Source organism: Sphingomonas sediminicola, assembly GCF_014489515.1.
In the GTDB taxonomy this organism is placed as follows: Bacteria; Pseudomonadota; Alphaproteobacteria; order Sphingomonadales; family Sphingomonadaceae; genus Sphingomicrobium; species Sphingomicrobium sediminicola.
This window is the reverse complement of the sequence record NZ_CP060782.1, coordinates 2,642,672-2,696,195: the sequence shown is the minus strand read 5'-3', so window position 1 is coordinate 2,696,195 and position 53,524 is coordinate 2,642,672. Positions and strand designations below refer to the sequence as shown.

Sequence of the window (53,524 nt, the reverse complement as noted above, 5' to 3'; positions counted from 1 at the left end):
GCGAATAGGTAAAGCGCTTTTGCGTCGGGCGGCCGCAGGAATAGGCCCGAAACCGATTCGTCACCGACAGGGATGCTGATTGCTTTGGGCTCCATCCCGGCGATTTCTAGCCGACCGGCGCCCTGAAGTCCGCTTTCACCACAACGAAAAAGACCCCGGGACCAGGTCCGAGGCCTCACTCTCCCCGTCCTGATGAAAAATCAGGCGATTTTGTCGGCGTAGATCATGCGGCCGCCGGCGAGGCGTCGCATCACGTCCCACTGGCTGGCGCGGCTGAAGGCGAAGCACCCTTCGGAGCGGCCGAGCTTGCCGTGCTGGGCAATCATTTCCGGCTCCGCGTACCACGCATTGTGGATGACGATCGCGCGGGCTTCGGCATTGCTGTTCGACCAGTCGAGGCCCTGGACCTTCATCGAAAGGCCGTACTTACCCTCGTAATAGTCGCCGGTGGTGTAGGCGCCGTTAGAGGTGGCGTAGGACCCGAAGTCGTTCGAGAAGCGCTCCACGAAGCCGCTATGATCCGGATCGGACCCGCGGCCGTGAGCGACCAGGTGGCTTTCGACGGTGCCGTTCATCAAGTCGACCAGATGGAAGCGGGCCTCGCTGGAAGCCTTCGAAAAGTCGACAATGCCCATAAGGTCGCGCGCACGCGCCTGATAACGGTGCGAATCGAGCGCCGCCTTGGCCTTCTGGAAGAGCACCGGGTTCAGGCCGACTGGCGCAGGCTGCACCGGTGCGAGCGGCGCCAGCGGATCACGCGGAACCGGCGGCGGCGCGTAAACGATGGATGGAAGACCCACGGAGCTTGCGGCGGACGAGAGCATGGCTCCAGCCGCGCCAACCGCGCCCCAACGCAGTACTTCCCTTCGATTCAACCCCATTACCACCCCACTCAGATGAAGCAGCGGTTGTACACATCCGAAGGTTAATCTCCGATAACCGCGTTTAGCCAGTTGCTTAGCCCATCGTGCTGACAACTCGTTTCATCGCAGGACGGGCAATTTCGAGCGCCTTGCATGCGTTTTCAGTCACTGCTAATGGCGGCGCCCCGACGCAGCATACTGCGGCCGGGCGTATGGTATTGGCGCAGCTACGGGCCACAGCGACATTCTGGAGTATAGACAGGCATTTATGCAGATCATCGTTCGCGACAATAACGTCGACCAAGCGCTCCGCGCGCTCAAGAAGAAGCTGCAGCGCGAAGGCGTCTACCGCGAGATGAAGCTGCGCCGTCACTACGAGAAGCCGTCGGAGAAGCGCGCCCGCGAACGTGCTGCCGCCATCCGCCGCGCCCGCAAGCTCGAGCGCAAGCGCGCCGAGCGCGAAGGTTCGCGCTAAGCTTCCAACCCTCCTAGAATACGGGGCGATACAATGTCGGTCAGCGAAACTGCCAAGCGCCCCGAAAGCCGCGGGCGCAGCCTTGGACTGTCGCTTGCGTTCCTCCTGCTGATCGGCGCCGGCGTCGGTCTCGCCTGGCTCGGCGCAAGCCCGCTGCGCGGCGAGACAACCGAGAGCGGCCTTCGAATCCGCACCGTCGAAAAGGGCGAAGGCCCCTTCGTCCAGGCGATGGACGGAGTTCTCGTCGAATATGAGGGCAGGCTCACCGACGGGACGGTATTCGACGACAGCGCTCGACATGGCGGAGCGCAGCCGATGATCGCCGGACAGGTCATCCCCGGTTTCTCGGAAGCCCTGATGAAGATGCAGAAGGGCGGGAAGTACAAGATCCACATCCCAGGCAAGCTCGCTTACGGCGAGTCACCGCCCCCGGGCAGCCCCTTCGGTCCCAACGCCGATCTCGATTTCGACGTGCACATCGTCCAGATCGTGCCGAATGCCGCGCTGATGAACCAAGGCGGCGAAATCCCGGTCAGGCGCAACAGGCCCCGCAGCCCGAGGCGACCCCTACTCCCTAAGCGGGTGGCGGTTTCCCGCCGACGGCCTTCGGCCCCTCGCCTTCTTCCGCGGCATGATCGCGGCTGATGTCCATCAAGGCCACCTTCAACGCCGCAAGGATCGGGTCCGCGAACAGGACCCCGAGTATCCCGAACAAGGCACCCATCAGCAGCTGCATCGCCAGGACGACTGCCGGAGCGAGGTCGACCGTGCGGCGTGCGATGTATGGGATGACCAGATAGCCATCAACGTTCTGTACGAAGAAATAGATGATGATCGCCGCGAAGCCCTGATGCGGGCCGGCGCTGAAGCCGACCGCGACCATCAGCACGCCTGAAGTGATCGCTCCAATATTGGGAATGAAGGCCAGCAGGCCCGTGATCAGGCCGAGCAGGGCGGCCATGGGCACCCCGGCAAGCCAGAGCAATATGCCGGTGAAGAAACCTTCGAAGATCATCCCCAGCAGCCGCCCGAACAACAGCCTGCGCAGCGTGAACCCGACGTGCTCCGCGATCCGGTAGAATTGCTCGCGGTACCGGATCGGCAGCATCCAGGCGATTCCGCGATCGTAGATGCGCGGCTCGATCGCCAGGAAGATCCCGATCACGATCATCAGGATGACGCTTGTGATCGCGCCGAGAGCGCTTCCGACGGCGCTGGTCAGCCTGCCGACCGACCCGAGCAATTGCGAGCCGAGGTTCGTCGGCGGGCCCTTCGGCACCAGTCCCAGCGAGGCCGCGAATTCCATAAGGCGGTCGAATTGAGCGGTAACGACGATCCGCAGCGCCTCGAACTGCGCCGCTATGGTCGTGCCCGCGTACCAGAAGACCCAGCCGATAAAGCCGAAGCCGATGATCAGGGCCAGAAGCAGGCGGAAGCCGCGCCCGATGGGAAGGAAACGGCCGATCAGCCGCGCGCCGCCATCGAGGAAGACGGCGAAAATCATTCCCCCGACTATCAGCAGCAGCGGTTGGGCGAGGACGATGACCCCGATGATGAGCAGCGCGAGCCCGAACCAGACCGCGGCGCGCTTCAGCTCGCGGACGACCATGGGATCGCGGAATTCTGCTGGGCCGGGTCGCTCGACGTGCGGTTCGATAGTCGGCGGCCCTGATCCCATCGCCTAGTCCTTGTGCGCCCTCAGCGAAGTCCCGGCCCGCCCGGAACGCAACGCCTCGAACCAGCTGAACGGATTCAGGAGCTCGGAAGTACCATCGAGCGAGAAGGTGATGAACTCGGCGCGGCCGCCGATGTTCTCCCAGGGGACCGGACCGCCGAGGCCGTTCTCGGGCGGACCGAGATCGAAGCGGCTGTCGGCGCTGCGGTCGCGATTGTCACCCATCAGGAAGAGATGATCTGCCGGTACCTTCACCGGCCCGTAGTCGTCGCCCGCGCTCTGGCCGAGATCGATCGTGTCGTAGCTAACTCCGTTAGGAAGGGTCTCGCGGACGATCGGCAAGCGGCAATATGCGTTGCCGTCGGCTGCGCGGACCTGGAAGCCGGAGAATTCGATCCCGCAGGGAACGTTGATATCAACCGGCACCATCACCGGCGGACGGCGCTCCGACTTCACCGGCTTGCCGTTGATGACCAGGCGGCCGCCACGCACTTCGATCGTATCGCCGGGAAGCCCGATCACGCGCTTGATGTAGTCGTCGCTCTGGCCGGGCGGAGTAACGATGACGATATCACCGCGCTCGGGCGTCTTGCCGAACAGCCGGCCCTGCCAATGCGGGAAGACATGGAAGCTCGGCGAGACCCACGACCAGCCGTACGGATATTTGCTGACCACCAGCCGGTCGCCCTTGAGGAGCGTCGGCATCATGGATTCGGACGGAATGTAGAAGGGCTTGGCGACGAAGGTGTGGAACAGCAGCACTGCGACCAGGACCCAGAGCAGGCCCTTGATCTCCCGCCAGATGGCGGAGCCCTTCGATTCCTTTTCGGGGCAGCCGAAACCGTTGCTGGATCGGCACTCGCCTCGGGAATGGTGTCGTTCAATCAGGGCTCCAGCTTGCGGGCGTGCAGGATCACGAAAGCCTGTGCCCAGGGGTAATCGTCGGTCATCGTCAGATGTATGTCGATGGCGTGGCCGTCCGGCGCAAGGGCGTCAAGCCGCGCCCGCGCGCCGCCGGTCAATTGGAGCGTGGGTGCGCCCGAGGGCGCGTTGACCACTCCAATGTCCTTCATGAAAACTCCACGCTTGAAACCGGTGCCGACCGCCTTGGAGAAGGCCTCCTTGGCGGCGAAGCGCTTGGCGAGCGTCCCGGCGGTGGTGTGTGGGCGGGACGCGGCCTTCGCTTTTTCGACGTCGGTGAAGACACGATCGAGGAAACGCTCGCCGAACCGCTCGAGCGATTTCTCGATCCGCTCGATATTGCAGAGGTCGGAGCCGATGCCGACGATCACCGCGCCGCGTCCATCAGTTCGCGCATCCGGCGGACGCTGGCATCGAGGCCGGTGAAGATCGCCTCGCCGATCAGGAAATGGCCGATATTCAGTTCCGCGATCTGGGGGATGGCTGCCACCGGCATCACATTGTCGAACGTTAGGCCGTGGCCGGCGTGAGGCTCTATACCGTTCTTGACGGCAAGCGCCGCGCAATCGGAAATCCGCTTGAGCTCGACCGCTCGCTCCTCGCCGTCGACATGGGCGTAGCGACCGGTGTGGAATTCGACGACGGGGGCGCCAAGGCGGACGGCAGCCTCGACCTGCGCTTCCGACGGCTCGATGAACAGGCTGACACGAACGTTCGCCCGGCTGAGCCAGTCCACGTACGGGCGCAGTGTTTCGAACTGCCCTGCCGCGTCTAGCCCGCCCTCGGTCGTGCGCTCCTCCCTTTTCTCCGGAACGATGCAGGCGGCGTGCGGCTTATGCCGGAGCGCAATCGCAAGCATCTCCTCGGTCGCCGCCATTTCCAGGTTCAGCGGGAGATCGATCTCGACCATCAGCCGGTCGATATCCTCGTCGGTGATGTGCCTCCGGTCCTCGCGGAGGTGCGCCGTGATCCCCTCGGCACCGGCCTCGGCCGCCAGCTTCGCCGCACGCACGGGGTCGGGATGGTCACCACCTCGCGCGTTCCGGATGGTCGCCACGTGGTCGATATTGACGCCGAGACGGAGCGGGCTGCTCACGCGGCCGCACGGCTCCCGGGCTTGATCGCCGGGATCGCGGCGAGCTCGGGTGGAAGCGCATCGGCTTCATAGGTCGGGACGTCGATGCGGATGAGCGAGGTGTAGGGCACGCCGAGGTTAGCGCTGCCGCCGGAGCGGTCGACGATCGACGCGGCCGCGATCACCTTGCCGCCTGCTTCCTCGATCGCCTTGATCGCCTCACGTGAAGAAAGGCCGGTGGTGACGACGTCCTCGACCATCAAAACCCTCGCGCCGGGATCGATACGGAAGCCGCGACGAAGCTCGAACTGGCCTTCGGGACGTTCCACGAAGACCGCGGGTCGTCCGAGTGCTCGCCCCATCTCATGCCCGATGATCACGCCGCCCATGGCCGGCGATATGACGATGTCGATGGCATTACGGGTCTCTTCAGGAAGCCGTGCGGCAAGAGCGCGCGCGATTCTCTCGGCGCGCGCGGGGTCCATCAGAAGCCGGGCGCATTGCAGGTAGCGAGGGCTTCGCAAGCCCGACGACAAGATGAAATGCCCTTCCAGCAGCGCATCTGCCGCCCTGAATTCGGCGAGGACTTCGTCTTCGGTCATCGGCGCTCCGGCCAAAAGGAAACGAGCGGTTGAATAGGCCGCGCGAGACGCGCCTTCAACACCTGTGGATGAGGCGCTTGAGAGAGCGAAAAGCCGTGCCTATAAGGCCGCCTGATTCAAGGGGGCCCGGTCGTGGTGCTCTTGTCCCAACCCAAGTCACCGGGGTGAGAATGAAACTGATTGCATGGGCGATTGCCCTGGCCGCCGCCGGCCTGTCACCTGCAGCGGCTCAAACGCCGCAAGCTGCCCAGCCGCAGCCTGCGGTCACTGCGCCTGCTTCCGCCCAGCCGCAGTCGCCCGAGGCGGCTGCTGCCTCCACCCCAGACAAGGCCAATCCGCCGGCCGTCACGACGTCGGAGACGGGTGTCGGCCAAGCTCTTCCGGAGGCGCAGATCGGAATGCCGGTCAAGGCGGGAACGGGCCTCCAGGAGCAGGTGACGGACGTCGGCCGCTTCGCCGCCGGCTTCCACAACAACTGGCTCTTGCTGTTGTGCGTGGCGATCAGCCTTTTCGTGCTTGGCCTGCTCGGTTTCACGATGCTCCGCTTCCGCCGCGGCGCGAACCCGACCCCGTCGCGGACGTCGCACAACACCGCGCTCGAGGTCGTCTGGACCTTGGTTCCGGTGCTCATCCTCGTTGCGATCGCCATCCCATCGATGCGCCTGCTGAAGACGCAGTACACGCCGCCGCCGGCTGACTTGACCGTCAAGGTGACCGGCAACCAGTGGTTCTGGACCTATTCCTATCCCGACAACGGCGGCTTCGAGATCGTCTCGAACCAGCTCAAGGAACAAAGGGACGTGAAGCCGGGCGAGCGCTTCCGGACCGACAAGGACGGACCGCCGATGCTCGCAGTCGACGAGCGCATGGTCATTCCGGCCGGCAAGGTCGTGAAGTTCCTGGTTACCTCGAACGACGTGATCCACGCGTTCTGGGTACCGGCCTTCTGGAGCAAGATCGACGCCAATCCGGGCCAGGTGAACCAGATCTGGGTCAAGGTCGATCGTCCGGGCGTCTACTTCGGCCAGTGCACCGAACTCTGCGGAGCCCGCCACGGCTACATGCCGACCGCGGTCGAAGTCGTCTCGCCGGAGCAGTTCGACGCATGGATCGTATCGAAGGGCGGCACTCCGAAGGGCGCGAGGCCGGCAGCGACTCCGGCTGCCGCTCCAGCAGCTGCCGAGCCGGCCGCAGCGACTCCCGCCGCAGCAACTACGGCTGAAGCGCAGCCTGCCACCAACCAGGCCGCGACGGCCCAGAATTAAGAGCGGAAACGAAAGCATCATGGCCACCACCGCAGATACGATGAAGCTCAAGGCTCACGAGGCGCACGACGCGCATCATGATGCCGATCACAAGCCAGGGTTCTTCGTCCGTTGGTTCATGTCGACGAACCACAAGGACATCGGCACGCTCTACCTGATCTTCGCGATCGTCGCCGGCATCATCGGCGGCAGCATCTCGGGCATCATGCGCATGGAGCTGATGCATCCGGGCATCCAATATCTGAATCACGCCTGGCCGATCGGTGCCGGCACGGCCGCCGGGTTCGACGAGCAGCTTCACCACTGGAACGTGCTGATCACTGCGCACGGCTTGATCATGGTCTTTTTCATGGTCATGCCGGCGATGATCGGCGGCTTCGGCAACTGGTTCGTTCCGCTGATGATCGGTGCGCCCGACATGGCGTTCCCGCGCATGAACAACATCAGCTTCTGGCTGCTGATCCCCGCGTTCCTGCTCCTCCTCGGCTCGACCTTCGTGTCCGGCGGAACGGGTCTTGGTGCGGGTACGGGCTGGACGGTCTACGCACCGCTATCGACCAGCGGATCGGCAGGCCCAGCGGTCGACATGGCGATCTTCTCGCTCCACCTTGCTGGCGCGAGCTCGATCCTCGGGCGATCAACTTCATCACGACCATCTTCAACATGCGCGCACCGGCATGACGCTGCACAAAATGCCGCTGTTCGTCTGGTCGATCCTTGTCACCGTCTTCCTGCTTCTGCTGGCCCTGCCGGTCCTTGCAGGCGCGATCACAATGCTGCTGACCGACCGCAATTTCGGCACCAGCTTCTTCGATCCGGCCGGCGGCGGTAATCCGGTGCTATACCAGCACCTGTTCTGGTTCTTTGGACACCCCGAAGTGTACATCATGATCCTGCCCGGCTTCGGCATGATCAGCCAGATCATCGCGACGTTCAGCCGCAAGCCGGTCTTCGGCTACCTCGGCATGGCCTATGCGATGGTCGCCATCGGCGTCGTCGGCTTCGTCGTGTGGGCGCACCACATGTTCACCGTCGGCCTGACGATGGAAACCAAGATGTACTTCACCGCCGCGACGATGATCATCGCGGTTCCGACTGGCGTGAAGATCTTCAGCTGGATCGCCACCATGTGGGGCGGCTCGATCACCTTCGAGACGCCAATGCTGTGGGCGGTCGGTTTCATCTTCCTGTTCACGGTTGGCGGCGTCACCGGCGTCGTCCTCGCGAACGGCGGCGTCGATAACTACATGCACGACACCTATTACGTGGTGGCGCACTTCCACTACGTTCTCAGCCTCGGCGCGGTGTTCTCGATCTTCGCCGGTTTCTACTACTGGTTCCCCAAGATGAGCGGGAAGATGTACAACGAGCTTCTCGGCAAGCTGCACTTCTTCGTCATGTTCATCGGCGTGAACCTGATCTTCTTCCCGCAGCACTTCCTCGGTCTCGACGGCATGCCGCGGCGTATCCCGGACTACACGCCGGCGTTCGAGAAGTGGAACGAAGTTTCGACCTACGGCTACATGATCATGGCCGCGGGCATGGTCATCTTCTTCGTGAACATTGGCTGGTCGCTGTTCGCCGGAAAGAAGGCTCCAGATAATCCGTGGGGCGAAGGCGCGACGACACTGGAGTGGACGCTGTCCAGCCGCCCCCGTTCCACCAATTCTCGACCCTGCCGAAGATCAGCTAGGCAGGTCTCGAGCGTTGAGACAGAGACGCCCCGGTTCACGCCGGGGCGTTTTCTTTCGTGCCGAATTCGCGTGGCCTAGGCGGCGCGCGCCCGGGCAGTGCCCATCAAATAAGCCTCAGCTATCGAGCCGAGGCCTGAAATATCGTCGACGGCTGCAGCTGCTTCGAGAAGAGCTTCGTCGCCCTTCACTATCATGAACGCGGATGCATTGTGGTTCCCGCCCTGCCTGTCGCGAGCGAAACCTCGATCTCGCCGATGTCGGGTGATGTGACCCGATGCACGGGTGCTTCCGGCGCCCATTCGATCATCAAGTCGGGCAGGAAGTGCCGTCGGGGTCCCGGAAACAGGTCGTCGGCGAGAGTAATCTTCCGAATTAGAGGCTCGCCTGTCCCGGCAACCTCGATGGCCGACAGCCGCTTGATCAGCCAGCCGACATAGCTCGCCAGCTCAGGGCCGCCCGGCTCGAAGAAACCCGGCGACTCCCGGCCCTTGATATTGAACCGGACCAAGCCCTCGCCGCCGCTCAGGACCGGAAGAGACGGGGTCTGGCTCCAGTCCCGACCCGCCGTAAGCGCGCGATTGACGACCCAGTCCTGAACCCGCTCTCCAAGAATGCTCGCCGCCCGATACTGAAGGGTCGGAGGTAGCGCATTGCGGAGGAACGCCATGACATTGAGCGGAGACGGCCTGCTGCGCGACCCGATCGGCGGCTTCCCGAGATAAAGCCGGTTCAGGCGGGCCAGGATTTCGGTGAGGAAATGATCCTGGGCCCGGTTCGGCTCCATGCCATGAACGGTGAACAGCACCACCGAAGTAGGAACGCCGGACTGATCCAGCTTCTCAAGCACACGGCCCAACTGGCGGTCCGTTTCCTCGTAAATTTCCAGCAGCGCGCCGGGGGCGGCATCCGACGCAAAATCTCCCTCGACAGGCCAAAGATTATGCCCGGCGCGATGCGCTTCGTACCAGCCGGTCACGAACAACCGCCAAGGCCTCTTCATCAGGTGGAGCGTGGCATCGGCCTTCGCGCGAACGGCTGTCGTCAAATGCTCGACAATCGCGGAGCATTGTCTGGCCGTCTTCGCGACCGGCACCTCTGGCCCGATCGGCCTTCGGCCAAAACGTCGCTGGATGTCTTTCAATACCTCGGGTTGCGACGATTTCGCGTCGCCGGAGCTCTGGTAGGACCAGTTCGTAATCTGCAGGCAGGGCGCGCGCTCGTCATGCAGCCCGTGCGCGACGTCGAACGCAATCGTTGGAACGCCCGCTCTCGCGATGCGATGCCAGAAGGGCTCGACGTCGAACTCCTCGGACCAGCGAGGATCGGCAATGCGCCGATAATCACAATGCTCCGCATTCCACTGGAACGGAAAATATTGGCCGTGCTCACCGGGCGGTCGTCCGGTGAGGAACGTGGGCCAAACGCTGGCCGCGAGGTTCGAGGCCGGGGACTGAAGCTCGCTGACCACTCCGCTCTTCAGAAGCGAAGCGATGACGGGAAGCCGGTCCAGGTTTTCCTTGATTAACGGCAGGCTGACCGCGTCCAGGCCGAGCATCAGCAGCCTCGCCCCGGTCTGCGCCGAAGGTCCGTTTTGGGACATGTGCTTTTGCCCTGCCTCCCGCGCCTCGCAAGCAATCTCATCTACTGCCATACAGGTTGGCGCGCAAAGACGCTCTCGGTCGAGTTGTGCATGTCCGAAATTGGGATGGGGTCCGTGTGCGGTTGAAGATCGCAATCAAATGTTTAGTGACCGCCCTGTTGCTGTGGGTGGCGTTCCGGACCGTCGATATCGCCGCGGTCGCCTCGCTCCTTTCGAGCCTGAACCCGTGGTGGGCCTTGGTCGCCTTGCTGCTGACGGGTCTCATCATCCTGTTCGATGCGACCCTGCTCTCGAGCGTGATACGGCTCTTCTCCCGAAGAATGCCGTTCGGCACGGCGATGCTCTACAGCGTGGTAGGCTGGTTCTTCAGTAACGTCGCGCCGTCGACCGTCGGCGGCGACATCTTTCGGGGGTGCAGCTATCGCGCGTCGGGATGCCCGTCGGAACTGCGGTCAGGATTATCCTCGCCGTCCGCGTGCTTTCCTTCATCACGCTCGTGGGTGTCATCGCCGCAGGCCTCCCGATTGCACTCGAACTGCTCAAGGAGCCGCGCGACGAGCTGCTGATGATTACTCTGCTAGCGAGCGGCATTGGTGTCATTGCGGCATTGTTCGTACTGGCGCACATCCGGCTCCGCGTTCCCAGGCTCGAACGATGGGCCTTCTTCCAAAAGCTTCTGACCGTCGCTGGCGACTTCCGGCTATTGCTCACTCCAAGCCACGGTATTGCGTCGGCTTGGGCTGCAGCCCTGGCGCAGCATCTTCTACGTGTCGGCGTGCTGGCCGCTCTGGCGACAGGCCTCGGCCTGGACATCCCGCTTGCGACGCTCTTCGCGTTCGCCACCGCGGCGCTGCTGATGGCGATGGTACCGATCTCCTTCGGCGGTTGGGGCATTCGTGAGATTGCGTTCGTCTATCTGCTGGGAGCAGCCGGAGTCAGTGCCGAAGCCGCCTTGTCCCTGTCGATTGCATTTGGCCTACTGCGCGTCCTCATGGGCGTAATCGGTGGACTTGCCTGGGTCGTGGCAAACGACGGTCATTTCCACGTGGATGCGCCCTCGGCCTAGGCCGTCAGCGCGCGAAGCCGGTCCAACACTTCGGCCGGCAACGGCGGAGCCAGAACGGCCGCGATATTCTTCTCGAGATGCTCGGGATCTCCGGTGCCGGTCAGGATAACGTCCATGCCGGCCTGGTGCCGGGAAAAACGATAGGCGAGCTCTGACAGACTGCTGATCCTCGCCTCCATTGCGATCCGCTTTAGGTCCTCGGCAATTCCTGAGTTTAGAAGACCGCGCAGTGCGAACATCCCGATCGCAGCGATTCCCGCCTGTTCGGCCCGCGGCAGGACGAGGTCCGCGGCACTGTGATTCTCAACATTGAAGCCGACCATGATGGCGTCGATGCCCGCGTCCCGAACCGCTGCCCGCAACGTCTCGTGACCGGGATCCGTCAGGAACCCCTCCGTTATCCCGATCGCGCGGATCTTGCCCTCGTCTTTCATCCGGCGAAGTTCGGGCAGGATCGTCGCTGCAGCCTTCGGATATTGCCTGGGCGATACTGCATGTAAGTGAAGCAGATCGACGCGATCCGTACGAATCGCCTTGAGCGTTTGCTCGACGCGGCGGCGCACCGTGGCAGCGCTGCAAACCAGCCCGAAGCGCCGGGCTACCCAGGACGAAGCCTTATTGGCCAACAGCATATCGGAGAATGGAGCCGGATCGGGGCCAAGATGGATCTTCGTCGACAGGAGAATCGCGTTCCTTCGGTCGCCCAGACCTTCGGACAACAGCTGGTCGACGCCGCCCGTGACGCCGGCTCCGTCAAAAAAGGTAATGCCGAGATCGAGGGCATGCCGGATCAAGCGGATCGCATCCGATTTCGTGCCGCCCTTGGTCAGCCCGAAGCGGCCACTGCTCCCGCCCCTAGTCCGATGACGCTGGAAGTGAGCCCGGACTTTCCGAGTGGGACATAATCCATCGAAGCTATGGACCTAGCTCGCCGGTGGCAGCCTGAGACAACCGGCCCTCGTCCCAGAAACGGGCGAAGATGATGAACGCCAGCGCCGGAAGGATCCAGGCAACGCGGCCCTGATACCGGTCGGTCACGCCCGACAGAATTCCGCACACGGCGGCGTTGGCGAGGAGGCCGATAACGGCGACACCAACCGCCGCAACTTCCATGCGATCAAGACGCCGGCGATTCACAATCAGGAAGGCGATGCTTGCAAAGAAGGTCAGATAGACGGCCACCGTCCCAAAGGTCTTGAGGGCCGGATTGTCCGACCGCACTTGCACGATCGACGGATCCTTCCCGCCGGCCATTTCCTCGCCGAAGACTAGATCGTCCGGGCTGAATGTGAGCAGCTGGCGGGCCGTATTCCTGATCGACTGGCCGATTTGGACGAGCGGATATTCCATCGACGCTCGACGGACGATCGTGCTTTCCTCGGCGCGAATCCGCTCCATCTGCTCGGGCGTCGCACGGTAACGAACACCATTGGGCCCCCACAGAAATTCGCCGACCTTACGCGGAGGGTTCGGGCCGAACACCTCACAGATCGCGTAATGCTCGGTGGCGCAATGATCGCGCAGGTACCAGGCGCCTGGGCCATCCGCGACCGATCGGGCGAGCTGGATCGGATAGCGTTTTGGGGCGAGGCTCGCCTCTCCGAACGCCGCGAAGGACGCGCCGAGCAGCACGGCCACCGCCAGAACCATCGGGCTCGCGAACCAAACAGCCTTTCGAATCCAATCGACGAGCGAACCGCGCTGAAGCCAGAAGTTCGCAGCCGATCCCGTCACGAGCGTCCCGACGGCGATCGGCAGGTTGCTTCCGTGAGTAGTGATACAGGCTGCCACAAGCAGGACGAGAGCGATCCGCGCGGAAAGGGTCATGCGATCGTAGAAGACGGTCAGGACCAGAGAGCCGGCGATCGTGACGCCGGCAAGGACGTCCGGCGTCGCATAAGCTGCGTACCATCCTGCCGAGGTCAGGAGTGCGAGCCCGGCGCCGACAGCCAGACCCCGTCCAACCGCAAGTTTCGGAATCATCAGCCGCCGGAGAAAGGTCACGACCAGCACGACCGATGCGGCCTGAGCGACGGCAAGCGCGATCAGGCTGACCCCGGGCCCCCGCAAGATGTAGGTCGCCACGCTGTAGAGCAGCGACCGGGCGCCGCCGGATTGGGCGATTGCGCCAGCGACAATGGCTTTCGGATCGCTAGCAGCGGCCGTGCCCGCCGGCGTGGCAAACAGCGTATTCCACCAATGATCGAGGATCAGGAGGCCCGTGTTGAAACCGAATTCACCACCCCGGAGATAGCTCGCGCTGTCGGCGGAATAGAATGGAGCCCGATTGACGGCGAGCGGCCAAAGCATGAGCAGGAGCGTGACAGCGAAGATCAGGCCCTCGCTTGGCCACGAGGCGCGGCCGCCATGGTTCCGATTGTTCGCAGTCCCGTCCCCCACCCCGACGGATGTCTCACGAAAGAATCGGACCCGCAACTACTCGGAAATTCGCGACGCCTTCGTGATCTTCACGACCGGGTCGAGCATCTGGCCTTTCATCACGCCCTCTCCCTTGGTTGGCGAGGCTGGCGCTGCCTGGATCGCCTTCACGACGTCCATGCCTTCAACGACATGGCCGAACGCAGCGAAGCTGGCGTCGAATGAGGGCGCATCGCTGGTCAGGATAAAGAAGTCCGCCTTGGCGGTACCCGGCGAGAAGGCAGCCATGGAGACCGTGCCCGCGACATGCTTGATCCCCGTCTTGCTCACCGGCTCATGCTCGATCGCCGGATAGAGCTTGCGGGCGTCGCTGGTGATCCCGGCCTGGATCAGCCCGCCATTTTCTCCGAACCTCATCGCCCGGTAGAAACTTTCGCCGTTGAAGCGGCCCGCATCGACGTACTTGAGGAAATTGGCGGTTGTAACAGGCGCGTGGCTCCGGTCGAGCGCGAGGACGATGCGCCCGGCGCTGGTGTCGAGCGCGACTTTCACGACGTCTTCTGCAGGGGCGGGAGCGACCGTGGCCTGGGTCAGGGCGGGCGTCGCGGACAAGAGGCTGAGCGCAAAGGCGAATCGGATAAGCATGGCCCTAAAGTAGCGGGGGCAGCGAAGGCTTCCAGCCCGCGCGTTCGCCCTCTATAGCCGCCGCGAGTCATGACTCCCTCGATTGCGCAACCTGCCCTGCCCGCCGATTGGCGCGACCTCGTCGCGCTGACCAAGCCCCGCGTCATGAGCCTGGTGGTCTTCACCGGCTTGTGCGGACTGCTCGCGGCGCCCGTCGCGCTTCCGCCCGTCCTCGCATTTACAGCGATCCTCTGCATCGCGCTCGGTGCCGGCGCGGCCGGTGCGCTCAATCAGTGGTACGAGGCCGACCTCGACGCGAAGATGCGCCGGACGGCGAACCGCCCGCTTCCGGCGCGGCGGATGGACCGGCAGACGGCGCTTCATTTCGGCGTCGGCCTGGGCGCCTTCTCGGTCGTTCTGATGGACTTGGCCACCAACCATCTGGCGGCGCTGCTGCTGGCGGTCTCGATCCTGTTCTATGTTCTGATCTACACCGTCTGGCTGAAGCGCCGCACCGCCCAGAACATCGTCATCGGTGGCGCCGCGGGCGCCTTTCCGCCGCTGATCGGCTGGGTCGCCGCAACCGGGCAGGTCGACCTTATGCCGGCGCTGCTGTTCGCGATCATCTTCCTGTGGACCCCGCCGCACTTCTGGGCGCTCTCGCTGTTCGTCCGCTCCGATTATGCGAACGCCAACGTGCCAATGCTGCCCGTCGTTGCCGGCATCCAGAACACCCGGCTGCAGATCCTTCTCTACAGCATAACAGTCGCGATCGCGGGGATAGCGCCTTACGCCCTCGGCCTTACCGGACTGATCTACGGTGTGTCGGCCGTTGCCCTCAACGCCATATTCCTGTTTCTCGCCGTTGCCGTCTTCGCGAACCGCGCCGAAGAGGTGAGCGGAATGAAGCCGGAGCGCAGGCTGTTCGCCTTTTCCATTCTTTACCTTTTCGCCTTGTTCTCTGCCGTAGTGATCGACCACTGGGTGATTGCATGAACCCGCATCCCGAAGATGAAGTGCTCCGCCGCCAGCGCGAACGCGCGCGCCTGATGGCCTGGCTGCTCGGCGCGTTCGTGGTTCTTCTCTTCCTCATCACGGTCGCGAAAATCGGGCTGAACAAATGACCGCAGTCGCCCGCAAGAATGCCAAAACGGGGCGGCTAATGGCGCTTCTCGCGCTAGCTATGCTCGGCCTCGCTTTCGCGTCGGTCCCGCTTTACCGCGCGTTTTGCCAGCTGACGGGCTTCGACGGCACGCCGCTGCGCGCCGAGAGGGCGCCGGGCGCCATAGCCGGACAGATCGGCGTCCGCTTCGACGCGAACATCAATGCCGATTTGCCGTGGAAGTTCGAGCCGGTTCAGGAGACCGTCCGCATCGCACCGGGCGCGCGAACGCAGATCCTGTATCGCGCGACAAACTTGACGGCACGCACGACGACCGGCCAGGCGGTGTTCAACGTATCGCCCGAAATCGCCGGACCATATTTCTCGAAGATCGAGTGCTTCTGCTTCACCGAGCAGACGCTCAAGCCCGGGCAGTCGGTCGACATGCCGGTGGTCTTCTTCGTCGATCCCAAGATCCGCGACGACGAGAACACGAGGAACATCGACGAGATCACGCTCAGCTATACATTTTACCCGGTGGAAAAGCCTGAAGCGGCCCGCTAGAGCCGCAAGCAAACGAGACGAGGAAAGCTTCGCGAATGGCCGCTACGAAGAACCACGATTACCATTTGGTCGACCCCGATCCATGGCCGTTGATCGGATCGATCTCCGCGCTCTTCCTGTTTGGCGGACTGGTCATGTGGATGCACGACAACCCGTACGGACCGTTCGTGTGCATCGCCGGCCTGATCGCCGTGCTCGTCACCATGGCCAATTGGTGGGCGAACACGATCCGCGAAGCTCATGCGGGCTATCACACGCCGGTCGTGCAGCTTCACCTTCGCTACGGCATGATCCTGTTCATCGCCTCCGAGGTGATGTTCTTCCTCGCCTGGTTCTGGGCCTATTTCGATGCCTCGCTGTTCCCATCGATCGGCGAAGCGGTCGGCGGCCAATGGCCTCCGAAGGGCCTCGAGGTCCTCAACCCGTGGGGCTTCCCGCTTCTCAACACGCTGATCCTGCTGTGCTCGGGCACGACGGTGACCTGGGCGCACCACTCGGTCATCCACGGCGACCGCGAAGGGCTGAAGCTCGGCCTTCTGCTGACGGTGCTGCTCGGTCTGCTGTTCACCAGCATCCAGGCCTATGAGTACATCCACGCTCCGTTCGCGTTCAAGCAGTCGAGCGGAGGCAACATCTACGGTTCGACGTTCTTCATGGCGACCGGCTTTCACGGCTTCCACGTGATCGTCGGAACCATCTTCCTGACGGTCTGCCTGATCCGCGCATGGAAGGGCGACTTCACGCCCAAGCAGCACTTCGGCTTCGAGGCAGCTGCCTGGTACTGGCACTTCGTCGACGTCGTGTGGCTGTTCCTGTTCGTGTCCATCTATGTCTGGGGCGGCTGGGGCGCGCCGACGCACGGCTAGGGCCGAAGTGGCGGAAACCTCGCCACTCGCGAAGGCGCTCAAGGGATCCTGCCCGCGGTGCGGGCAGGGTCATCTCTTTCAAAGCTGGGTGCGCTTTGAGCCCAGGTGCCGCGCGTGCAGCCTCGATTTTGACAGCTTCAATGTCGGCGACGGACCGGCGGCTTTCCTCATCCTGATCGTTGGCGCGATCCTGACCGTCATGGCAATCTTCGTCGACCTGACATGGTCACCGCCCTGGTGGGTCCATCTCGTCTGGATTCCGGTCGGATTGGCTTTGACCGTCGGAGGCCTGCGCACCGCGAAGGCCTGGCTCATCGCGCAGGAGTTCGTCCACCGCGCCCGTGAAGGCAAGATCGCGCCATGACCCGCAAGCTTCCTATCATCCCGACGATCGTCGTGGCCGGCGCGGTCGCGATCATGATCGGCCTCGGCGTCTGGCAGCTTCAGCGTGCCAAGTGGAAGGAAGGCCTCCTCGCGCAATATGCGGCAGCGGAGAAGCTGGTCCCTATCGCCTATCCGACACTTCCCATGAGAGACGCTCAGCTCCCGCTGTTCCGACATGCGACCGGCATCTGCCTGAAGCCTGTCGGCCGCCGCACCGTTCCGGGCGAAGGCGTGTCGGGCGAGCCCGGCTTCGTCCACATCATCGACTGCTCGACGGGCGCAGAAGGCCCGGGCATGAGCGTCGCAGTCGGCTGGTCGAAGGACCCCAATGCGAAAGTGAGCTGGTCGGGCGGGCCGGTCAGCGGGATCATCGCGCCGGACAACAAGACCCGGATCCGCCTCGTCGCAGCAAGCGCACCGCCGGGCCTAGAAACCGTCGCGCCGCCGACGCTCGCTTCGATCTCGAACAATCACCGCTCCTACGCCTTCCAATGGTTCGCGTTCGCGGGAATAGCTGCGCTCATTTATGGTCTCGCGCTGAGGTTGCGCTGGAAGAAGGAACAGAAGGCTTGAGTGCGACGATGCATCGCCTTGCCAATGACCTGACGGTTGCCGTCGATCCCCTTCCCGGCGCGGAGAGCGTCGCGATGGGCCTCTACGCGATGGTCGGCTCGCGCTCGGAGCCTGAGTCCTGCTCGGGCCTCGCCCACCTGGTCGAGCATATGGTGTTCAAGGGCGCCGGAAAGCGCGGAACCCGCGAGCTTGCCGAAGCGATCGAGGACGTCGGCGGCTACATGAATGCATGGACCTCGCGCGACCAGACGACCTTCCATGGCCGCGTCCTCGCCCGCGATACGGCGCTACTGGCGGAGTTGATCGCCGACCTGGTCCGCGCGCCGCACATGGATGACGCGCACCTCGATCGCGAGAAGACGGTGATCCTTTCGGAAATCGGCGAAACCGTCGATTCGCCCGACGATCTCGTCAACGACCACCTGTTCGAAGCGGCGTTCATGAGCCAGCCGCTCGGCCGCTCCATCCTCGGCCGCGAGGAAAGCCTCCGTAACATTACCCGCGAGGATTGCCTCGGCTGGATGAACGGAGAGCTGGTGCCGTCACGCCTGATCCTTTCTGCGAGCGGCAAGGTCGATCCCGGCGAAGTCCTGAAAATTGCAGAGCGGCTTTTCGGAGACATGGAGGACGCGCCGGGGACGCCGATCGGCAGCGCCGAATTCACCGGCGGCCTGCGCAACGACCGGCGCGAGTTCGAACAGGCGCATTGGTGCCTGGGACTGCCCGGCTTGGCTGCTTCCGACCCGCGCATGCCGTCACTCGCGGTTTTCGTTCAGGCGCTAGGCGGAGGAACCTCGTCACGCCTGTTCCAAGAGCTGCGTGAGGAGCGCGGCCTGGCCTATTCGATCGGCTCCTGGAACCAGGCCTTCGCCGACACGGGATTGGTCGCGATCGGTTGCGCGGCGGACCGGAACAGGGCGGTCGAATCGATGAACCTTGCCCGGGAGGTTCTCGCCGACACGATCGAGAGCCTGACCGACGCCGAGGTCCGCCGAGCAAAGGCGCAGATGGAAGCAGGTGTGCTGATGTCGCTCGAAACCGCGCAGGGCCGCGCTGACCAGATGGCACGTTCGATCGAGGTATTCGGGCGCATCCTGTCGCTCGACGAGATGCTCGGCGATCTTCGGGCCGTCGATCCGGCTAGCGCCAAGGCCGCCGGAGCCGCACTGCTCGACGGCCGCACCGCGATCGCATCCGTTGGAGCGCGGCTCGCGGCAGTCGCCTGATGCTTGAGACTCTCGTTGCGGATCCCTGGCCGGACTGGGGCCTGATCGATAGCGGCGACGGCCGGAAGCTCGAGCGCTACGGGTCCGTCAAGGTTGCGCGCCCCGAGCCGCAGGCAATGTGGTCACCCGCGCGGCCCGACTGGGATCCGGATGCGACGTTCGTTCCGGGATCGGATGAGGAGGGCGGCGGGCGCTGGGTGCAACATCGCCCGGTTCCCCGTGATTGGGAGCTCTCGCGTGGGCCCGTCCGTTTCAACGCGTCGCTGACGCCCTTCCGTCACCTCGGCTTCTTTCCCGACATGGCGCCGCAATGGGACTGGATGCGCGAGCGCTCGGCCGATGCCGATGTGCTCAACCTGTTCGGATACACGGGCGTCGGGTCATTGATACTGAGCGAAGCAGGCGCGAGGCTTGTCCATGTCGACGCGTCGAAGAAGTCGGTCGAGGGGGGTAAGGCCAATGCCGCCCTGTCCGGACTCGCCAACCGGCCGATCCGCTGGATGGTCGACGATGCGGGGAAGTTTACCGCCCGCGAGGTTCGGCGTGAACGGCGCTATGATGGCATCTTGCTCGATCCGCCCAAGTTCGGTCGCGGACCTACGGGCGAGGTCTGGCGGCTCGAGGAGAATCTTGCGCCGTTGCTCGCCGACTGCCGGAAGCTGCTCGATGAGAACAGCCGCTTCCTGGTGCTGACCGTTTACGCCGTGCGCATGTCGGCACTCGCGATCGGCGAGCTTGTGAAGCAGACTCTGGGCGATCTCGGCGGCACGGTGGAGATGGGCGAAATGTCGGTGCGCGAGGAAGCTCGGGCTTGCTCTTGCCGACAGCCATCTTCGCGCGCTGGTCGCGCTAGGTTCGCGACGCGCGGATCGCAGCGCCGATTACGAACGGCGACGCGGCAACCAGCAGCAACGATACCGCAGCCTCCAGCAACAATGCGCCCGATGCCTCATCGCCTGTGGCTCCTGCGCCGAAGATCAACAGCGGAACGGCCAGCGGGAGCAGCAGCACGCCGGCCAGCGCACCGGCGCGCGGAAGGCCCGCCGTAAGCGCCGCCACCATCACGGCCAGCGCTGCGAGCCCGGGTGTCCCGACCGCCAAAGCAATCATTGTCCGCCCCAGCGCGGCCGGCGCGATTCCGAGAATGAACGAACTCGGCAGCGCGGCGATCAGGAGGAGTGGCCCGAAGGTTAGCCAGTGAGCCGTGACCTTTGACGCTCCGACGGCCTCTTCTGACACACCATGGATGGTCAGCTGGTCGAGGAACCGGCTGCTGCGATCCGGATCGACCAGCCGCTCGATCGGGAGAAGGGCTGCGGTCAGCGCAGCGATCCAGAGGCCGCCCGAAGCAATGCGCTCAAGCAATCTTGGATCGGGCCCTACCGCAAATGGAACAAGCGTCGCGACGACCAGGAAGAAGCCGACCGGAAGCCATGCGGCGCCGCCGATCGAGCGCCGAACATCGCGGGCGATGAGGGAGGCGATCATGCCCCCAACTCCAGATGAGTCCAGGTCCCGCCGATCGGCCCGTGAGACGCGGCCAGCACAGCTCCACCCCGTTCGAGATGTGCGGCGACGAGTTTCTCGAGACGCCCAACGCCATCGCTGTCGAGGCCGTTGAGCGGCTCATCCAACAGCCACAGCGGTGCGCCCGACGCCACCACGCGAGCGAGCGTCGCCCGCTTGGCTTGTCCCGTCGACAAGAGCCGGACTGGCACATGCGCAAGGCGAGTCAGGCCCAGCGCATTCATCGCTTCGTCGATACGTCCGCCCAGAATTGGAGTGCGCGTTTGAGGGGAAGCTCACGATCCAACGCGAGCCCCTCGTCCGCAAGCGCCAGTTCGCTGCGCTCGATCCATCCCTGCTCTGCTCGCAGCAGTCCCGCCGCAAGGCGGATCAGGCTCGACTTTCCGCATCCATTGGGTCCGACCAGGTGCAGCGCTTCGCCCGGGCCGATCTTGAGATCCAGGTCTTCGAACAGAAGGCGACCTCCGCGCCGGCATGTCACACCGTCAAATCCGAGCAGCGGCTTCATCGAACCGCTTCCTCAAGCGCGTGCATGTCTGCGTCCGACAGGCCGAAATGATGACCCACCTCGTGCACTAGCACATGCGCGACGAGATGCTCGAGCGTGTCTTCGCCGCCTGCCCATTCGTCGAGGATCGGTCGCCGGAACAGTCGTATCTTGTCCGGCAATGTCCCAGACAGATCGACGCTCCGCTCGGTCAGCGGTATGCCTTCGTAGATCCCGGTTAGGTCGAACGGGTCTTCGATACCCATCGCGTCCAGCGTCTCGTCGTCGGCGAACTCCTCGATCAACAGGACGACGTCGCGCAAATGGCCCGCGAACGGCTCCGGCAGCGACCGCAAGGCGCGGCGCGCGATCGCCTCTATCTCGTCGGCCGAGGGCGGAATTTCGAAGCGCCGCATCGCTTGTCGCATAGTGGCTTGAGTGTTGACCCCGCAAGGTTGCCGACAAGCGCTTCCTTGCCTACATGGGCGCCCTTCCAGCGATTTGCGGAGCGGTGGCCGAGTGGTCGAAGGCGCTCGCCTGGAAAGTGAGTATACGCCAAAAGCGTATCGAGGGTTCGAATCCCTCCCGCTCCGCCATCCAGTCCACGTCTCCGTGGAACAAGGAAGTGGGTTTGCTCAAAAATGGCGCCGAACTGCGCCTTTTCTGCCTCCCTACGGTACTGAGAGAGTTCAACCGGGTCGCGAATCAGCGGACGTTCGTATCCGCTTTCTCTGCAGGCTTCAGCGGCAGTACGGAATTGAAAGGTTGCGCGTTCGCTGCGAGCGGTAATCAGCCGCAGATGACCCTTAGACGCGCACCGACGCCGGCAACAGCCGCCATCGTGCTTCGTAACAGCTGAAGTGCGTGGGTTGCGTTGACCGTGGCGGGAACGGCGCTCGCACCGTTGAGAAGATGATCGCGGTTGAGACATGCGCCCAACACTAAAACAACTTCCCGTTCCGTATCCTGCTGTCGGAGCAACCGGTCGAGCCGAGTCCAGATTTCCGGACCCGCGAGACCAGCCCATGCGCCATTCGCGTGGCGAGTCCGTGCGTTGACAGTGCCTTCGCCACCCGGGCCCACCCAGGCTTCCGACCAGAGGTCTACCTGCCGCGGCCGCGCTGGCGCGAATAAGCTGAGCATCCCTACTTGCTTCGACGCTTGGCCGCAGACATCGTGAAGCTTGGAGGCCGACACCCATGCGCCGTCGGCAGCCTTCGCATGAACCATCTGGACCAGCGGCCGGCCACTTCGCGTGCCCACGATGATGAAATCGCAAAACTCCCGCGTGCCATCATCACATACGACGAGCTCCGGAGCGTCGGCGATTGCTCCTACGTTCGTATCGATCCATTCAAAGACAGAATTCGGTGCCCAGCCTGCCGGCAAAGCGCTGTTTTGTCCGCCTTTCTCGCTGGTCCGTGCTCGAAGCGCAGGCTCGTGAAGGAATACGTTGCCCAGACCTATTGCGGCGAAATCAAATCCAGGACCCAAGGGGAGGCGCGGATCATAGAAGTTGCTGTCAGCATAAACCGTGTTCGGCGATTCTGTGATTACCGTGAAGGCCTGTCGAGCGTTAAGAACGTCGACGATACTGCCGCTGCGAGTTGCATCGGTGCGTCTGTAGAGCTGAGCTAATCTGGGCGATTCGAGCTCGTAAGTTCCACTTGAAGCGACGTAGCGGACTGTTCCGGGGCAAGCCACGTTGTTTGCGTCGATCTGAACTAGGCGCCTGGCTTCAAGATCTCCTGCAGCCTCAGCTTGGTCGGCGTGACACTCAAGGCAAAGGTCGGCGATCTCCACTGGCTGCGAATGCGGAATTCCCTGCCCTTGTGCGCTCTCATAATGCGCTCCGATATCGTCCAGATCGAAGAGCAGGCTTCGCGGTCGCGGATCCGCCGGTGGTGCATCCAATGGCGCGGCGAACCGGTCAAGATAGGTCGGGCCTGCCTGTTGACCGGCGATTACGGCCAATAAGGCACGAGTCCAGCCTGACCATTCAGTTAGCGAGAGCCGCGGACCAGCGTCCGCCACGCCGCCGCGGCTGAATCCAATTGCTCGCCGGACGAATCCGCCTGCAACGACCGGCGGCCCAGCCGAAGCACGTGCCGCCGTTACAGTTGATGCCACGTATTGAAATTCGTCGAGTAGGGGTGGAGTCGCCTGGAGGGCAGCCGCGGTGGTTAATCGCCGGCGGACGGCGGACGGTCCGAGTGCCGAATTCCGAGCGCCTACTTCAATTATGTTGCTATCGACCCCTTGGGTGAGCAAGCCGACCATCCTCGAGCGCGGAACCGCGCCATGCATGTGCGCGCGAGCATCCGGATCCGGATTGGGACGCGAGGTATCGAGAAAGACGATAGTGTCGCCCACTCGTTGGCAAACGAGCACATGCAGCGTTCGCTCAAGGAAATAGTGGTCCTGTAACAGCGGGGAAGAGTCGACACTCGTGAATAAGATCGTGAGAGCGTCCTCACTTTCCTCGAGCAGTGTGTAGGGATAGCTCGCGTCAACAAAGCGCCTTTCGCTGGCGGCCCGCAACGCAGCCATGCTGAAGCCGGCCGAGGCGCGCCAAAGCTGACAACGCTGAGGAAGTCGAAGAGAAGCCAGTAGTTCGGCCTCGCTCCCGGGACCATGGACGAAACGTTCACGAAATTGGCGATCAACGTAGAGGATGTCAGGCAGTGTGCGGTCCAGTTGCCCGGCGATCTCGTCGAGGCCGCGCAAGATGCCTGCTTTGGTCAGCGTAGAGTCGTACCGGAGATATCGCCGCCAACTTGACGCCAAGAAATCGTTGCTATGATCAATGAGCAGCGCGGTCGCTTCAGGTACTCGCGCGGGGTTGCGGATTACGCGCCCAATTTGCTGCACAAGGGCACGTGCGGAACCACGCACATCGAAAAAGGCCACTGCTTGAAAACTCGGGCCGTCAACGCCTTCGAGTAACTTATGCTGATGCACCCACACGGCCGGAGCGTTGTCTGCCTCTGGATCGGGTGGCTGCCGCACCTCCCAAGGCTCGCTAAATGCCGGGGAGAAGCGCTCGTGCAGGCAGACGATCCCTGCGGCACCGAGCGCGTGATGACGAACGACGTTTCCGATCTGGCGAACGGTGTCCTCACCGTCACAACGAATGATCAGTTTCCGCTGCGTTGAAGGCGGTTCGCCAAATTGTTCAACGAAAATATCGTAGACACTTTGGACGAACCCTTCCTGAGTTGCGAGCGCAGCGGGATCTCCCTCGACTACAGCGACGCGACGCAGAATATTCGCCGCCACCAACTCCTCATAGCGTGTCACATGCAACGCCTCGGAATCGAGCTCGAACAACTTTAAATCGTTGCGATACGGCGTGGCGGTCACCAGCACTGTCTGCGTCTTCAGGCCGCGAATGGTTTGACTCCACGATCGTGCCGGCTCGTAATGCCCCTCATCGACGAATATGGCATCGCACCAGTCGGCCAACCGATCGTAGGTGACGCGCTTCTCCTGTGAGCGCGTCAGATCGTCGATCAATTGAATCGTCGAAACCAGGATTCCGCGGTCAGGAAGTTCTGCCAGATCAGCTGCGGTCGAAACGCACTTTACAGCCTTGGGCAGGACAGCTGCATCGAATCCGTGGCGCGGAAAAAAACCCCGCTGCCCGCCCAATTCTCGCGCAAGCTGATCGCGAATTGCGGTCCGCGGCGCTAGAACCAGAACCCGCTCTGCGCGGGGATGCCAATGCGCCGAAACCCCGATAATGGCGGTCTTTCCACCTCCAGTAGGAACATTGATCAGCGCCGCCCGTCCAAGGGCAGCGGCGGTTCGCCGGCGGTTGAGATATGCGTCAATCGTTCCGACGGCGGCGGCTTGATGCGCCCATAGATTCAACGCCTCCGGAAATTCCATCCCATCCCCTTGAGTGCCATCTAGCGAGATCGTGATGCCCGCTCGATGCTTGGGGCGCACGTTCAGCATCGCTTGTATGTCTGAGAAGTAGCTCGGTGTTAATGACTTGACTGTGTAGGTGCCGTTAAAGCCCCGGAGGGCCGGCGAGACGGCCACCCCGAAGCCAAGCTCTCAGCGGCAAGCACTTAGGCCGATCAGTCCAGTGCATGCTTCATTTGAAGCCACTTCAATTTGGATCTCAATCTGGTGGTCCGAACAGCCAGTTCACGACTACTTTGAAGAGCGACCTTTTGGGATGTGGTCGCGGGGGAGTAGTCTCTCCGACTGGCGGCGACACGATCTCAGCGGCCGCTTCGAGCGGCCGGCCATAATATGCCGCCTTCGCGGCACGATCCCTGGCCCACTGTCGCTCGATCTGAGCCTTCGTCCACGCGGCCGCCCAGCGCACCTTGCCACGGTCAATGACGTAATGCGACTTGCACGGGAGAGACCAGCTCCCGACAGACGGGGACAGTGATACGCTTTCACCGTCGTAGGTCATTCGCCAATCCGTCGGCGTCAAAGGGGTCACGATTTCTTCCCCGCAGCCGCAACAGCAACAATGGACCGCCGTTGCATACGGAATGCTTACGTACAGAACGCCCGGCTGTAACTTCTCCGGAACCTCCTCCACAAAGGAGGGCTGCAAACGTTCGACACGTTCCATCAGGCAGCGCTGCTGAGGAGCAGGTTGCCATCAGTGGTGTAGGTCATGTGGTGTTCGCCTTCGAGGTCTCGGTAGAAACCTCTCAGCTTCTTCCATTTCACGACCGCGAGCACCGCGTTCAGGGCATTAAGGTCTGCGACCTGGATATTGGAGGCGTAAACGTCTCCGCCATCGGACTCGTCCAGTGAGACGTTCGCCCTGAAATGGTCCCGCCGTTCAGGCGTACTCGCGGTAACTCTGAGAATCCCGCCAAGCGTTCCCTCGTCGAGCTCCAGGCCCATGCCAACGTCAAGGAAACTTGCTCCAATACTCTCAAGCCGTTCGACGACTGCTCTTTTGGCGGCGCCTGCGTCCATGCAGACGAACGCAAACGTGATGTTCTCGAGGGTATCGGCGTTACCTTCATCGAGAAAATGGTCGTGCGCCACGATGCCCTTGCGCATGGCGCCATATATTGATGCGAAATATGCGACCTTTTTCGGCGCCTCACGCAAAGTGTCCAAGGTCACCGCACCGGGCGCTCGGAAAGCGTTGTGCTGAAGAAGTACGTCACCGTCAAAAAGATGGATTTCCCTGACGGGGGTCTTGGCGACGAGATCGAGTACATAGGAGCCTGTTCCGCCGAGCCCGATAATCGCTACGCGCTCGGCCGATAGCCTTTCGGCAAGGGCGCCGATCCCGACCCGGTTCGATGCTGTCTCCGTATAGTGAAAGACGCTATCCTCTTCCTCCTCCGGCTCGCGAAACACGCGCGCGGAAACCCCGTCCTCAACGAGGGCGGCGGGCCCCGACAAGATGGCTGCGTAGGTCGTCATCTTGTGATGATAATCGCGATACCCTTCGACCGGCTTGCTCGAGAAGGAGTGCTGCGCGACCACACCACATCCAAGATCGTAAGATCCGGACTGGTGCCGGATCTGCTCGATAGGCGAGCAGTTCGCCTGACATGGATATGCACCCGCGAAATGCACGACATGCGTGTCAGGCCGCTGAGTAAGGTCACCAGCGAGCGTCAATGATGAGATGATCGTACCCCGGCGAACAGTGCCGCTGGCGTCGAGATAGGGAACGTGCCGCATGAGCAGCAGTCCCCAACAACCTCGACATAATAGCCTTCATCCCGAAGTCTCTTCAGGTCGGCGTTACGACTGAACAGTTCGCGTGACATTGAACACGGTTCCCTTCTTCACTTCGACGACACCCCCTGCCGCAAGGTCGCCCGAATGAGGCTTCGACTGGGCGTGCCGGAACGTCATCGAGAAGACGGCGTTCGCGGTCGTATCGTTGGGAAAGGCGATTTGGACGATCTGCTCGAACGTCACCTCTTCCCCTGGAACGGTGCGCGTACGGCCGTTCACAATGATCTCGGTCTCGTCCGGTTTGCGTCCGGGCTCTTCGAGCGGACCTGCGGGATTGATCGCGGGTGACATCGGGCATTTCTCCTCGGCGCGATTGCCGTCTGGAGCTATATAGTAGCTATTTTTTAGCTATTCAAGAGCCATATTGAATTTATTTCACCTTGATTTTATGATCAGTCAGACTACGTCGGCAGAAGGAGAAAACCGATGTCGAAGAGAACGATGACCCTCAATTTGTCGCCAGAGGAGATGGATGTCCTGGAAGCGCTCAGCCTCAAGAAGGACCTCAGCAAGACCCTTCTCCTGCGCCAGGCGCTCCGCCTTTATCAACGTGTCGAGGAGCGCCTCGAGCGTGGCGAAACCCTGTTCTTCGAGGACGAGGCGAAGAAGCAAAAGGCGGAGATCATGATGCTATGACGCCCCCGGGTCCCAAGAGCATCTCCCAGGTTGCGTTGATGGACGCCGTCTCCGGTGCCGGCGTGCCGGCGGAATTTTGGCAGCCAATCACCGACAAGAACCTCGCGGACTGGGAAGCGCATTGGAGACCCGCCATCCAGGAGCAGTTGGTTCTGTTGAGCGACGCGGGCGTCGAGCGCCATCTCTGGCCGCAGAGCCGCGAGTGGAATTGGCGCAAGAAGCATAACGCCCTTGGCTCCTCGCTCAGCAATGAATCGGCCGCAGTCATGGCCGCCGGCGTGACTCAGGGGATGATGATCGTCGATCTCGATTTCAGGGCCCGCATCGAAGAGCAAGCCCGCCAGCACATGGTCTATATTGACTTCCTCGAGGTCGCGCCCTGGAACCGAAGAACCCTGACCGGTGGAGCGCCGCGGTACGTAGGCATCGGCACGCTCATGATCGGCAAAGCGATCCAACGCAGCTTAGAGCTCGGGTTCAAGGGCCGGATCGGCCTCCACTCGTTGCCCCAGTCGAACGACTATTACGCCAACCAGTGCGGCATGCGTGACTTGGGTTCGGATGCTAATTACAACAAGCTGAGATACTTCGAGATGACTCCCGACATGGCGGAGAGATTCTTGATGAGGGGCGAGCGAAGTGGCCGATAGGATCACACCTGAGTGGTGCCTCGCAATGGCGCACCTCGAGATCGGTCACGAAGTCGGTGCCGGCCTCACCGCCATCGACCCGGTTCCTGACGAAGACACGGAAGGGTCGGATGAGTCCAGACTTGCGCTTGGCCGCTTTGTGAGCCTCGCCAGGCGTGGCCGGGGCATGTCGATCGATACGCTCGCCGAGCTGACCGAGGTCGATGTTGGCGAGCTCCTCAGCATCGAGCGTGATGCGCACCATCTGCCAGACACCCGCACCCTTTACCAGCTCGCCCAGATATTCGGCGTTTCGCAGCACAAGCTGATGGGGCTTTCCGGCCTCACCAGGCCCAAAGACCTTAAATATGTTGATGAGGCGATCCGCTATGCGGCGCTTTCTGAATCGGTCGCGCGCCTCACAAAGGAAGAGCAAGCGGCTCTTGACGGGCTGATTGCCGTCCTCAGCGAACGCAAAGGCAAATGACAGGCGTCGCAGGGTGGCCAAGGGTATCTTTCTCAAGGCGAGAACCGCTGCCGACATCGATGAACGGATCGGCCTAGTCCTTGACCGGCTCGGCAACCCCGAGCCGCCCCTCAATCTTAAGATTGTCCGCTCGTCGCTGAAACTCGACTTTGGATACTATTCCGCCACCGACGAAGGCTTGCTTCAGGAAACGGTCGCGAAGCTGCGTGTCGCCGGCAAGCAGGTGCTCCTCAATCCCATGTTGCTGGTGAGGGCGGTCCGCAAGCTCGACCTTCGCGCCCTCTACCTTCCGGATCAGCGCCGAATCCTGCTCGACAAGGACCAGCCGGTGCTCAAGCATCGGTGGAACGAGGCCCACGAGGTCGGACATAGCCTTCTCCCGTGGCATCAGGGCGCAATGCTCGGTGACGACGATCATTGTCTCATCCCCGCCTGTCATGCGGAGCTCGAGGCGGAAGCTAACTTTGCCGCGGCAAAGCTGCTTTTCCTCCGCGATCGGTTCCGGCTAGAAGCGCGCTCCCTCGAACCTTGCTTCAAAAATCTGGAGATCCTCGCGGAGCGCTACGGCAACACCAAAACTTCAACTTTCTGGCGGTGCATCGAATACTGGGGCGAGGAAGTGCCTATGGTCGGGCTGATCACCGGCCATCCCCATCCGTCGATGAGAAAGGCCGACTTCGACCCGGACGAGCCATGCAAGCATTTCGTTCAGTCGCCTCCCTTCGCCGCGATGTTTTCAAAAATCAGCGAGAGCGATGTGTTCGATCGGATCGTCGAATATTGCGGCCGTCAACGCGGCGGCAGCCTTGGCGCCGCCGAGATTCTACTTACTGATGACAATGGAAATGACCATCGCTTCGAGTTTGAGAGCTTCTGCTATCACTATCAAACTCTGACTCTCGGGATCTATTCCGGCCCGGCCAGCTCGATTGTCCAAGTCGCCTGAGGAGTGCCCACGCGGAGGGCACCGGCGGAAGGCAATCTGGCTGTTGATTAGACGAGCTGGTTCGCTTGGGCCGACCATAGCATCGGAATATCGCGGCCAATCGTCAGTCCGGTGGTAGTCACGCCCGTGCGCTGGCGTCCCTGCAGAATGGCTCCCACAGTAGCCGGTGAGAGAAAGGCCAGACGTACCACGCGAGTGACGTACGAGGCTGTCACTCCTTCGATTCGTGCGAGCTCAGTGATGTCACATTCCCCTTGGGTGAGCTGCTTCCACCAGCGATGCGCCTTCGCCACGAGGTTGATGAGGGACGAGGAGGGTCGCGAGGCCTCGGGTGATCGGCCGTCCGAGTGGACCAACCTGACGATGCCGCCACTCCGCTTGGGCCGCACATCCGCCGACAGTGTGATGGTGGGCGTGCATTCTGAACCTCGAATATTCAGCTCCGCTGCAAGACGAGCCGTTGAAATCTCCACATCGATTCTGTCGGGCAGGAGGCGCACCTGGTCGGCAAACTCAGGCAACGCTGTCTTCTGCTGCCGAAGGTCCTGAGCAATGGTATCGCACCGAGCCACCAGTGCGGGATAGTCTGCGGCACTAACACGCAGTTTTCCCGCGAGCGTCGCTGCATCATTGAACAGGCCCGCAAGGAGCTCCGTGACTTGCGCTTCGATTTCCCGCGCCGGCACGCGCATGCCGATCGTTCCTGCAATGGCGCCGTGATGCTGCAGGCTTCGACTAACGTAGTATCTATAGCGCACCTTGCCCTTGCAGGCGTGCACCGGGATTAACGGCTCTCCGTCGTGGTCAAACAGTTTGCCGGACAATGGACTCGGATTGGCGGCGCGGGCGCATCGCATGCCCCGAAGGTTGGACTTCAGCCGCTTGTGGACCTCGTTCCAAAGCGCTCGATCAATGATGGCAGGGTGCTGACCATCGTAAGTTTCGCCGCGATGCTCGATGTCACCGACGTAAATGGGGTTCTTTAGGATGTGATAGATCTGCCCGCGGGTGAACTGCCTGCCACCGAACCTGCGACCGGCGCCAGATATTCGATCCGGTGACCTGATGCCATCGCGGACCAGCTGCTCGGCAACGACGCGGACGTTCCCGAGCTCGGCGTAACGCAGGTAGATGTTGCGAACGATCGCGGCATGGTCATCGACGATGGCGAGCGTACGCCCGTTCGGTTGATAGCCGAGCGGTGGTGTGCCCCCCATCCACATTCCCTTCGCCTTGGATGCGGCGATCTTGTCGCGGATACGCTCGGCGGTGACCTCGCGCTCAAACTGGGCGAATGACAGCAGCATGTTGAGCGTTAGCCGGCCCATGCTCGTCGTCGTGTTGAACGACTGCGTGACCGAAACGAAGCTTGTGCCTGCCTTGTCGAATGCCTCCACGAGCTTCGCGAAATCGAGAAGCGAGCGAGTGAGCCGGTCGACCTTGTAGACGACGATGATGTCGATCTTGTTTGCAGCTACATCGGCGAGAATCCGTTGCAGGGCAGGCCGCTCGAGCGATCCGCCGGAGAGTCCTCCATCGTCGTACCGGTCGGGGAGCAGCGACCACCCCTCGCTCGCTTGGCTCAGGACGTAGGCGGCGCAGGCTTCCCGCTGGGCATCGAGGGAATTGAAATCCTGCTCGAGACCGTCTTCGCTCGACTTGCGCGTGTAGATGGCACAGCGGGTCTTCTTCATGCCGCGACCTTCTGCTTGAGGCCGAAGAAGGCCGGTCCCGACCAGCGCGTGCCGGTGATCGCCCGCGCAACCTCGCTCAGGGATCGCCAAGCGCGGCCATTCCAGTGAATTGTGCTACTGTCGTCCACGTCCACCACGTGAACGGCACCGTTCCACTCGCGCACGAGCCGCATGCCGGGCTTGATGTCACGGGTCTGCGTCTTCGCTGCTGCGAGCTGGGCGAGCCGTTGCTGTGTCTTTCTCGAGAGGCCGCCGTAAGCCTTTGCTTGCAACTCGTAGGCGAGTGCCAGCCGGAGCAAGCTCGGGCTGACCTTAGGCACCACGGCGCCGGTCACCTGTTTCCACCGCGCGCGGACTTGCGCCGGCGACATTGTCGCCAGCGCTTCCACTTCTTCTTCCACAGACCGCCGCGTCATGCGACCTCGGCGATGCGGTAGCAGGTCGCATCGTCACGCTTCGTCTTCTCGACGACGTGGCCCTTCTTTCGCAGGCCTGTCAGCGCGGCGCGGGTCGTGTGCGGCAACCAACCGGTGGCGGTCACTAGATCGTGGAGGGTCGCGCCGTCGGGGCGCCGTAGCAGCCCGAGAACTAGCTCCTTCTTGCTGCCCTTGCGAACCTCTTGGACACTGTTCTTCTCGTTCTTGGGTGTGCTTCCGTCGCCGGCGTGAGGCTCCGCGCCATCTGCCGTCCGGTCCATCAAGCACCGTCCTGCGGCGGTAATAAACACGGCGATTGGCTGGTCGTCTTGTTCGCGCCAGGCGAAGCGCCGATCGGTGGCCGGCCCTTCCTCCACGAGCGAGCGCTTGAGCAGGAACTGCACGGCTTTGCGCACTCTATCCTCGTCTTTGGCGATACTGTCGACGACGGGGAACAGGCCGCCGTCATCGCGCTGCGTCGCGGTCGAGAGCAAGATCAGCTGAAGGTCATTGAGCTTTGGGTTGTTCGTCATGGGTGGTCTCCTTGGGACCCACTCCAGTGCCGGTCCCACCACCGAGAGCCCTGCCGGTCAGCCGGTCAGGGCGATGCAGCCGCTCGGCGGCCGCGATTCACACGAACAGCAATGCTCGGCTCGAACCTGAAGTCGAATGGAATATTCTTGAGTGGCGCAAGTCATGCGCAGGCGGCGAGAGAGTCCCGTGCCACTATTCAACGGCGGTACCCACCTTATGATGCGTTGACGGATATCGGCGATGCGGCCCGACCATCATGGAGTAGATGTTGGCGACTAATTATCCCCTGGCCTTCGAGGGTCTTCTCAAACCGCTGTTGGCCAGCAAAAAGACAATCTCTGTAGACAAGCTCTTCGCATCGCCCGACCTTGGTACGGTCACGAAGGCCACGAAGCTAAAACACCTGAGAGCTTTCATCAGCGACAAACCGAAATACGTCGGGACAGTTGAGGGCGTGCTACCGGCTGACGCCGTCTTGTTGGAAGCTATCGAACAGCGGCTCGGGCCAAGATTGCCGAGAGTAACATTGTCCAAGCCAATCAAGAGTGCACGGACATTGTAAGATCGGCGGCAGAGCCCGTGGTAGCGACCTTCGTTGGAGAGTCCCTGTCTCGGTATGTCTCGGGAGGTAAAATCGCTTCGCCGATGGCTGACCTGGTTACTTTTCTCCTCGATGACTACGCTTCGTTTTCACGAGGAGCCGGGAATGGTCTTGTCTCCACAGCGGGCCGGATGAATGAAAAGCTCCTGGTGGCTTGCCTAGAAGAAAAGGGCCTGAGCCACGGCGCAAACTTCACAAAGACAGGCACGAACCTGCAGGGAGATATCGTAATTCACTCGAAGGCTGGAGCGAAGAAGAACCTGCACGTCGAGGTGAAGAGTCACCACGCGAGAGAGCGCCTCCTTCGCGGGCTTAACGACATTACAGGTGAAAAGGTCGGCGCTGGCTACTTCGTGGATCCAGCTGAATTTGGGCCGGGCCGAACACAAACGCTGCTACAGAGCCAAGCTGCGGCAATCTACATGCCAGACAGCACTCTCAAAAAAGTCGATCAGAATGCCCTGGCGATGAAGACGAACGCAGCAGTCGCCTTTGGCAGCCGGTTCTATCGACCGCTCGAGCAGTTCGCGACCGATATGCAGGCTTTCTCGCAGACGGGCGCGCTTCCCACGTACTAGATCCGGAACTGGCAGCTCGTGTGCCCGCGGGCGGTCGATCCGGTATCGCCAGTCACCTACCCGACGTGTCGATCGCCTTCAACCGAGCTCCAACAATGACCACATTCGGGGCAAGAATAGTCGTTATCCGTCCGATCGTATCTGTGATCACGCTCGTGTCGCATTTTCACCTGCTTTTTGTCCTCGACCCAGCATGCAGGGCAGTGAGGGATCGCGATGTCAGAGCGAGCGCGGTGTAGGCGGGAAAAGGACTCGATGAGCTTTGCTTCGAGTGACAGGAGCTCCTCCCTGATCTCTGTTTCGACGCGGGCATACGCAGCCTTTTGCAGCTCGGACCCATCGAACGGGTACAGGTCTTGCCAGTCATGTCGCCGTCGGCACGCGATAAGCCATTTCTGGGCCGCGTCGGCGGCGATGTCTTCCGCATCGTAAAGCAGGTCGGAGGCCAAGGACTCCACCGCGCCGTTCATTCGCGTCTCCCCGTCTTGCCCAATGGCACCGCGTCACTTGCGGAGAAGCGACACTTCGAGTGAATGAGGACCGACACGATGAATGATCGCGTGGTCGCCCTCGCTGGCGCCAGTACGCTTGAAGAAATCAGCGACCGCGCTTCGGTTGCGAAAGATCATCTTGGTAGCGTCGATATCGGTGTCGACGGTCTCGCCCGGTAGAAACGACACGGTGAGGTTGTCTCCGGCTGACTCCGAGTTACTTCCCCCGAGCGAGCCGGCTGGCACCAAGTGCTTTGCAGCCCTGACATAGATGTGGTTGTTCCTCATGTTGCCGGCCGTCAGGGGAATGAGCACACCTGCCCTGTCATTGATACTCAAGTGATTACTCCGTTGATGTGCGTTCCGCAGATCGGGCCGCACTAAGCGCCTAGCTTCTTTACGCGCCGGCTCTTCTTCGGCTTTCCGCCTAGATCGGCGGAAACCTGCAGCAAGCGTTCGACGTGGAAGTTAAGTTCATCGCGGTCGAGCGTTGCAAGAGGCAGGCTTGCCATGGCAACCACTTCTTCCTTTCCATCGACCTCCCGCAGAGCGACCGTAGTGGCGTGCTCCCAAGCCCCCGACATCATTTTCTTGAGTACCGCAACGCTCGGCCTTGCACCGAGCACCATGACCGGGGTGACTAGGTTCACTACCGGGTTTGCAGGTGCTGAGCTCGGACAGTCCTCGACAGTTATGAACTCGCCCTTGGCCTTGCCTGAACGGATACCGATGCGGCCGGAGGCCTCGTCGAGCTCGACCTTGTAACCGGCTTCTTGGATCCTCGCCTTGAGCATGACCATGTAAGCAGGTGGTTCGACCGCTTTCTCGAGCGCCTTGTTCCCGGCGATCGTGACCAGCTGATGCCGGGTAAGGTCACCTGCTATCCGGCTCGTTTCGACCTTGACCTCGACTGCCTTGCCGGCCAGCAGCCGCTCGCCAATCTCGAGGACCGCGTCCATTCGGGCGGCGGGTGTCTTTAGAGCCTCGTCGGCGCGAGAAAGGCCAGCGAATGCATGCACCGCCGCGGTTACAAGGGCGCACACCATCGAGCCCGCCTCGAGGTTCTCTTCAAGATCGTCCAGACCTGAAGGCTCGTGCGAGAGGATGATTGCCAGAGCAGCTCGCCGCCCGATCTTCTCGTTATCGGCCAGGCTCGGAATGTCGATCTCGGCGTCTATGACTTTCTGGCATCCCCGGACCCAGGACTCGGCCTCCGCGCCGAGGCTAATCACGCTAGCCTCGATATCCGCCAGGAACTCTCGGCGATCGAAGCCCTTTTTCCCGAAGCGCTTGCGCAGTGCTTCCACCGCCGCACTCCAAATGCTCGAGTCTAGACTCGACGAGCGTGGCTCCAGGGCATGCAGCAAGCTCCGCGCGTTTTCCGCTATGCCGTTTCCGGGATCCTGCAGGAACCGACGAAGCGCATCGTCGAACTGGCTACCGGCCAGGAGAGAAACCACGCCGGCCCCGAATCCGCCGAAGAAATCCAGGTCGGTTCGCCGCGGATTGGCCAACGGCGACTCGATGTTGAACTTGCCCGGCCTTTCAGGCTCGTCGGTTACCGGCCATTTCACGACCTTCTCGACGAGGCTTGTCGCGACGTCGGGAAACGCATCGTACGAGGCGACGAAGTTTGCGAGAGACCCATCATCGCGGAAGCCAACCCACTTGATGTTGGTCACCCTTACAGGACCGGGGAAGACTGCCGGCTGGCCATGCTCTGGCGGGGCCCTTCGCGGGGGATCGCCACGATCACCCTGTCGCCGGGCTCACCTTCCGAAAGAGCCCATGTCGGCACGGAATCGTTGAACCCAAGAAGGCCCTCACCGGCCGGGGACTGGAAGTCCTTGGCCGCGTCTTCCTTTAGGGAACCGCCAACGTAACCGGATGCCAATGCAAGCGCGAAATTATCGGCGTGTAACGGCACGAGAGCCTCCCAAGCGGAATCCCTACGATCGCCTCGCGGCTCCAGGTCTAGCTCGAGGGAGCGCGTATCGTCCGTCACTCGGCTGCCTCCACTTCTTCGAAATTGTCGTTCGCCTCGATCATCGTTTGGAACTTGCCGATGCTCTGGTCGAGGGGCCAAGCCCGACGTATCGACACAGCTTCGTTGAGGGTCGCGGAAGAAGCCTTGCCGAAGCAGGCAACCCGGCCGCTGGATCGATGTCCTTGAACACGAGGTAGAGTTCAGAGCGAGCACGAGAGCTCATGACGTACAGGGTCATTCTCTCGTTGAGGAACCCTGACGTATCGAGGTTCATGCCCTCCATCCCCAAGAAGAACACGATGTCGAACTCGAGCCCCTTGGCGGACTGCGCATGTAAGAAGGTGATCGTGTTCCCGCTGTCGAAATCGAGCTTGTCGTCAGTGTGATCCTTGTCGCGGCTTAGGTACATTTGAAGCCGCGGGGCTTCTCCACTCCGGAGAGACGGGACTTCACCTGGTTGTAGGCCCGTTGCACTCCGCGCTTTCCGCCGCAGACGATGACTCCTACTTGCTTGCCCGGGTTCAACTTGGCCTTGCGGACTATGAAGTCAGCAATGTCACGGTCGTTCGCTGCAAAGACGACCTGCGGATGTTCTCCATCGGCGTCAGGGAGCTCGGAGATCCCGCTCTCGTTGCCGACCTGGAAGTGCCTGGCAAACTCGGCGATTGGCCGAGTATTTCGGAAGTTCTTCTTCAAGACGAAGTTGCGATCTTCCACGCCGGAAATGAAGAGATTGTTCCGGATGTCCTTTATCCGGCTATTCCGGTCAGCCTGGAGTCGCTGGTTGTCATCCGCGAAGATCGTCACCTGGGCCGGGACCCCTCTTGCCTCCAGCTGCTTCAGGATCATTCCGAGTGCCATGTACATCTGTGGTGGAAAGTCTTGGCCTTCGTCTACGACGAGGTGGCCCCAGGAGAACTTGGCGCTCGCGCCGTTCTGACAGGCATTGAGGACCCTCGCGCAGATCTCGTTCCAATCGTGGGTCCAATTATCTCCTACGACGGTTGGTATCCCGGTGCGGGTTGCACCGTACCACCAGCTATTGGCCCACGAGTGCATCGTGCTGACGTCGACATCTGGCGCGACATTAGAGCGGGTGGAGGTGTACTTGGCCAACACCTTGTTGAACATGATCACGTGCGGTTTCTGCCCCAACTTCTGGAGCTTCTGGGCACGGTGAAATGCCATAACGGTCTTGCCGGTCCCCGGCGGCCCAACCACGAGTATCGCGCCATCGCCGGGCGCCTCCCCGTATATGCGTCGCTGCTCGCGGTCCAAGTCACTCAAGGAGGGGAAACGCATTCCTATACCTCCAGCACGGGGCTGAAAAAGCCGACTGGCTCGCTCACGCCTCGACCATTTTTCCGGCCATCGCCGGAAACGAGGACGCGATCGAGAAGAACATTCGAGAAGGTGCAGCTCGTCTCCGCAACCAACGAGCAGGCGTGGCAAGCCGCGCGGTTAAGCCCGTCAACGCCTTGCGCGTCGAGTTCACGGCAAACGGGGTCCCCGAGCACCACTGGCTACGAGATACTGCCCGGTAGATGACGTCTTCCAGTCTGTCTGGAGCCCCATCTCGCTTAGGCCTCCCATCGAACCCTCAGCGTCCGAGTCCGCCGTATAGATCAGTAGACCGGCATAGGGCTCTGAATCGGTGCCGCAGTAGATGCGCTCTCTGAGCGAAGTCGACGAATACCCGCAGTCGAAAGACAACTGGTTCAAGAGCAAGTGCGCGAAGGTGTGCACCATGACGAAGGTGGGGTTCGCATTGAAACCCATCCTTCCCGGGAGCCCGAGCTTCTCGGCGGTCACGAGGTGCGATGCAGTGAACTCCTCGATGGCTTCCTTGTTCACCGTGCGCCACTTGTCGATTGCCGCGTTGGAAAACTGCAAGAACACGCCTTCGCCGAGCACCATCATGGCGGGCAACCAGTCTGGTTGCGGGCGCCCGAGCGAAGGCGAGACCATCGCGTGTTTCTCGGAGACGTTTCGACGCTGAAATCCACGGAACGCACGCACTTCGCGAAGGCGCTCTACCCTGACAAAGCGCTCGAAAAGGCCATCGAGCTTGAAGCGGGAGGTTGGTTTCGCTGGACGTGCAATTAGCCACCGACCGTCCTGCCCTCCGGGGTTCGCCAAGACCGGAAACTCGTCGTCGAGAATGCCCTGCTGGCTGAGCTCCTCGATCGAGCCTCCGGGTGGATCGCTTTCGCCAGCGGAAATGTCGGCGGTGAAACACGCGATCGAATCGTCGCTAGGCATTCCGACCTCGCGACCACGAGCTTCAACACCATCTCTAAAGGCCTGGATGGCGAGCGTCGTGTCGCCCTTGTTGAATTCGACCAGGTTCGATGCCGATTGGACAAGGTTCTGGTAGATCTCGTCAGACCGCAGCTTTTCCCACGAGTCCTTTTCCGCGTCGCCGTCGATATCGAGCGCGGAAACAACCGACGCATAGTGAAGAGAACTCGATCCCCGTGGCTCCATGTAGAGAGGCGCGGGAGCGACGGGGTTCTTCTTGTTACCAGCGTCGATGCACGACGACGTCGCCTCTCCGGGTTGGTAACCTCGGCATTTCTGCGGAAGCGCTCCATCGGCGATACCCTCGAGATTGCCAGATGCACCACAGCTGCAGCGTATGAACATGCTCGAGAAATCGCCGCCGCTCTTCCCCGTAACTTCGAACCTCAACCTCGAGGTCGAGCGCGCGCAGGCCCCCTGCTGCGCAGGCTGGTGACCGCGGTGCGCCCACCAGTACCAATCAATCTCGTCTATGTGCCCGTTGTCGCAAGCGGCGATGAAGCGCATCGGGACAAGGCGCGCGTTCTTGCACTTGCCCCCGTCGCAGGTAGGCCGCGGAAGCGTGCCATCTTCCTTGGCCAACTCCTTGTCCTTGTCGGGCGTCCACTTCGTCATCTTCCGGCACTCGGGCAGAAGTGCCAATGCGGAAAGCGCAAAATCGCAACGGACTCGATCGGCTTCTTCAGTTGACGCGGCCGGACCCGGTCGGTGAGTGAGCCGACCTCGATCTTCTCCAGGTTGTAGCCCCGTGGCCAGCTGCCGGTCCCGCGGACGAAGAACGACTGGCCGTCGATCTCGCAAAGCGAGCCGACCCCAAAAGGAGTGATCAACTGGGCGCTACGAATGCTTGGCTTGGGCAATGCCGACGTCCTCCAGTATGATTTCCTTGTCGACGTGCCTCATCGATTGCAGCGTGAACCAGCCGGCTCCGTCTATTTTCTTATTGTCATAGCGAACCAGGAGATGCGGGCGCCTTTGCTGGCTCGCGAAACAGTATTGCAGCCCCTCGACCGAGCGGGCCCAGCCTGCCCATTCGGCGACTTTCTCGGCCAACTTGCTCGAGATGCGCTCCCTTTCTTCGGCTTCTTGCTCGCCGTCATAGGCATCCAAGAGTCGCTGCTCGAGACGTTTGATCGCAGCCGCTATCGAAGGGCGAGACGGGTCAAATTGGTTGGCGGCAGAGTTCCGTTTTAGTCCAGCTCCGTGCCGAACCACTGTCACCAACGCGGCATGGAGTCCGCGCTCGATTGCCGGCAGCGCCCCGGGCGTCACGCTGGTCGGTTCCACGAAGCTGTAAAAGCGCTCGTGGTAATCGCGGAACGCCTCGTAGTGCGAGCGATCCCTCGGCTTGCTCGGCGAATAGGAGGCCACCACGAGGCCGGGCACTACGCCTCGTCCGACGCGGCTCGTCGCCTGGATGTATTCTGCACTGAGCTTCGGCTGCCCGTTGACCATCATCAGGCCAAGGCGATCGATATCCACGCCAACCGATATGATGTTCGTACAAGGCACGACATCGATCGCAGGCTGCTCCGGGCTATGTCGGCGCGCCAGTAGCTGCCTTGCCCTTGGAACGGGCGTCTCCGCGTGCGCCTTCAGCTCCAAGATGTCGAAGTTGGAGGGTCGCTCGAGCGGCTCGTCCGAGGCATAGACTTTCATCCTCGTCGGGATCTCGTCCCGCGTCGCATTGACGATCCGGCCGAGCTCTCGCTTGCTGTTGTGGTAAGCAACCAGCGTCCAGTAAGAATCCGTCTCGTCGATCGAAAGACCTCCCTTCTCAGCGAGCTCGTAGGAGGACTGCAGCAGCGTGGCCATTGTCCACGAGGCAGCGACCGTCGAGCGAAGTCCCTGCGCCATGACTCCGGCGTAGAGACGCGAACGCTGCTTGTTCCCGGTGTCGAGCTTCGAGAAAAACGAGTCTTCTGCACGCAAGCCGGGCGAGGGGAACACGGCCGAAGGCCGGCCGTAGATCCTGCGGCACTGGACCGAGGCATTCCTGATCGTCGCCGTCGAGGCGATGACTTTCGGCGGCTTCCCATGGGTGGCCATCACCGTCTCGAACGCGGCCTCGTAAATCCCGGCGAGGGTGCCCAGGGGCCGGATATCAGGTGAAGCTCGTCCTGGATCACGAGCGACGGCGGAGAACGGTCGGTGCCAACACCGAGCAAGGCACCGCCGTTTTCCTTCCAAGGAATCATCGCGAACTTGTCGATAGTCCCGAGCAGGAACGAGGGTGGCGCGCGGAGCAACTGCTCGTCGATGAAGTAGACGGGCAAGGCCTCGTGAAACGCGCAGTCTTCTTCCGGGCACCGCGTCACGAAGCTATTCGCAGTGGCGAGGAAGCCGTAGTAAGACTCGTCCGCGCTACCATCCGGCTTCGCCTTCCTACTCTCGGGCACGAGCAGTGTCCCGCACGAGGGGCAACTCTCGATTGGAAAGGGATTGACGTCGCGAGGGCGAGCCGCGTCGAGCAGTTCTTGCGTCGGCGCAAGGGCACCGTCCTCGCTGCCCGCGAAGGAGTTGGGCTTACTTCTCCACCGACGAAAAGCCCGATCGAGAACTCGTCGTCACCCAGGGAATTGTCACCATTCGTGGCTACTTCCCGCCTGATCATTTCCATGGCGCAGATCATGCCGGCGGTGCGCTGGAACTGGTCCGCGGTCAGGAACCGGTACGTGTAACGATTGATTACGCCGGTCCCCCGCCTGCCTTTCCCTCGACGATACGCCGCCGGAAAAGCTCGAAGGCCGAGACGAAGAGGTACGCCTCGGTCTTACCGCCGCCCGTAGCAAACCAGATGACATCGACGAGGTCCCTGTCGGGTAGTTCCTCTCCGGCGAGGACGGGAGCACGAGTAGAAAAAAGGCCAACTGGAATGGGCGCCACTTGGCCGTGTTTTGAAAATAATCGATCGCGTCGGTATCCGCCTTTCCCAGGGCGAATGGCCCTTGCAAGCCGTCCTTCCTGCCGCGCCCTGACGCTCGCGCCGAGTGTGACATGGCCATGAGCATCGCGCGGTTTGCTAGCATGAAGCAGCGAGCGGCATCCTGGTCGCCACGGAGAATCTCGATGCCCTGCCGCATCCGCTCGGCGCTACGACGGCATCGCCGCAGCATCCTCTCGGCATCGCTCGCCAGCTCACCATCGATCGAGATCTCCGCTTGGCTGGCGATCCACTCGTCATAGAAGTCGACGAGCCCGGTCAGCCGCGTAGTCAGCTCGTCGCCGCTCAGCTCTCCGCTCGCCAACGGCGCAACCCTGAACAATTCTTCGTCCGGGAAAGTGTGCTGCACCCCGTCCTTGGACACCGACAGGTTGTCGAATACCGGTCGCCAGACGTGTGCGGTGGGAAGGGCCTCGGTCTTGACCCAGGGGCAACGGCCATCATCGACCTTCCAGTCGGTCGCAACGCCGTGCCCGACGGCGTAGGGTCTTTGCTCACCATAGATAACGCGAAGCTCACGCTCTTCGTCGGTAGGAGGCACGTACCTAGCTGCCGGGTACTTGAGGACCTGGCCCTCGACGGCCTCTGCCAGGATCGAGACTTGGTAGAGCGTCTGTTCGCTCGACCTGGCGTGCTTCGCCTCGCCAGAGTTAGAGACGCTTATCGTAAGTAGAACGTCGTCATCCGGCAGTGTCCTGGAAAGGACCTCGAGGATAGCTCGTTGCTCGAGGATCGCGGCCGGCTCGAGCCCTGCTGCACCTACCTCGTGGACCGAAGGCTCCAGTTTGCGACGTTGCCACCGCTGGTTACGCCTGCCCTGGGAACGCTCGCTAGTTTCTTCCGGCAAGGTCTCAACGGCAACATCGGCTGCCTGCGCATTTTCACGGGAGCCTGGCTCTACAACGGGAACGTTCTCGCGGCTTTCCCTGCTGGCTTCCTCGCCCTCTTCTAAAGGCGAATAAACCGCGGCTTCGACCTTGATCCTGATCCTGCTGCCCCGGGCGACGCACAGTGACATGCCCATGGCAGAAGGGAGCATGGCATTCGACATGCTGAGAGGATCTTCCGCGTCTTCGTCCGATGCATCTTCAGCCTCGTCACCGCCAAGATCAGGCGCGGTTTTCTCGGCCCGTGGGAAGAGCATGCCCATCATGTATGCGAGGCTCATGCGACCATCGATGATCTCGTCTGCGTGGGTGCCGCTGGGCCCCGGTTCTCCGAGGCCTGGGCCGATGAGCCTAGCTCGCACTTCCTCGAGGATCTTGTCCCTACCCAGCATTCACTTGTCCCCCTGCCTCGACCCAGCTGAAGCAGCTTTTTCGGTGAGTTCCGTAACCGAGCTTCGCGTGGCCACGAGCACCAAGGCGTGGTTCGCTCGCGAGATGGACTTGTACGCGCTGGAAGCGAAATCTTGGCCTCCCAGACCGGCGACGCAGACAAGCGGTCGCTCGAGCCCCTTGAAGTCCTCGATCGTCGCGACGAGGACGCAATCCCGTGGCTTGCCGCCCAGGGCCCTCTTGCTCAGCGCTTCCGCTCGCACGTTTTTCGCAGACAGAAGTTCGACGGCGTTTTCGGCGTCCGCCGGACTGCAGACCAGGAGCGCGATCGAATTGCGCGGCAGCTGGTCGTCATTGCTCAGCCACTTGCGGACCGCCAACGCGGCCTGTGGCAAGATCTCGCTCTCGTTTTCGACCAATTGTAGATCGACTGTGCCACTGTCGGGCCGGCTGCTCGGCTTGCCGACGTCGGCTCCTGCGAGAAGCTTGATAGCCTCGACGATTTTCCCAGCGTTCCGAATGTTGTTCTTGAGGCTTGTAGCGACCCCGTGGATCCTCAAGTACCCAAGGCAATCCTGGTCGACAGGAAAACTCGGCGAGACCTGGTAATTGGGATCACCGAACCAGCGCCACCGACCCTTTTCCCAGCCTCCCTCGAGAACGCTCTCGACCAAGTCGAGACATTCAAGGGAACAAAGATCTTGCCCCTCGTCGACGATCAGCACATCCCACTTTTTCCCGTCGTCTACGAACTGCGAAACCTCCTCGATCGCCGCGACGGTGACATTCTCGGGCAAACCTTGGTTCGCCAGGAAAGTAGCAAGGTAGTGGCTTCTCGTGACGAGGAGCACTGAGCGGCCTTCTGCTGCCTCGTAGCGAGCGCACGCGGCGGCGACGAAGGTCTTCCCGGTGCCAGCCCCGCCCGTCACGAGTATCCTGTCGTTGTCGGAGATCGCGTCGAGTTTCTCGTACTGCTCGTCCGTGAACTGGTAGAGCCGCTGCTCCACGTCGCGGAGTTGACTGTTCAGAGAAGGGACCTGTTCGAAGTTCGGTCGCAATGAACCGGCGATTGCCCTTACCGTCTGGGGCGCGAGGTCAACGGGGCTGCGTTGCTTCGAAGCCCAGTGATCGTAGGCCCCGGCAAGGAACTTCTTGAAGCTGTTGTGTCCCTTGCACTCGTCTTCGTAGGCCGTGATCTCGTCGGGTGCTCTGGCAAAAGCGTCGACCCGTCGCTCGCGAACCTAGGGATGTCCGTGAACACGACGGCCCATCCGCAAGGCACGCCCTTTAATTCCCGGTAGAATTTCGGGTGCAGGTAGTTCTTCTCGAGAGAAAAATAGGCGGACTTGGCCTGCTCAGCCGGCCCCTCCTTTTTCCGGTTCGTTTCGCCCTTGCGGTTCGTGAACTCCCAGATCCCGTCCTTGCAGGCGACGCGTCCGCCCTTCACCTCGAGGAGGAGTATTCCCCGGCGACTGATTAGGAAGAAGTCAGCCTCGCCCCAGCGCTTGTACTCGTGGTGGCCAATGTTGAGTGAATGGAGCCCGATATCGTACGCACTGAAGTCGATTTCAGCGAGGTAGCCGAAGATCGTCCGCTCCGCCGCGGAGTCACAGCTTAGTACCTGCGACGGAATAAGTCTCATTGCCCCCAACACACCAAGCCATATCAATCAAACGCCCCGAGCTCGGCCCGATTTCATTAGGTAACGACCGTAAGGTCGGCAAGTCCGCTCGCTTCTATATCAGCGTTTGCCTTGATGAGGCGGTGCGGTCCGTTCCGGCGCCGCGGCCGGGGTGCAATTGGGTGGCCTGATCGGGCAAACCCGTCCAAATCCGCGATGGGCCGGAAACCCCCTGGACTTCGGCACGACTACCGGCCATGGTCAATTCAACGGATGACTCAAGGAACCAAGTGCCAATCATGAGTGACGCTACGGGATTGACGATGGTCGACTTATTCGCCGGCTGCGGCGGGCTCTCGCTGGGATGGAAAACGCCGGTTTCACGCCGGTGTTCGTCAACGAGCTCAACGAGCACGCGATGGCGACGTACCTCGCGAACAGGCACCACATCGTCGGTGGCAAGCCCTTTGCCGAACAAGCACACCTCCGCTGTCACGACGCCCACGATCTGCAGGGCGAGCGGCTGAAGAAGATGGTCGCGGACCTCGAGGCTCTCGGCCTCGTATTTCCGGCAGAGAAGGAAGCGAAGAGCGGGAAGGGCGGCAGCACTCTCGACCTGCTTGCCGGTGGACCACCATGCCAGGGCTATTCCGGCATAGGTCACCGTAGGTCCTACTCGGTCGACAAGAGGACCTTCCTTCCAACCAGCTCTACCAGCGCATGGCGAAAATCATCCGGCGCCTGCGGCCACGGATCTTCCTGTTCGAGAACGTCCGGGGCCTATTGACGTCCAAGTGGACTAGGGACGGCGAGCACAGGATCTGGGACGACGTCCTCGCGGAGTTCCGGCGCATCCCGGGTTACCACGTCCGCTGGACGCTAGTCCGCGCCGGCGATTACGGCGTGCCACAAAACCGGCCACGGGTCCTTATCGTCGGCATCCGCAAGGATGTCGCAAATGCCAATCCAATGATCGACCTTAAGGGCGACCCGAAGAAAGAAGACGCGGTGAAATGCGGCTTTCTGCCAAAGCCGGAGCCCTCCGACTGTCCAGACCTTATCGACCTCCTCGACGATTTGGTCGATCCGAAGATGGACAAGTACTTCGAGACCGGTGTCTACCCGCCGGGACGCTTGGTCACGACAGAATACCCGCGTCCTGCAACTACGCCGGAGCAAGAGGCCATGAGGGTCCCGGCGCCGAAACACGAGCACCGGCGCTCGGGCGAGGTCACCGACCACGAGTACTCCAAGCACGCCCCGAACATCGTCAAGAAATTCCGGCACATGATCGACAACGAGGGCGAGATCCCCGAGCACGCGCGCACGAAGAAATTCGCACAACGCGTGCTGCCCAAGAGGTGGGCAAGAAGGCCCGAGCATCACCGCGACGTCGCTTCCCGACGACTACGTGCATTACGCCCAGCCGCGCTCGCTCACGGTGCGCGAGTGGGCGCGGTTGCAGACGTTCCCGGACTGGTATCGCTTCGAGGGAAAGCGGACGACCGGCGGCTTGCGCCGAGCAGGCAATCCCCGCGAAGGGAACTTCGACCGGGAGGTCCCGAAATACACGCAGATCGGGAACGCGGTGCCGGTTCGCCTGGCGGAGCGCGTCGGGGAACACTTCAGGCGCATCCTCGAGGCATCATCGGCCGGCAAGTGATGGCACCGTAGACACTTCGCTCGTCCGCCCGCTAGCAGGGCGGAATGAGCCAGTTGTGCACCGCTTCCCTCACCGAGACCGCCGTTGCGTGGACGGTTCCGTGCTGAGCCTGTCCAACCGCGACGTCGCCGCGACCCTGCGCGTGTTCGCCGGGCACGGGATCGACTGCGCCTTCCTCGTTCCCACCGCGACCGGGCTTGAGAAGTCCATCATGGACGCGACGGACGGGGTCCGCGCCTGGCTTCGCGAGCAAGGGATCCACGACTACTCGGGCAGCAACAGGGGCCGGACGGGAAGGTGCTGGTCGGCACCGTCCTGTTCTCGCGGGGTGAGGTGATCGAGACGAGCACGTCGTTGTACCGGCCCAACACGAAGCAGGGCGACCCGCGCGTCTGGTTCGCTTCGCTGGCGAAGTTTGCTGGCCCCGGTGACCTGTTGGCCATCTGCGCTGCCGGCAAAAAGCTCCTCGTCGTCAACACGTCGCAAAGCGAGTTTCCCTTGCTACTCGATGACCGCGCCTCGCCGTTCTGGCGCGCGTGGAGCGCGGAGCGGCCCACGCCGGAAGCGGTGGCCAGGCTGAGCGCGGCCGAGGCAACCGCGCTCCTTCTTGATTCCACTTCGTCGACCAACCGGGCGGCCCCGTCGCCTTTCTTTGCGGCAATAAAGAATGTCCGTGCAGCGGGTGCAGCGCCAGCAGGCCCACTATCGCGAGAGGCACTGGAGTTGTTGGCGATGCTCAAGTCGGTGGCTGCGCGCGGTTTCGTGCCCACCATGAGGCCAGGCGACACAGGCGTTGGCTACACGCTTGAGAGCCTGCTCGGCATCAAGTGCAACAGCAGCAAGGCACCTGATTACAAGGGCATCGAGATCAAGGCCGGTCGCAAGGGATCGCACGAGAAGGGCCGGACAACGATCCTTTCACAGGTCCCGGACTGGAGCATCAGCCGGCTGAAGGGGTCGACCGCCATCCTGAGGGAGCGAGGCCGCTTTAACGAGAAGAAGGGACGCAACCAGCTCTTCCACGAGATGTGCGCCTCTACGTGTAACAGCTACGGGCTCGTGCTCGAGGTGCAAGGCAGCGACTTCTTGCACCAGTCGTGGACGGACGGGACCCAGGTCGTCCGGGACGCGACTTGGAAGTTCGAAAAGCTTTTCTCTCGCCTCGCGGAAAAGCACGGGCAAACCTTCTGGGTGAAGGCGGATACCCGTGGAACTGGTGCGACCGAGCAGTTCCACTACGTCACGGCGCGGTACACGTCGGGGGTCAGCGAGGCGAGGTTGCCGATGCTGCTCGAGGCCGGCGTGATCACCCTGGACTACACGATCAAGGAGACGAAGACCGGCGCGGCGAAGGACCAGGGCTACCTGTTCAAGATCAAGCAATCGGACCTGCCACTCTTGTTCAAGTCGCCGCTGGACTTCGAACTCGCCGCGTGAGCCTCGCGGACAGCGTTTCGTCTCCCGGGGCGGCCACGTCCGGCAAGAAGCGCCGCGCGCCCAGGGACGTGGACGCGCCGACGCGATCAGAGAAAGCCAAGCTCACCCGCCTCGCGGGAGACCTCGCGCGGTGGTGGGCGACGAGCGGCCGAGACTACCCGTGGCGCGCGGACGAGGCCGGCACCTACGAGAGGATCGTCGTCGAGGTCTTGTTGCAGCGTACCACCGCGGCGGCCGTCTCGCGGTTTTACCCGGCTTTCGTACACCGGTTCCCCGGCTGGCACGAGCTCGCCGACGCCACGCCGGAAGACCTCGAGGAGTTCCTAAGGCCACTCGGGCTGTGGCGCAGGCGGGCGGCTTCCCTGCTCGGCATAGCAAGGTACGCCGCGGGCACGGGTGGAAAGTTCCCGTCGAACCCGGCCGAGCACGCGGGGATCCCCGCGGTCGGGCAGTACGTCTCGAACGCGGTGCTCATGTTCCAGCACGGGAAGGCGGCGCCGCTGCTCGATGTTAACATGGCCCGCGTGCTCGAGCGGGTCGTTCGACCGCGGCGGCTCGCGGACATCAGGTACGATCCCTGGCTACAGGCAGCGGCCAAGTGGTTCGTGAGGGGCCGCGACCTAGCGAGACCAACTGGGCGGTCCTGGATTTCGCGGCGCTCGTGTGCAAGGCGCGCAGGCCACTGTGCCAGGAGTGTCCCGTGAACCGCTACTGCGCCTTCTTCCGCCGCACGGCCGAGCAGGAAGCGCCTGGGAAACGGTGAGAGAGGAGGACTCCTGCGGCTAGTCGCCGAGTGATCCCGCGTACCGGTAGCCGTTGCCGGAAAACCGGAAGCCAGGCGGTAATTGCTTCCCCAGGTAGCGGGCCGCGGCGTCTCCGCCCGCCGGGTGCCCGACGAACCCCAGCCGTCCTCGCAACTCGCGCTCGTACCCGGGGAAGTTCGCCCGCGTCGCGGGACGCCACTCGGTCGGCTCGAAGACAGCGACCACGGTCCGGTCCTTGGTCGCGAGCACGTACTGCACCTGCGACGCGCGCGACGGCGAGACTCGCCAGGCGTAGCGCGCGGCATCGTACGCGCCGAGACGCGGATAGCTCTGGTTGATGCTCACGACGAGCAGCGCGTCGGGCGTATCTAGCTCGACGACGTCCGGTCCCTCGTGCCCCGCCGGCATGCCCGCTCCACCTTTCACCATGACGCCGTATAGGGCGACTGAGCGAGGTTTCGGAAGCGCGTAGCCGTCGTCGCCGCAACCGAGGGAAGGAGGAGCATGAGTTACTACCACGGCCGCCAGGACCTAGTCGCCTTGCCCCAGGACTTGCAGGACTTCGCATGGTCGGCGCCGATGCGTGACCTAGCGGCAAAGGTCGGCGTGTCAGACGTGGGCCTGAAGAAGCTCTTGAAGTCGCACGGCATCATCACCCCGCCGCAGGGCTACTGGAACAAGCTCCACGCCGGAAAGCCTGTGCCGAAGTGCCCCAAGGTGGCGTCGCGGCGTCCCGGCGAGGCAGGGCGCGTACGTCTCGATGCACGGTTTGCGGAGGTCGTGCACTCGGTCGAGCCGCTCCCGTCTTCGGGACCGTTTGCCTCGGCCGCCGTACCGGGAGACCTCGACGCCTTGTACGAACAGGAGCTTGAGGCGATTGGCCGCGTGGCTGTCCCGAGAAAGCTCGAGCGAGTCCACCACGGCCTGACGCAACTCTTCAAGCAGGAGGAGCGCCGACGCGAGAAGTTCGCTGCGAGCGGCTGGTCGTGGGATGCGCCGAAGTTCGAGTCAGCGGTCGACAAGCGGCGCTTGAGGATCCTGAACGCGATTTTCATGGCGCTCGGGCGGAGGGACATGCTGCCGGCGCGCACGAGCGCGACGGCGAGATCCATGCGTCGGCGACCATAGGCGACACGCGTGTCGGGCTCAGCATCGGTATCGCAGTGAAGCATCGGACAGTGCGCGAGTTTGGACGCGACCGGCCTGCACCGGACCTGCCAGCGTCCACGCCGCTCACACTCGTGATCAACGCCAACCTGGACGGGAAAGCCGTCGCTCGGTGGGAGGACAACAAGGGCAAGGACCTCGAGTCCATGATCGCGCCGATCGTGGCGAGCATCGTCGTTGCCGGCGAGGCTAACTTCCGACGCGGCTTGAGGCAGGCCGAGGAGTGGGCGGAGCAGTCGCGGCAGTGGGAGGAGCAGCGCCGGCGGGAGCAGGTCGAGGCCCGTAATCGCGAGCGGCTAGGGCGACTGCGAGAGAGCGCCGAGCTCCTCCGCCAAGCCGAGGAACTGCGCGCGCTAGTTGCGCGCGTGCGCGACGCGGTAGTCGCCGGCTCCGTCGGCATCCATCAAGCGAGCCTCGCGGCGTGGGAAGAATGGGCGTCGGCGGAGGCGGACAGGCTAGACCCCGTCCTGTCGGGCCAGGTCCTGACGCACCTCGAGGAAACGTAGGGTCGGGCTGCACTCAATCAGCAGTGGGCCAGCCGACCGCTCGGATCGAACCGGGGCAAGCGTATGGCCTGTCCGCCTCGAAGCATGGCGCAGCTCAGGTCCGTTGCACCGACCGAACACCAGGCCGCGATGCGGTTGTAGGTCGTACCGGTCGGTTGGCACTCCACCGTTCGTCCACTGATCAGCCGCTCCAGGGCCGCCTTTGATCGCAAGGGGTCACCGGGCGCGCATGCACGGCGGGGTTGGCAGGCGCCGGGCATCTCGGGCGCATCGATCGCGGCGAGCCGGATCCTCGTACCGTCGGTGCAGCGAAAGGTATCCCCGTCATGCACGTTGGCAACGCGGCAGGAAAACCGCGGCCTGTCCCCGGCCCATTGCTGCGCATGGGGCGCCGCGGCGGCGAGCAAGAGTAGCAGCATGGTCGTCACGCGGCACCGCGCATCGAGGCAAGCCCGTCCGAGTAAGCGCGGTCAAAGGCAGCCTCGAGCCGTGGATTGGCGCCGCGAAGGGCATCAACCACCTGCTTGGCCCAGTGGAAATAGTCCTCCCTGCGCTGCAGCGGCCAGTCGGCGGGAGGCGAGGTGGCGATGTCGCGCAGATTGCTGATCTTGTCCGCCAGCTTCACCAGCTTCGCCGCGTTCGACTTGTGCGCGGCCCTGGCGACCTGGAGACGCTTCCGCTCTTCCTTCGCTAGCGACTTGTCGTCGGTGACCTCCGCCACGATCCCGGCGACCCGGCTGCCGAACGCGCGCTCGAGTTCTTCCACCGTCGTGTCGGTGTCCTCCACGGTGTCGTGGAGCAACGCGGCAACGAGCACCTCGGGATCGTCGACATCTCCCTCGGAGACGAGGATGTTCGCGAGCGCGAGCGGGTGGTTGATGTAGGGGATGCATCGGCATCCTTCCTGCGCTGCATGCGGTGCTTCTCGGCCGCGAAGCGGGCGGCCTCCAGGACCAGCGCCAAGTCCGCTCGTGCTGTCACAAATCCCCCACCAAGCTCGCTCGACAGAAACGACCCACCAGCCGCGAGAGTAGCCCGCGCCGATTGTTCCGGGTCTTGGCTACCTCGATAACTGGTCTCGGGCCCGGCAGCTGGTTTTCCTGGACCGATGTCCCGACGAGGACGCCGTCGCGGATCTCGAGGAAAATGTCCCGTTCGTACCGGCTCCCGAAGCCTACATGGATGTACTCGAGCAGTTCGCCGTCAGTCACTCGGAGAGTGCCCGAGTACCACTCGGCGAAAACCTTGCCGGTCGTGCCAGGGAAAAGCGTCGCCAGTGACGCGGCGGAGCCGTCATGCAGGGTCGCCTCGAGCTTTTTCAGGTAGAGGCGGTCATCCGCGATTTCCCAGCTCGCGACGTACCCCCGCCGGTTCGCGGTGTGCGGCCACCGGAAGATGCCTGCGTTGCCCGTCTCCTGGAGCCAGGGCTGGAGCGGGAGACTGCAGAGCGGGAAAATCCGCCCGTCGTAGGACAGCCGATCGCGGACCTGGGCTGTCATTGACGCTTGGATCCTCGCCGTCCGCTACACCTCACGGGCGCTAATCCTCGTCGTGTTCAGCGCCAGCTCCCCGTCGCAGTAGCTGAGCTGGATTTCTGGTCCGTCGAGCGCCGCGACGAGCCTCCTAAGTGTCGCTCCGTTCGCCGCGATCGGGGATGTCCAGGTCCCTGACCCGGGTATGTCCATCGCTGCATCGCTTGACCTGACCGACAGCCCGTCGCTCGAGGCCGCGAAGATCACTTCCCGTTCGAACTGGATGCCCTTGCGCCGCAGCGTCGCTCGGCGCCTGGCCGTACCGATCGCGGCCACCAGGTCGCGCTTCTGTATCGTGATGTTCCACGTCGCTTGGTCCAGTTCGGCCATACGCTACTTGCCTTCACACCGTCGCTGGAGAACGCTGACGATAAAGTCAGGGTGGCAAGTGAAGCTCAATCAGCATTTGCACGCAAGGTCCGATTGGCAACCTGCAGCCGATTGTTGCAAGCGAATTAGATTTTAGCTAAAAGCTAATTGCAACGAACATCGCGCGGGGAGATTCAGCGTGCGGACTAGTGACATCCTGACTCGCATTCGGCGCGCGATAGAGAAGTCGCCGAGGAACGGTTACGTCGCGGAACTTCACGTCCAGGCCATCAAGTACGCCGAAGAACTCGAAGGGGTGACCGGGAGGGAGTTCTGCGAGGCGCTCGGCATCGGGCCGTCGTTCGGTACCGAGTTCGCCAAGATGCGGAAAATTGCGCCGCGACTTAAAGCTGCCGGCCTCGATGTTGACCGCCTTTGAAGCGAGCGATCCGCGCTCGCGCATTTCAGGCGGTCCTGAAGTTGACCGTGAATCTACGGGGTGTTTTCTATGAAAGCGCAAAGCGGGGACGTCATGCCGATAACAGCGGACCGCGGGGGAGTGACTGCGAACTATTGGTACGAATCTGGCATCAAAGTCGACGCCGCGGTTCAGAGTGGCGATGTCAAGCTGCGTTTCAAGCTTGATTCGAAAGGGGCGGGACGACAGACGTGCGGATAAACATAGATCCCGCGAGCTTCCAGCAAATCATCGATTGCATGTTGGAGTGTGAGTTCTCTCACGCGGTGAATGCATTCGCCAAGTCGCTCGTTCGGAGAGATAAGGCGCGCGCAGGCTGAGGCGAGCAAACGCACGGTTGCCTAGAAGTCAGCCCAAAATGACGCTCTCCTGCGCGCCTGGGTCCCGCAGGTCCAAATTCAGCTGATGACTTGTCGACTTCCCCATGATGTACGCCATGTGGCTAAGTGATCACTGCCGCTGGCGCCCTGTAAAGTGGCGCCTCGTGGGTCAGGTACTGATCGCGCGAATATTGGTAGCGGGATAGCGTATCGGAGGATCTGCGGCCGCTTCGAGGAGAGGTTGGTCGTGCCCGCACAAGTCGCGCAACACTCGGACGTTCAGGAGACTTTCCGGACGGTCTTCGAGAGCGTCAATCTGCCCTACTTGGCGGTGGACGTGGATCGCGTGGCAGAGGCAATCCGCGATCACGGGCTTCGGGCGGAAAGTCATTGTTCGATCCCGTTGATTGGATCGGGAGACCGTCGCGACGGGCTGGTTGGCTCCTGGCGAGGCTTGTTGCGCCGGATCGATCCGCCGGAATGGGTAATTGCAGCGATTCTCGACACGCCTACCATGGGAGCGCAGATTGCAGCATCTCGGCCGGTAATTCGCAATTGCAACGACGTTCCGTACTTTGCGATCTCCGAATCGAACGATGAGCTAACTTGGACTGAGGAGACGATTTGGCCGATCGCCTACTCATCGCTGCTGCGCCAGTTAAAGTCGCTCGTCGACCTACATCAGGTCCGAATTCAGGAGATCCTGAACCGCCGCCTTAAACAGTATGAAGAGGCGGGTTTGGCGAGAGAGAATGTCGGCCTGTTTGATGAAACCACGCGCATTCTACCTACCGATTTGCATTACGCATTCGCTTCGTTGGGCGCTTGGCTCGGCGGGGCGATGAACGTCCAGTACTTCGCTAGCTATGCTGTCGCGCCGCAGCTGCGCAATCCGGAGTATGCGCTAAGTTGCGCGGCGGCGATGGGCTACACCCGCGCCGAGTCGAGAGACCTAGATAATGGCGGCTTAGTGGCCGTGCCCATTGCGGTAGCTCAGCCGCTGATTTCGACCCAGGGAGACCCGACAGTCTTCGGAAGCATTCCGGTCAACGAGTTCAGCGCTGCCAATCCGCCGCACGTTGCCGCACTTAAGCGTACTGGCATCGATCCCAAGCATCCCGGATTCCTCATCGATCGACACTATCGAGGCACTTTTCTCGGCCGGGCGATTGGGGATGACGCGCTGTATGGAGCGCGAAACGTTCTCAGGGACCACTTCGAAGGTTTTTACCCCCGGCGCCAGCGCGACGACCTAATTCGCTGTCGTCAGTTTTCAGTCCCAGTCTACGAAGTGGGATCGATTGAAGAAGCTCGAGAAATCGTCGCGCAGATCCCAATTCACGACGAGGAAAACGGAATTTTCTTTCGTGGCCAAACCGGCTTTTACACTCTGGACCGGCCCCGCCGGGTCAAACGTCTTCTGTTCGGCAATTCGTGTGCGATCGAGCCATCATTGCCAACGTCGGCATCACGCCATCGGCACGAGTACGACCCCGCTCACT

At 62.3% G+C, this 53,524-nt stretch carries 62 protein-coding genes, 1 tRNA gene and 4 pseudogenes (2 of these 67 cut by a window edge); 28 read left to right on the top strand and 39 right to left on the bottom strand.

The window, feature by feature from the left end:
* Together H9L14_RS14460 and H9L14_RS14455 are read right to left on the bottom strand one after the other, a co-directional pair.
* Positions 1 to 95: the 5' end (the start) of an alpha/beta hydrolase family protein gene (locus tag H9L14_RS14460; protein WP_187708652.1), read on the bottom strand. The gene continues 568 nt to the left of window position 1, outside the view; the window shows 95 of its 663 coding nt (coding positions 1-95); its start codon is at positions 93 to 95; the stop codon falls past the left edge of the window.
* 105 nt (positions 96 to 200) lie between these two features.
* Positions 201 to 881, bottom strand: a complete 681-nt coding sequence (locus tag H9L14_RS14455; protein WP_246444236.1) for a murein L,D-transpeptidase catalytic domain family protein — start codon at positions 879 to 881, stop codon at positions 201 to 203.
* A 250-nt stretch (positions 882 to 1,131) separates the two neighbouring features.
* Here H9L14_RS14455 and rpsU point away from each other — a divergent pair, with 250 nt between their 5' ends.
* Entirely contained in the window at positions 1,132 to 1,338 is a 207-nt protein-coding gene (gene rpsU, locus H9L14_RS14450; RefSeq protein ID WP_187478788.1) for a 30S ribosomal protein S21, read from the top strand.
* Between the two features lie 33 nt (positions 1,339 to 1,371).
* Positions 1,372 to 1,983, top strand: coding sequence for an FKBP-type peptidyl-prolyl cis-trans isomerase (locus H9L14_RS14445; protein WP_187708651.1), 612 nt, complete (start codon positions 1,372 to 1,374; stop codon positions 1,981 to 1,983).
* On the opposite strand, the gene H9L14_RS14440 is transcribed toward H9L14_RS14445, so the two are convergent.
* Genes H9L14_RS14440 through pyrE form a run of 5 tightly spaced genes read right to left on the bottom strand, consistent with a single transcriptional unit; the run spans position 1,913 to position 5,611 of the window.
* Positions 1,913 to 3,016: an AI-2E family transporter gene (locus H9L14_RS14440; RefSeq protein WP_187708650.1), complete on the bottom strand. Its 1,104-nt coding sequence runs from the start codon at positions 3,014 to 3,016 to the stop codon at positions 1,913 to 1,915. The genes H9L14_RS14445 and H9L14_RS14440 overlap by 71 nt on opposite strands.
* Positions 3,017 to 3,019: 3 nt before the next feature.
* On the bottom strand, positions 3,020 to 3,901 hold the full coding sequence (lepB, locus tag H9L14_RS14435) for a signal peptidase I (protein WP_187710001.1): 882 nt from the start codon (positions 3,899 to 3,901) through the stop codon (positions 3,020 to 3,022).
* Positions 3,898 to 4,305 carry a holo-ACP synthase gene (gene acpS, locus H9L14_RS14430; RefSeq protein ID WP_187708649.1) on the bottom strand — a complete coding sequence of 136 codons (408 nt, stop codon included), beginning with the start codon at positions 4,303 to 4,305 and terminating at the stop codon, positions 3,898 to 3,900. The genes lepB and acpS overlap by 4 nt, the downstream gene beginning before the upstream one ends.
* Entirely contained in the window at positions 4,302 to 5,030 is a 729-nt protein-coding gene (locus H9L14_RS14425; protein WP_187708648.1) for a pyridoxine 5'-phosphate synthase, read from the bottom strand. Before H9L14_RS14425 ends, acpS begins: the two co-directional genes overlap by 4 nt.
* The gene (gene pyrE, locus H9L14_RS14420; RefSeq protein ID WP_187708647.1) at positions 5,027 to 5,611 is read right to left on the bottom strand and encodes an orotate phosphoribosyltransferase; all 585 of its coding nucleotides are present in this window, start codon (positions 5,609 to 5,611) and stop codon (positions 5,027 to 5,029) included. The genes H9L14_RS14425 and pyrE overlap by 4 nt, the downstream gene beginning before the upstream one ends.
* Positions 5,612 to 5,781: 170 nt before the next feature.
* On the opposite strand from pyrE, the gene coxB reads away from it, so the two are divergent.
* Together coxB and ctaD are read left to right on the top strand one after the other, a co-directional pair.
* Complete coding sequence (gene coxB / locus H9L14_RS14415) at positions 5,782 to 6,876, top strand: cytochrome c oxidase subunit II (RefSeq protein ID WP_187708646.1); 1,095 nt, start codon at positions 5,782 to 5,784, stop codon at positions 6,874 to 6,876.
* Positions 6,877 to 6,895: 19 nt separating this feature from the next.
* A pseudogene (ctaD, locus tag H9L14_RS14410) lies at positions 6,896 to 8,569 on the top strand (cytochrome c oxidase subunit I).
* A gap of 191 nt (positions 8,570 to 8,760) precedes the next feature.
* On the opposite strand, the gene H9L14_RS14405 reads toward ctaD, so the two are convergent.
* Positions 8,761 to 10,170, bottom strand: a complete 1,410-nt coding sequence (locus tag H9L14_RS14405; protein ID WP_187708645.1) for an alkaline phosphatase family protein — start codon at positions 10,168 to 10,170, stop codon at positions 8,761 to 8,763.
* An 86-nt stretch (positions 10,171 to 10,256) separates the two neighbouring features.
* On the opposite strand from H9L14_RS14405, the pseudogene H9L14_RS17550 reads away from it, so the two are divergent.
* Positions 10,257 to 11,236 (top strand): annotated as a pseudogene (locus H9L14_RS17550) (lysylphosphatidylglycerol synthase transmembrane domain-containing protein).
* Here H9L14_RS17550 and H9L14_RS14395 read toward each other — a convergent pair.
* From H9L14_RS14395 to H9L14_RS14385, 3 genes are all read right to left on the bottom strand, one after another.
* Positions 11,233 to 12,066, bottom strand: coding sequence for an aldo/keto reductase (locus tag H9L14_RS14395; RefSeq protein ID WP_281389467.1), 834 nt, complete (start codon positions 12,064 to 12,066; stop codon positions 11,233 to 11,235). The pseudogene H9L14_RS17550 and the gene H9L14_RS14395 overlap by 4 nt on opposite strands.
* An 85-nt stretch (positions 12,067 to 12,151) precedes the next feature.
* On the bottom strand, positions 12,152 to 13,636 hold the full coding sequence (locus H9L14_RS14390) for a hypothetical protein (protein WP_187708642.1): 1,485 nt from the start codon (positions 13,634 to 13,636) through the stop codon (positions 12,152 to 12,154).
* A 36-nt stretch (positions 13,637 to 13,672) separates the two neighbouring features.
* Positions 13,673 to 14,260: a peptidylprolyl isomerase gene (locus H9L14_RS14385; RefSeq protein ID WP_187708641.1), complete on the bottom strand. Its 588-nt coding sequence runs from the start codon at positions 14,258 to 14,260 to the stop codon at positions 13,673 to 13,675.
* A 69-nt stretch (positions 14,261 to 14,329) separates the two neighbouring features.
* On the opposite strand from H9L14_RS14385, the gene H9L14_RS14380 reads away from it, so the two are divergent.
* The 8 genes and pseudogenes from H9L14_RS14380 (at position 14,330) to H9L14_RS14350 (ending at position 19,807) form a co-directional block, all read left to right on the top strand.
* Positions 14,330 to 15,235, top strand: a complete 906-nt coding sequence (locus H9L14_RS14380) for a heme o synthase (protein ID WP_187708640.1) — start codon at positions 14,330 to 14,332, stop codon at positions 15,233 to 15,235.
* The gene (locus H9L14_RS16820) at positions 15,232 to 15,363 is read left to right on the top strand and encodes a hypothetical protein (protein WP_281389390.1); all 132 of its coding nucleotides are present in this window, start codon (positions 15,232 to 15,234) and stop codon (positions 15,361 to 15,363) included. Before H9L14_RS14380 ends, H9L14_RS16820 begins: the two co-directional genes overlap by 4 nt.
* On the top strand, positions 15,360 to 15,905 hold the full coding sequence (locus H9L14_RS14375) for a cytochrome c oxidase assembly protein (protein ID WP_187708639.1): 546 nt from the start codon (positions 15,360 to 15,362) through the stop codon (positions 15,903 to 15,905). The genes H9L14_RS16820 and H9L14_RS14375 overlap by 4 nt, the downstream gene beginning before the upstream one ends.
* Positions 15,906 to 15,940: 35 nt before the next feature.
* Entirely contained in the window at positions 15,941 to 16,771 is an 831-nt protein-coding gene (locus H9L14_RS14370) for a cytochrome c oxidase subunit 3 (RefSeq protein WP_187708638.1), read from the top strand.
* Between the two features lie 7 nt (positions 16,772 to 16,778).
* The gene (locus H9L14_RS14365) at positions 16,779 to 17,135 is read left to right on the top strand and encodes a DUF983 domain-containing protein (RefSeq protein ID WP_246444235.1); all 357 of its coding nucleotides are present in this window, start codon (positions 16,779 to 16,781) and stop codon (positions 17,133 to 17,135) included.
* A complete protein-coding gene (locus tag H9L14_RS14360; protein ID WP_187708636.1) occupies positions 17,132 to 17,728 on the top strand; it encodes an SURF1 family protein in 597 nt (198 codons plus the stop codon). Before H9L14_RS14365 ends, H9L14_RS14360 begins: the two co-directional genes overlap by 4 nt.
* Before the next feature lie 8 nt (positions 17,729 to 17,736).
* Entirely contained in the window at positions 17,737 to 18,954 is a 1,218-nt protein-coding gene (locus H9L14_RS14355) for a M16 family metallopeptidase (RefSeq protein ID WP_246444234.1), read from the top strand.
* Positions 18,951 to 19,807 (top strand): annotated as a pseudogene (locus tag H9L14_RS14350) (class I SAM-dependent methyltransferase). Before H9L14_RS14355 ends, H9L14_RS14350 begins: the two are co-directional and overlap by 4 nt.
* On the opposite strand, the gene H9L14_RS14345 reads toward H9L14_RS14350, so the two are convergent.
* The 3 genes and pseudogenes from H9L14_RS14345 to H9L14_RS14335 form a co-directional block, all read right to left on the bottom strand.
* On the bottom strand, positions 19,804 to 20,442 hold the full coding sequence (locus H9L14_RS14345; protein WP_187708634.1) for a heme exporter protein CcmB: 639 nt from the start codon (positions 20,440 to 20,442) through the stop codon (positions 19,804 to 19,806). The pseudogene H9L14_RS14350 and the gene H9L14_RS14345 sit on opposite strands and share 4 nt — an antisense overlap.
* Positions 20,439 to 20,989: pseudogene (gene ccmA, locus H9L14_RS14340) on the bottom strand (heme ABC exporter ATP-binding protein CcmA). Before ccmA ends, H9L14_RS14345 begins: the two are co-directional and overlap by 4 nt.
* Positions 20,986 to 21,384, bottom strand: coding sequence for a metallopeptidase family protein (locus H9L14_RS14335; RefSeq protein WP_187708633.1), 399 nt, complete (start codon positions 21,382 to 21,384; stop codon positions 20,986 to 20,988). The pseudogene ccmA and the gene H9L14_RS14335 overlap by 4 nt, the downstream one beginning before the upstream one ends.
* Before the next feature lie 89 nt (positions 21,385 to 21,473).
* Between H9L14_RS14335 and H9L14_RS14330 the strand changes: the two genes are divergently transcribed.
* A tRNA-Ser gene (locus tag H9L14_RS14330) sits at positions 21,474 to 21,564 on the top strand.
* A 193-nt stretch (positions 21,565 to 21,757) separates the two neighbouring features.
* Here the strand turns inward: H9L14_RS14330 and H9L14_RS14325 are convergent.
* The 4 genes from H9L14_RS14325 to H9L14_RS14310 form a co-directional block, all read right to left on the bottom strand.
* The gene (locus H9L14_RS14325) at positions 21,758 to 24,859 is read right to left on the bottom strand and encodes a DEAD/DEAH box helicase (RefSeq protein WP_187708632.1); all 3,102 of its coding nucleotides are present in this window, start codon (positions 24,857 to 24,859) and stop codon (positions 21,758 to 21,760) included.
* A 238-nt stretch (positions 24,860 to 25,097) separates the two neighbouring features.
* Positions 25,098 to 25,565: a ubiquitination-like system serine protease family protein gene (locus tag H9L14_RS14320; protein ID WP_187708631.1), complete on the bottom strand. Its 468-nt coding sequence runs from the start codon at positions 25,563 to 25,565 to the stop codon at positions 25,098 to 25,100.
* Positions 25,565 to 26,644, bottom strand: coding sequence for a ThiF family adenylyltransferase (locus tag H9L14_RS14315; protein WP_246444233.1), 1,080 nt, complete (start codon positions 26,642 to 26,644; stop codon positions 25,565 to 25,567). The genes H9L14_RS14320 and H9L14_RS14315 overlap by 1 nt, the downstream gene beginning before the upstream one ends.
* Before the next feature lie 63 nt (positions 26,645 to 26,707).
* On the bottom strand, positions 26,708 to 26,995 hold the full coding sequence (locus H9L14_RS14310) for a multiubiquitin domain-containing protein (protein WP_187708630.1): 288 nt from the start codon (positions 26,993 to 26,995) through the stop codon (positions 26,708 to 26,710).
* Between the two features lie 135 nt (positions 26,996 to 27,130).
* Between H9L14_RS14310 and H9L14_RS14305 the strand changes: the two genes are divergently transcribed.
* From H9L14_RS14305 to H9L14_RS14290, 4 genes are read left to right on the top strand one after another with little or no spacing between them, the layout of a single operon-like run.
* Complete coding sequence (locus H9L14_RS14305) at positions 27,131 to 27,340, top strand: transcriptional regulator (RefSeq protein WP_187708629.1); 210 nt, start codon at positions 27,131 to 27,133, stop codon at positions 27,338 to 27,340.
* Between the two features lie 38 nt (positions 27,341 to 27,378).
* Complete coding sequence (locus tag H9L14_RS14300) at positions 27,379 to 27,990, top strand: GNAT family N-acetyltransferase (RefSeq protein ID WP_246444232.1); 612 nt, start codon at positions 27,379 to 27,381, stop codon at positions 27,988 to 27,990.
* Complete coding sequence (locus tag H9L14_RS14295) at positions 27,980 to 28,456, top strand: helix-turn-helix domain-containing protein (RefSeq protein ID WP_222949857.1); 477 nt, start codon at positions 27,980 to 27,982, stop codon at positions 28,454 to 28,456. The genes H9L14_RS14300 and H9L14_RS14295 overlap by 11 nt, the downstream gene beginning before the upstream one ends.
* A gap of 13 nt (positions 28,457 to 28,469) precedes the next feature.
* Entirely contained in the window at positions 28,470 to 29,402 is a 933-nt protein-coding gene (locus tag H9L14_RS14290; protein WP_187708627.1) for an ImmA/IrrE family metallo-endopeptidase, read from the top strand.
* Between the two features lie 47 nt (positions 29,403 to 29,449).
* Here H9L14_RS14290 and H9L14_RS14285 read toward each other — a convergent pair whose 3' ends face one another.
* The 3 genes from H9L14_RS14285 to H9L14_RS14275 are packed head-to-tail and all read right to left on the bottom strand — an operon-like array spanning position 29,450 to position 32,045.
* Entirely contained in the window at positions 29,450 to 31,096 is a 1,647-nt protein-coding gene (locus H9L14_RS14285; protein WP_187708626.1) for a recombinase family protein, read from the bottom strand.
* A complete protein-coding gene (locus H9L14_RS14280) occupies positions 31,093 to 31,512 on the bottom strand; it encodes a DUF2924 domain-containing protein (protein ID WP_187708625.1) in 420 nt (139 codons plus the stop codon). The genes H9L14_RS14285 and H9L14_RS14280 overlap by 4 nt, the downstream gene beginning before the upstream one ends.
* A complete protein-coding gene (locus H9L14_RS14275; RefSeq protein WP_187708624.1) occupies positions 31,509 to 32,045 on the bottom strand; it encodes a DUF3489 domain-containing protein in 537 nt (178 codons plus the stop codon). Before H9L14_RS14275 ends, H9L14_RS14280 begins: the two co-directional genes overlap by 4 nt.
* A 646-nt stretch (positions 32,046 to 32,691) precedes the next feature.
* Between H9L14_RS14275 and H9L14_RS14270 the strand changes: the two genes are divergently transcribed.
* A complete protein-coding gene (locus H9L14_RS14270; RefSeq protein WP_187708623.1) occupies positions 32,692 to 33,225 on the top strand; it encodes a hypothetical protein in 534 nt (177 codons plus the stop codon).
* A gap of 56 nt (positions 33,226 to 33,281) precedes the next feature.
* Here H9L14_RS14270 and H9L14_RS14265 read toward each other — a convergent pair whose 3' ends face one another.
* The 14 genes from H9L14_RS14265 to H9L14_RS14200 form a co-directional block, all read right to left on the bottom strand.
* On the bottom strand, positions 33,282 to 33,695 hold the full coding sequence (locus H9L14_RS14265; protein ID WP_187708622.1) for a hypothetical protein: 414 nt from the start codon (positions 33,693 to 33,695) through the stop codon (positions 33,282 to 33,284).
* A 33-nt stretch (positions 33,696 to 33,728) separates the two neighbouring features.
* On the bottom strand, positions 33,729 to 34,055 hold the full coding sequence (locus tag H9L14_RS14260) for a hypothetical protein (RefSeq protein WP_187708621.1): 327 nt from the start codon (positions 34,053 to 34,055) through the stop codon (positions 33,729 to 33,731).
* A 41-nt stretch (positions 34,056 to 34,096) separates the two neighbouring features.
* On the bottom strand, positions 34,097 to 35,398 hold the full coding sequence (locus H9L14_RS14255) for a hypothetical protein (RefSeq protein WP_187708620.1): 1,302 nt from the start codon (positions 35,396 to 35,398) through the stop codon (positions 34,097 to 34,099).
* Positions 35,399 to 35,400: 2 nt separating this feature from the next.
* Entirely contained in the window at positions 35,401 to 35,721 is a 321-nt protein-coding gene (locus H9L14_RS14250; RefSeq protein WP_187708619.1) for a hypothetical protein, read from the bottom strand.
* Positions 35,722 to 35,761: 40 nt separating this feature from the next.
* Entirely contained in the window at positions 35,762 to 36,112 is a 351-nt protein-coding gene (locus H9L14_RS14245; protein WP_187708618.1) for an ATP-binding domain-containing protein, read from the bottom strand.
* Positions 36,103 to 36,990 carry an AAA family ATPase gene (locus tag H9L14_RS14240; RefSeq protein ID WP_187708617.1) on the bottom strand — a complete coding sequence of 296 codons (888 nt, stop codon included), beginning with the start codon at positions 36,988 to 36,990 and terminating at the stop codon, positions 36,103 to 36,105. The genes H9L14_RS14245 and H9L14_RS14240 overlap by 10 nt, the downstream gene beginning before the upstream one ends.
* A 204-nt stretch (positions 36,991 to 37,194) precedes the next feature.
* Positions 37,195 to 38,619 carry a DUF1998 domain-containing protein gene (drmB, locus tag H9L14_RS14235; RefSeq protein WP_187708616.1) on the bottom strand — a complete coding sequence of 475 codons (1,425 nt, stop codon included), beginning with the start codon at positions 38,617 to 38,619 and terminating at the stop codon, positions 37,195 to 37,197.
* Entirely contained in the window at positions 38,616 to 38,834 is a 219-nt protein-coding gene (locus H9L14_RS14230) for a hypothetical protein (protein ID WP_187708615.1), read from the bottom strand. Before H9L14_RS14230 ends, drmB begins: the two co-directional genes overlap by 4 nt.
* A gap of 7 nt (positions 38,835 to 38,841) precedes the next feature.
* The gene (locus H9L14_RS14225) at positions 38,842 to 40,053 is read right to left on the bottom strand and encodes a helicase C-terminal domain-containing protein (protein ID WP_187708614.1); all 1,212 of its coding nucleotides are present in this window, start codon (positions 40,051 to 40,053) and stop codon (positions 38,842 to 38,844) included.
* Positions 40,053 to 40,403 (bottom strand): hypothetical protein, encoded by a 351-nt coding sequence (locus H9L14_RS14220; RefSeq protein WP_187708613.1) that lies wholly within the window; start codon positions 40,401 to 40,403, stop codon positions 40,053 to 40,055. Before H9L14_RS14220 ends, H9L14_RS14225 begins: the two co-directional genes overlap by 1 nt.
* A 183-nt stretch (positions 40,404 to 40,586) precedes the next feature.
* Positions 40,587 to 42,227, bottom strand: coding sequence for a hypothetical protein (locus tag H9L14_RS14215; RefSeq protein WP_187708612.1), 1,641 nt, complete (start codon positions 42,225 to 42,227; stop codon positions 40,587 to 40,589).
* The gene (locus H9L14_RS14210) at positions 42,228 to 43,232 is read right to left on the bottom strand and encodes an AAA family ATPase (protein WP_187708611.1); all 1,005 of its coding nucleotides are present in this window, start codon (positions 43,230 to 43,232) and stop codon (positions 42,228 to 42,230) included.
* Positions 43,233 to 43,300: 68 nt separating this feature from the next.
* Positions 43,301 to 43,867, bottom strand: coding sequence for a nuclease-related domain-containing protein (locus H9L14_RS14205; protein WP_187708610.1), 567 nt, complete (start codon positions 43,865 to 43,867; stop codon positions 43,301 to 43,303).
* Between the two features lie 94 nt (positions 43,868 to 43,961).
* A complete protein-coding gene (locus tag H9L14_RS14200) occupies positions 43,962 to 44,510 on the bottom strand; it encodes a hypothetical protein (RefSeq protein ID WP_187708609.1) in 549 nt (182 codons plus the stop codon).
* A 56-nt stretch (positions 44,511 to 44,566) separates the two neighbouring features.
* Between H9L14_RS14200 and H9L14_RS17545 the strand changes: the two genes are divergently transcribed.
* The 5 genes from H9L14_RS17545 to H9L14_RS17540 all read left to right on the top strand — a co-directional run bounded on the left by H9L14_RS17545 (position 44,567) and on the right by H9L14_RS17540 (position 47,709).
* Entirely contained in the window at positions 44,567 to 45,520 is a 954-nt protein-coding gene (locus H9L14_RS17545) for a DNA cytosine methyltransferase (RefSeq protein ID WP_425506886.1), read from the top strand.
* A 77-nt stretch (positions 45,521 to 45,597) separates the two neighbouring features.
* Positions 45,598 to 45,846, top strand: a complete 249-nt coding sequence (locus tag H9L14_RS14190; RefSeq protein WP_187708608.1) for a hypothetical protein — start codon at positions 45,598 to 45,600, stop codon at positions 45,844 to 45,846.
* The gene (locus H9L14_RS14185; RefSeq protein WP_187708607.1) at positions 45,807 to 46,946 is read left to right on the top strand and encodes an MvaI/BcnI family restriction endonuclease; all 1,140 of its coding nucleotides are present in this window, start codon (positions 45,807 to 45,809) and stop codon (positions 46,944 to 46,946) included. The genes H9L14_RS14190 and H9L14_RS14185 overlap by 40 nt, the downstream gene beginning before the upstream one ends.
* On the top strand, positions 46,943 to 47,650 hold the full coding sequence (locus H9L14_RS14180; protein WP_222949856.1) for an HhH-GDP family DNA glycosylase: 708 nt from the start codon (positions 46,943 to 46,945) through the stop codon (positions 47,648 to 47,650). Before H9L14_RS14185 ends, H9L14_RS14180 begins: the two co-directional genes overlap by 4 nt.
* Complete coding sequence (locus H9L14_RS17540; RefSeq protein ID WP_222949855.1) at positions 47,608 to 47,709, top strand: hypothetical protein; 102 nt, start codon at positions 47,608 to 47,610, stop codon at positions 47,707 to 47,709. The genes H9L14_RS14180 and H9L14_RS17540 overlap by 43 nt, the downstream gene beginning before the upstream one ends.
* A 19-nt stretch (positions 47,710 to 47,728) precedes the next feature.
* On the opposite strand, the gene H9L14_RS14175 is transcribed toward H9L14_RS17540, so the two are convergent.
* The gene (locus H9L14_RS14175) at positions 47,729 to 48,229 is read right to left on the bottom strand and encodes a hypothetical protein (protein ID WP_187708606.1); all 501 of its coding nucleotides are present in this window, start codon (positions 48,227 to 48,229) and stop codon (positions 47,729 to 47,731) included.
* Between H9L14_RS14175 and H9L14_RS15230 the strand changes: the two genes are divergently transcribed.
* Entirely contained in the window at positions 48,215 to 48,838 is a 624-nt protein-coding gene (locus H9L14_RS15230) for a hypothetical protein (RefSeq protein ID WP_222949854.1), read from the top strand. The genes H9L14_RS14175 and H9L14_RS15230 overlap by 15 nt on opposite strands.
* Before the next feature lie 50 nt (positions 48,839 to 48,888).
* Entirely contained in the window at positions 48,889 to 49,383 is a 495-nt protein-coding gene (locus H9L14_RS15225; protein ID WP_222949853.1) for a hypothetical protein, read from the top strand.
* A gap of 424 nt (positions 49,384 to 49,807) precedes the next feature.
* Here the strand turns inward: H9L14_RS15225 and H9L14_RS14165 are convergent, their stop codons facing one another.
* From H9L14_RS14165 to H9L14_RS14155, 3 genes are read right to left on the bottom strand one after another with little or no spacing between them, the layout of a single operon-like run.
* Positions 49,808 to 50,368, bottom strand: a complete 561-nt coding sequence (locus H9L14_RS14165; protein WP_281389466.1) for an HD domain-containing protein — start codon at positions 50,366 to 50,368, stop codon at positions 49,808 to 49,810.
* Positions 50,361 to 50,882, bottom strand: coding sequence for a hypothetical protein (locus H9L14_RS14160; RefSeq protein ID WP_187708605.1), 522 nt, complete (start codon positions 50,880 to 50,882; stop codon positions 50,361 to 50,363). Before H9L14_RS14160 ends, H9L14_RS14165 begins: the two co-directional genes overlap by 8 nt.
* 24 nt (positions 50,883 to 50,906) lie before the next feature.
* A complete protein-coding gene (locus H9L14_RS14155; RefSeq protein ID WP_187708604.1) occupies positions 50,907 to 51,245 on the bottom strand; it encodes a hypothetical protein in 339 nt (112 codons plus the stop codon).
* A gap of 178 nt (positions 51,246 to 51,423) precedes the next feature.
* Here H9L14_RS14155 and H9L14_RS14150 point away from each other — a divergent pair, with 178 nt between their 5' ends.
* Both H9L14_RS14150 and H9L14_RS14145 read left to right on the top strand, forming a co-directional pair.
* Entirely contained in the window at positions 51,424 to 51,663 is a 240-nt protein-coding gene (locus tag H9L14_RS14150; protein ID WP_187708603.1) for an HTH-like domain-containing protein, read from the top strand.
* A gap of 606 nt (positions 51,664 to 52,269) precedes the next feature.
* Positions 52,270 to 53,524, top strand: the 5' portion of a protein-coding gene (locus H9L14_RS14145) for an FRG domain-containing protein (protein WP_187708602.1). Its footprint extends 620 nt past the window's final position; the window shows 1,255 of its 1,875 coding nt (coding positions 1-1,255); it begins with the start codon at positions 52,270 to 52,272; its stop codon lies off the right edge, out of view.

Excerpts from the sequence above, each read along its gene's own strand:
- H9L14_RS14455 (WP_246444236.1), bottom strand. The coding sequence starts at position 881 with ATGGGGTTGAATCGAAGGGAAGTACTGCGTTGGGGCGCGGTTGGCGCG.
- rpsU (WP_187478788.1), top strand. The coding sequence starts at position 1,132 with ATGCAGATCATCGTTCGCGACAATAACGTCGACCAAGCGCTCCGCGCG.
- H9L14_RS14445 (WP_187708651.1), top strand. The coding sequence starts at position 1,372 with ATGTCGGTCAGCGAAACTGCCAAGCGCCCCGAAAGCCGCGGGCGCAGC.
- H9L14_RS14440 (WP_187708650.1), bottom strand. The coding sequence starts at position 3,016 with ATGGGATCAGGGCCGCCGACTATCGAACCGCACGTCGAGCGACCCGGC.
- pyrE (WP_187708647.1), bottom strand. The coding sequence starts at position 5,611 with ATGACCGAAGACGAAGTCCTCGCCGAATTCAGGGCGGCAGATGCGCTG.
- coxB (WP_187708646.1), top strand. The coding sequence starts at position 5,782 with ATGAAACTGATTGCATGGGCGATTGCCCTGGCCGCCGCCGGCCTGTCA.
- H9L14_RS14405 (WP_187708645.1), bottom strand. The coding sequence starts at position 10,170 with ATGTCCCAAAACGGACCTTCGGCGCAGACCGGGGCGAGGCTGCTGATG.
- H9L14_RS14385 (WP_187708641.1), bottom strand. The coding sequence starts at position 14,260 with ATGCTTATCCGATTCGCCTTTGCGCTCAGCCTCTTGTCCGCGACGCCC.
- H9L14_RS14380 (WP_187708640.1), top strand. The coding sequence starts at position 14,330 with ATGACTCCCTCGATTGCGCAACCTGCCCTGCCCGCCGATTGGCGCGAC.
- H9L14_RS16820 (WP_281389390.1), top strand. The coding sequence starts at position 15,232 with ATGAACCCGCATCCCGAAGATGAAGTGCTCCGCCGCCAGCGCGAACGC.
- H9L14_RS14375 (WP_187708639.1), top strand. The coding sequence starts at position 15,360 with ATGACCGCAGTCGCCCGCAAGAATGCCAAAACGGGGCGGCTAATGGCG.
- H9L14_RS14370 (WP_187708638.1), top strand. The coding sequence starts at position 15,941 with ATGGCCGCTACGAAGAACCACGATTACCATTTGGTCGACCCCGATCCA.
- H9L14_RS14360 (WP_187708636.1), top strand. The coding sequence starts at position 17,132 with ATGACCCGCAAGCTTCCTATCATCCCGACGATCGTCGTGGCCGGCGCG.
- H9L14_RS14355 (WP_246444234.1), top strand. The coding sequence starts at position 17,737 with ATGCATCGCCTTGCCAATGACCTGACGGTTGCCGTCGATCCCCTTCCC.
- H9L14_RS14345 (WP_187708634.1), bottom strand. The coding sequence starts at position 20,442 with ATGATCGCCTCCCTCATCGCCCGCGATGTTCGGCGCTCGATCGGCGGC.
- H9L14_RS14335 (WP_187708633.1), bottom strand. The coding sequence starts at position 21,384 with ATGCGGCGCTTCGAAATTCCGCCCTCGGCCGACGAGATAGAGGCGATC.
- H9L14_RS14325 (WP_187708632.1), bottom strand. The coding sequence starts at position 24,859 with ATGGAATTTCCGGAGGCGTTGAATCTATGGGCGCATCAAGCCGCCGCC.
- H9L14_RS14320 (WP_187708631.1), bottom strand. The coding sequence starts at position 25,565 with ATGGAACGTGTCGAACGTTTGCAGCCCTCCTTTGTGGAGGAGGTTCCG.
- H9L14_RS14315 (WP_246444233.1), bottom strand. The coding sequence starts at position 26,644 with ATGCGGCACGTTCCCTATCTCGACGCCAGCGGCACTGTTCGCCGGGGT.
- H9L14_RS14310 (WP_187708630.1), bottom strand. The coding sequence starts at position 26,995 with ATGTCACCCGCGATCAATCCCGCAGGTCCGCTCGAAGAGCCCGGACGC.
- H9L14_RS14305 (WP_187708629.1), top strand. The coding sequence starts at position 27,131 with ATGTCGAAGAGAACGATGACCCTCAATTTGTCGCCAGAGGAGATGGAT.
- H9L14_RS14300 (WP_246444232.1), top strand. The coding sequence starts at position 27,379 with ATGGACGCCGTCTCCGGTGCCGGCGTGCCGGCGGAATTTTGGCAGCCA.
- H9L14_RS14285 (WP_187708626.1), bottom strand. The coding sequence starts at position 31,096 with ATGAAGAAGACCCGCTGTGCCATCTACACGCGCAAGTCGAGCGAAGAC.
- H9L14_RS14280 (WP_187708625.1), bottom strand. The coding sequence starts at position 31,512 with ATGACGCGGCGGTCTGTGGAAGAAGAAGTGGAAGCGCTGGCGACAATG.
- H9L14_RS14275 (WP_187708624.1), bottom strand. The coding sequence starts at position 32,045 with ATGACGAACAACCCAAAGCTCAATGACCTTCAGCTGATCTTGCTCTCG.
- H9L14_RS14270 (WP_187708623.1), top strand. The coding sequence starts at position 32,692 with ATGGCTGACCTGGTTACTTTTCTCCTCGATGACTACGCTTCGTTTTCA.
- H9L14_RS14265 (WP_187708622.1), bottom strand. The coding sequence starts at position 33,695 with ATGAACGGCGCGGTGGAGTCCTTGGCCTCCGACCTGCTTTACGATGCG.
- H9L14_RS14245 (WP_187708618.1), bottom strand. The coding sequence starts at position 36,112 with ATGTACCTAAGCCGCGACAAGGATCACACTGACGACAAGCTCGATTTC.
- drmB (WP_187708616.1), bottom strand. The coding sequence starts at position 38,619 with ATGACGAAGTGGACGCCCGACAAGGACAAGGAGTTGGCCAAGGAAGAT.
- H9L14_RS14225 (WP_187708614.1), bottom strand. The coding sequence starts at position 40,053 with ATGGCCACCCATGGGAAGCCGCCGAAAGTCATCGCCTCGACGGCGACG.
- H9L14_RS14215 (WP_187708612.1), bottom strand. The coding sequence starts at position 42,227 with ATGCTGGGTAGGGACAAGATCCTCGAGGAAGTGCGAGCTAGGCTCATC.
- H9L14_RS14205 (WP_187708610.1), bottom strand. The coding sequence starts at position 43,867 with ATGAGACTTATTCCGTCGCAGGTACTAAGCTGTGACTCCGCGGCGGAG.
- H9L14_RS17545 (WP_425506886.1), top strand. The coding sequence starts at position 44,567 with ATGGCGAAAATCATCCGGCGCCTGCGGCCACGGATCTTCCTGTTCGAG.
- H9L14_RS15230 (WP_222949854.1), top strand. The coding sequence starts at position 48,215 with ATGAGTTACTACCACGGCCGCCAGGACCTAGTCGCCTTGCCCCAGGAC.
- H9L14_RS14160 (WP_187708605.1), bottom strand. The coding sequence starts at position 50,882 with ATGACAGCCCAGGTCCGCGATCGGCTGTCCTACGACGGGCGGATTTTC.
- H9L14_RS14155 (WP_187708604.1), bottom strand. The coding sequence starts at position 51,245 with ATGGCCGAACTGGACCAAGCGACGTGGAACATCACGATACAGAAGCGC.